53 protein-coding genes, 4 pseudogenes and 1 riboswitch (1 of these 58 running past the window's edge) are annotated in these 57,671 nt (G+C 31.2%); of the genes and pseudogenes, 11 read left to right on the top strand and 46 right to left on the bottom strand.

Annotation, left to right across the window (positions count from 1 at the left end):
- Window positions 1-946: the 3' portion of a conjugated bile salt MFS transporter gene (locus IR152_RS05410; protein WP_227450782.1), read on the top strand. 338 nt of this gene lie to the left of the window's left edge; the window shows 946 of its 1,284 coding nt (coding positions 339-1,284); the start codon falls outside the window, past its left edge; its stop codon occupies window positions 944-946.
- Between the two features lie 77 nt (window positions 947-1,023).
- Here the strand turns inward: IR152_RS05410 and IR152_RS05405 are convergent, their stop codons facing one another.
- The 8 genes and pseudogenes from IR152_RS05405 to IR152_RS20390 all read right to left on the bottom strand — a co-directional run.
- Window positions 1,024-1,539, bottom strand: coding sequence for a 4Fe-4S dicluster domain-containing protein (locus IR152_RS05405; protein ID WP_227450938.1), 516 nt, complete (start codon window positions 1,537-1,539; stop codon window positions 1,024-1,026).
- Window positions 1,539-2,915, bottom strand: coding sequence for a [FeFe] hydrogenase, group A (locus IR152_RS05400; RefSeq protein ID WP_227450781.1), 1,377 nt, complete (start codon window positions 2,913-2,915; stop codon window positions 1,539-1,541). The genes IR152_RS05405 and IR152_RS05400 overlap by 1 nt, the downstream gene beginning before the upstream one ends.
- A 24-nt stretch (window positions 2,916-2,939) precedes the next feature.
- On the bottom strand, window positions 2,940-3,491 hold the full coding sequence (locus IR152_RS05395; RefSeq protein WP_227450780.1) for a 4Fe-4S dicluster domain-containing protein: 552 nt from the start codon (window positions 3,489-3,491) through the stop codon (window positions 2,940-2,942).
- Between the two features lie 36 nt (window positions 3,492-3,527).
- Window positions 3,528-3,701, bottom strand: a complete 174-nt coding sequence (locus IR152_RS05390; RefSeq protein WP_227450779.1) for a hypothetical protein — start codon at window positions 3,699-3,701, stop codon at window positions 3,528-3,530.
- Window positions 3,702-3,711: 10 nt separating this feature from the next.
- Window positions 3,712-4,545, bottom strand: coding sequence for a formate dehydrogenase accessory sulfurtransferase FdhD (gene fdhD / locus IR152_RS05385; RefSeq protein WP_227450778.1), 834 nt, complete (start codon window positions 4,543-4,545; stop codon window positions 3,712-3,714).
- 48 nt (window positions 4,546-4,593) lie between these two features.
- Window positions 4,594-6,738 carry a formate dehydrogenase subunit alpha gene (gene fdhF / locus IR152_RS05380; RefSeq protein WP_227450777.1) on the bottom strand — a complete coding sequence of 715 codons (2,145 nt, stop codon included), beginning with the start codon at window positions 6,736-6,738 and terminating at the stop codon, window positions 4,594-4,596.
- A 251-nt stretch (window positions 6,739-6,989) separates the two neighbouring features.
- Entirely contained in the window at window positions 6,990-8,048 is a 1,059-nt protein-coding gene (locus tag IR152_RS05375; protein ID WP_227450776.1) for a lysylphosphatidylglycerol synthase transmembrane domain-containing protein, read from the bottom strand.
- Between the two features lie 210 nt (window positions 8,049-8,258).
- Window positions 8,259-8,333: pseudogene (locus tag IR152_RS20390) on the bottom strand (DNA-binding response regulator); the annotation flags it as partial.
- A gap of 384 nt (window positions 8,334-8,717) precedes the next feature.
- Between IR152_RS20390 and IR152_RS05365 the strand changes: the two are divergent.
- Window positions 8,718-9,347, top strand: a complete 630-nt coding sequence (locus IR152_RS05365) for a DUF3786 domain-containing protein (protein ID WP_227450775.1) — start codon at window positions 8,718-8,720, stop codon at window positions 9,345-9,347.
- A gap of 343 nt (window positions 9,348-9,690) precedes the next feature.
- On the opposite strand, the gene IR152_RS05360 is transcribed toward IR152_RS05365, so the two are convergent.
- The 9 genes from IR152_RS05360 to IR152_RS05320 all read right to left on the bottom strand — a co-directional run bounded on the left by IR152_RS05360 (window position 9,691) and on the right by IR152_RS05320 (window position 17,715).
- Window positions 9,691-10,266: a DUF1062 domain-containing protein gene (locus IR152_RS05360; RefSeq protein ID WP_227450774.1), complete on the bottom strand. Its 576-nt coding sequence runs from the start codon at window positions 10,264-10,266 to the stop codon at window positions 9,691-9,693.
- Between the two features lie 286 nt (window positions 10,267-10,552).
- Window positions 10,553-10,831: a CD3324 family protein gene (locus IR152_RS05355; RefSeq protein WP_227450773.1), complete on the bottom strand. Its 279-nt coding sequence runs from the start codon at window positions 10,829-10,831 to the stop codon at window positions 10,553-10,555.
- A 308-nt stretch (window positions 10,832-11,139) separates the two neighbouring features.
- A complete protein-coding gene (locus IR152_RS05350; protein ID WP_227450772.1) occupies window positions 11,140-11,901 on the bottom strand; it encodes an epoxyqueuosine reductase in 762 nt (253 codons plus the stop codon).
- Between the two features lie 476 nt (window positions 11,902-12,377).
- Window positions 12,378-13,184, bottom strand: coding sequence for a rhamnulose-1-phosphate aldolase (gene rhaD, locus IR152_RS05345; RefSeq protein WP_413927471.1), 807 nt, complete (start codon window positions 13,182-13,184; stop codon window positions 12,378-12,380).
- 18 nt (window positions 13,185-13,202) lie between these two features.
- Window positions 13,203-14,459, bottom strand: coding sequence for an L-rhamnose isomerase (gene rhaA, locus IR152_RS05340; protein ID WP_227450770.1), 1,257 nt, complete (start codon window positions 14,457-14,459; stop codon window positions 13,203-13,205).
- Between the two features lie 20 nt (window positions 14,460-14,479).
- A complete protein-coding gene (rhaB, locus tag IR152_RS05335; RefSeq protein ID WP_227450769.1) occupies window positions 14,480-15,874 on the bottom strand; it encodes a rhamnulokinase in 1,395 nt (464 codons plus the stop codon).
- A gap of 209 nt (window positions 15,875-16,083) precedes the next feature.
- Entirely contained in the window at window positions 16,084-17,055 is a 972-nt protein-coding gene (locus IR152_RS05330; RefSeq protein WP_227450768.1) for an AraC family transcriptional regulator, read from the bottom strand.
- The gene (locus IR152_RS05325) at window positions 17,036-17,368 is read right to left on the bottom strand and encodes a helix-turn-helix transcriptional regulator (protein WP_227450767.1); all 333 of its coding nucleotides are present in this window, start codon (window positions 17,366-17,368) and stop codon (window positions 17,036-17,038) included. The genes IR152_RS05330 and IR152_RS05325 overlap by 20 nt, the downstream gene beginning before the upstream one ends.
- Before the next feature lie 23 nt (window positions 17,369-17,391).
- Entirely contained in the window at window positions 17,392-17,715 is a 324-nt protein-coding gene (locus IR152_RS05320) for a hypothetical protein (protein WP_227450766.1), read from the bottom strand.
- A 183-nt stretch (window positions 17,716-17,898) separates the two neighbouring features.
- Between IR152_RS05320 and rhaM the strand changes: the two genes are divergently transcribed.
- Window positions 17,899-18,219, top strand: a complete 321-nt coding sequence (gene rhaM / locus IR152_RS05315; RefSeq protein ID WP_227450765.1) for an L-rhamnose mutarotase — start codon at window positions 17,899-17,901, stop codon at window positions 18,217-18,219.
- A 124-nt stretch (window positions 18,220-18,343) separates the two neighbouring features.
- On the opposite strand, the gene IR152_RS05310 is transcribed toward rhaM, so the two are convergent.
- The 4 genes from IR152_RS05310 to IR152_RS05295 form a co-directional block, all read right to left on the bottom strand.
- Complete coding sequence (locus tag IR152_RS05310) at window positions 18,344-19,243, bottom strand: sensor histidine kinase (RefSeq protein ID WP_227450764.1); 900 nt, start codon at window positions 19,241-19,243, stop codon at window positions 18,344-18,346.
- Between the two features lie 116 nt (window positions 19,244-19,359).
- Complete coding sequence (locus IR152_RS05305) at window positions 19,360-20,037, bottom strand: response regulator transcription factor (RefSeq protein WP_227450763.1); 678 nt, start codon at window positions 20,035-20,037, stop codon at window positions 19,360-19,362.
- A gap of 871 nt (window positions 20,038-20,908) precedes the next feature.
- Complete coding sequence (locus tag IR152_RS05300; RefSeq protein WP_255624488.1) at window positions 20,909-22,525, bottom strand: exosporium glycoprotein BclB-related protein; 1,617 nt, start codon at window positions 22,523-22,525, stop codon at window positions 20,909-20,911.
- A gap of 78 nt (window positions 22,526-22,603) precedes the next feature.
- Window positions 22,604-23,680, bottom strand: a complete 1,077-nt coding sequence (locus tag IR152_RS05295; RefSeq protein ID WP_227450761.1) for a glycosyltransferase — start codon at window positions 23,678-23,680, stop codon at window positions 22,604-22,606.
- A 279-nt stretch (window positions 23,681-23,959) separates the two neighbouring features.
- On the opposite strand from IR152_RS05295, the gene IR152_RS05290 reads away from it, so the two are divergent.
- Window positions 23,960-24,451 carry a DUF2284 domain-containing protein gene (locus IR152_RS05290; protein ID WP_227450760.1) on the top strand — a complete coding sequence of 164 codons (492 nt, stop codon included), beginning with the start codon at window positions 23,960-23,962 and terminating at the stop codon, window positions 24,449-24,451.
- A 577-nt stretch (window positions 24,452-25,028) separates the two neighbouring features.
- Here IR152_RS05290 and IR152_RS05285 read toward each other — a convergent pair.
- Window positions 25,029-25,391 carry a hypothetical protein gene (locus IR152_RS05285; RefSeq protein ID WP_227450759.1) on the bottom strand — a complete coding sequence of 121 codons (363 nt, stop codon included), beginning with the start codon at window positions 25,389-25,391 and terminating at the stop codon, window positions 25,029-25,031.
- A 291-nt stretch (window positions 25,392-25,682) separates the two neighbouring features.
- On the opposite strand from IR152_RS05285, the gene IR152_RS05280 reads away from it, so the two are divergent.
- Window positions 25,683-25,973: a hypothetical protein gene (locus tag IR152_RS05280; RefSeq protein WP_227450758.1), complete on the top strand. Its 291-nt coding sequence runs from the start codon at window positions 25,683-25,685 to the stop codon at window positions 25,971-25,973.
- Between the two features lie 15 nt (window positions 25,974-25,988).
- On the top strand, window positions 25,989-26,351 hold the full coding sequence (locus tag IR152_RS05275; RefSeq protein ID WP_227450757.1) for a phenylalanine--tRNA ligase beta subunit-related protein: 363 nt from the start codon (window positions 25,989-25,991) through the stop codon (window positions 26,349-26,351).
- Between the two features lie 181 nt (window positions 26,352-26,532).
- Here IR152_RS05275 and IR152_RS05270 read toward each other — a convergent pair whose 3' ends face one another.
- Complete coding sequence (locus IR152_RS05270; RefSeq protein WP_227450756.1) at window positions 26,533-27,051, bottom strand: nitroreductase family protein; 519 nt, start codon at window positions 27,049-27,051, stop codon at window positions 26,533-26,535.
- 151 nt (window positions 27,052-27,202) lie between these two features.
- Between IR152_RS05270 and IR152_RS05265 the strand changes: the two genes are divergently transcribed.
- Window positions 27,203-27,526: a winged helix-turn-helix transcriptional regulator gene (locus IR152_RS05265; protein ID WP_021386281.1), complete on the top strand. Its 324-nt coding sequence runs from the start codon at window positions 27,203-27,205 to the stop codon at window positions 27,524-27,526.
- Between the two features lie 4 nt (window positions 27,527-27,530).
- On the opposite strand, the gene IR152_RS05260 is transcribed toward IR152_RS05265, so the two are convergent.
- From IR152_RS05260 to IR152_RS05250, 4 genes and pseudogenes are all read right to left on the bottom strand, one after another.
- Complete coding sequence (locus IR152_RS05260) at window positions 27,531-28,115, bottom strand: DJ-1/PfpI family protein (RefSeq protein WP_227450755.1); 585 nt, start codon at window positions 28,113-28,115, stop codon at window positions 27,531-27,533.
- A 63-nt stretch (window positions 28,116-28,178) separates the two neighbouring features.
- Window positions 28,179-28,439 carry an Lrp/AsnC ligand binding domain-containing protein gene (locus tag IR152_RS19950; RefSeq protein ID WP_413927475.1) on the bottom strand — a complete coding sequence of 87 codons (261 nt, stop codon included), beginning with the start codon at window positions 28,437-28,439 and terminating at the stop codon, window positions 28,179-28,181.
- Window positions 28,440-28,508: 69 nt separating this feature from the next.
- Window positions 28,509-28,634, bottom strand: a pseudogene (locus IR152_RS19945) (AsnC family transcriptional regulator); the annotation flags it as partial.
- 355 nt (window positions 28,635-28,989) lie between these two features.
- The gene (locus tag IR152_RS05250) at window positions 28,990-29,157 is read right to left on the bottom strand and encodes an EAL domain-containing protein (RefSeq protein ID WP_255624465.1); all 168 of its coding nucleotides are present in this window, start codon (window positions 29,155-29,157) and stop codon (window positions 28,990-28,992) included.
- A 154-nt stretch (window positions 29,158-29,311) separates the two neighbouring features.
- Here IR152_RS05250 and IR152_RS05245 point away from each other — a divergent pair, with 154 nt between their 5' ends.
- Both IR152_RS05245 and IR152_RS05240 read left to right on the top strand, forming a co-directional pair.
- Window positions 29,312-29,488 carry a hypothetical protein gene (locus IR152_RS05245; protein WP_227450754.1) on the top strand — a complete coding sequence of 59 codons (177 nt, stop codon included), beginning with the start codon at window positions 29,312-29,314 and terminating at the stop codon, window positions 29,486-29,488.
- Window positions 29,489-30,035: 547 nt separating this feature from the next.
- A complete protein-coding gene (locus IR152_RS05240) occupies window positions 30,036-31,574 on the top strand; it encodes an ABC-F family ATP-binding cassette domain-containing protein (RefSeq protein WP_227450753.1) in 1,539 nt (512 codons plus the stop codon).
- A gap of 372 nt (window positions 31,575-31,946) precedes the next feature.
- Here IR152_RS05240 and IR152_RS05235 read toward each other — a convergent pair whose 3' ends face one another.
- The 5 genes from IR152_RS05235 to IR152_RS05215 all read right to left on the bottom strand — a co-directional run bounded on the left by IR152_RS05235 (window position 31,947) and on the right by IR152_RS05215 (window position 38,497).
- Window positions 31,947-33,326, bottom strand: a complete 1,380-nt coding sequence (locus IR152_RS05235) for an MATE family efflux transporter (protein ID WP_227450752.1) — start codon at window positions 33,324-33,326, stop codon at window positions 31,947-31,949.
- A gap of 614 nt (window positions 33,327-33,940) precedes the next feature.
- Window positions 33,941-34,735 (bottom strand): ABC transporter permease, encoded by a 795-nt coding sequence (locus IR152_RS05230; protein ID WP_311315428.1) that lies wholly within the window; start codon window positions 34,733-34,735, stop codon window positions 33,941-33,943.
- Window positions 34,732-35,586, bottom strand: a complete 855-nt coding sequence (locus IR152_RS05225) for an ABC transporter permease (RefSeq protein WP_227450750.1) — start codon at window positions 35,584-35,586, stop codon at window positions 34,732-34,734. Before IR152_RS05225 ends, IR152_RS05230 begins: the two co-directional genes overlap by 4 nt.
- Window positions 35,573-36,568: an ATP-binding cassette domain-containing protein gene (locus tag IR152_RS05220; protein WP_227450749.1), complete on the bottom strand. Its 996-nt coding sequence runs from the start codon at window positions 36,566-36,568 to the stop codon at window positions 35,573-35,575. Before IR152_RS05220 ends, IR152_RS05225 begins: the two co-directional genes overlap by 14 nt.
- Before the next feature lie 1,278 nt (window positions 36,569-37,846).
- The gene (locus IR152_RS05215) at window positions 37,847-38,497 is read right to left on the bottom strand and encodes a hypothetical protein (protein ID WP_227450748.1); all 651 of its coding nucleotides are present in this window, start codon (window positions 38,495-38,497) and stop codon (window positions 37,847-37,849) included.
- A 436-nt stretch (window positions 38,498-38,933) separates the two neighbouring features.
- A riboswitch (cyclic di-GMP riboswitch) is annotated at window positions 38,934-39,030 on the top strand.
- A gap of 50 nt (window positions 39,031-39,080) precedes the next feature.
- On the opposite strand from IR152_RS05215, the gene IR152_RS05210 reads away from it, so the two are divergent.
- Window positions 39,081-39,257, top strand: a complete 177-nt coding sequence (locus IR152_RS05210) for a hypothetical protein (protein ID WP_227450747.1) — start codon at window positions 39,081-39,083, stop codon at window positions 39,255-39,257.
- Between the two features lie 172 nt (window positions 39,258-39,429).
- Here IR152_RS05210 and IR152_RS20385 read toward each other — a convergent pair whose 3' ends face one another.
- The 3 genes and pseudogenes from IR152_RS20385 to IR152_RS05200 form a co-directional block, all read right to left on the bottom strand.
- On the bottom strand, window positions 39,430-39,747 hold the full coding sequence (locus tag IR152_RS20385; protein ID WP_413927470.1) for a hypothetical protein: 318 nt from the start codon (window positions 39,745-39,747) through the stop codon (window positions 39,430-39,432).
- Window positions 39,748-40,913: 1,166 nt separating this feature from the next.
- Complete coding sequence (locus IR152_RS05205; RefSeq protein WP_227450746.1) at window positions 40,914-43,442, bottom strand: M13-type metalloendopeptidase; 2,529 nt, start codon at window positions 43,440-43,442, stop codon at window positions 40,914-40,916.
- A 251-nt stretch (window positions 43,443-43,693) separates the two neighbouring features.
- Window positions 43,694-43,897, bottom strand: a pseudogene (locus IR152_RS05200) (transposase); the annotation flags it as partial.
- Between the two features lie 76 nt (window positions 43,898-43,973).
- Between IR152_RS05200 and IR152_RS05195 the strand changes: the two are divergent.
- Window positions 43,974-44,432, top strand: a pseudogene (locus tag IR152_RS05195) (transposase).
- A gap of 267 nt (window positions 44,433-44,699) precedes the next feature.
- On the opposite strand, the gene IR152_RS05190 reads toward IR152_RS05195, so the two are convergent.
- From IR152_RS05190 to IR152_RS05140, 11 genes are all read right to left on the bottom strand, one after another.
- Window positions 44,700-45,896, bottom strand: a complete 1,197-nt coding sequence (locus IR152_RS05190) for a sensor histidine kinase (protein ID WP_227450745.1) — start codon at window positions 45,894-45,896, stop codon at window positions 44,700-44,702.
- Window positions 45,889-46,596 carry a response regulator transcription factor gene (locus IR152_RS05185; RefSeq protein ID WP_311315427.1) on the bottom strand — a complete coding sequence of 236 codons (708 nt, stop codon included), beginning with the start codon at window positions 46,594-46,596 and terminating at the stop codon, window positions 45,889-45,891. Before IR152_RS05185 ends, IR152_RS05190 begins: the two co-directional genes overlap by 8 nt.
- Before the next feature lie 478 nt (window positions 46,597-47,074).
- On the bottom strand, window positions 47,075-47,656 hold the full coding sequence (locus IR152_RS05180) for a hypothetical protein (protein ID WP_227450744.1): 582 nt from the start codon (window positions 47,654-47,656) through the stop codon (window positions 47,075-47,077).
- Between the two features lie 269 nt (window positions 47,657-47,925).
- Window positions 47,926-49,029, bottom strand: coding sequence for a hypothetical protein (locus IR152_RS05175; RefSeq protein ID WP_227450743.1), 1,104 nt, complete (start codon window positions 49,027-49,029; stop codon window positions 47,926-47,928).
- A 332-nt stretch (window positions 49,030-49,361) separates the two neighbouring features.
- Window positions 49,362-49,829, bottom strand: coding sequence for a helix-turn-helix domain-containing protein (locus IR152_RS05170; RefSeq protein WP_227450742.1), 468 nt, complete (start codon window positions 49,827-49,829; stop codon window positions 49,362-49,364).
- 242 nt (window positions 49,830-50,071) lie between these two features.
- Window positions 50,072-50,359, bottom strand: a complete 288-nt coding sequence (locus IR152_RS05165; RefSeq protein ID WP_227450741.1) for a hypothetical protein — start codon at window positions 50,357-50,359, stop codon at window positions 50,072-50,074.
- A gap of 63 nt (window positions 50,360-50,422) precedes the next feature.
- Window positions 50,423-51,331 (bottom strand): IS3 family transposase, encoded by a 909-nt coding sequence (locus tag IR152_RS05160; protein WP_227450740.1) that lies wholly within the window; start codon window positions 51,329-51,331, stop codon window positions 50,423-50,425.
- 398 nt (window positions 51,332-51,729) lie between these two features.
- On the bottom strand, window positions 51,730-53,106 hold the full coding sequence (gene rlmD / locus IR152_RS05155; protein WP_227450739.1) for a 23S rRNA (uracil(1939)-C(5))-methyltransferase RlmD: 1,377 nt from the start codon (window positions 53,104-53,106) through the stop codon (window positions 51,730-51,732).
- Window positions 53,107-53,279: 173 nt separating this feature from the next.
- The gene (gene pyk / locus IR152_RS05150; RefSeq protein ID WP_227450738.1) at window positions 53,280-55,040 is read right to left on the bottom strand and encodes a pyruvate kinase; all 1,761 of its coding nucleotides are present in this window, start codon (window positions 55,038-55,040) and stop codon (window positions 53,280-53,282) included.
- A gap of 51 nt (window positions 55,041-55,091) precedes the next feature.
- The gene (pfkA, locus tag IR152_RS05145) at window positions 55,092-56,051 is read right to left on the bottom strand and encodes a 6-phosphofructokinase (protein WP_003416974.1); all 960 of its coding nucleotides are present in this window, start codon (window positions 56,049-56,051) and stop codon (window positions 55,092-55,094) included.
- A 208-nt stretch (window positions 56,052-56,259) separates the two neighbouring features.
- Window positions 56,260-57,579: an OB-fold nucleic acid binding domain-containing protein gene (locus IR152_RS05140; protein WP_227450737.1), complete on the bottom strand. Its 1,320-nt coding sequence runs from the start codon at window positions 57,577-57,579 to the stop codon at window positions 56,260-56,262.
- Window positions 57,580-57,671: the final 92 nt, after the last annotated feature.

The raw sequence follows: 57,671 nt of genomic DNA, 5'->3' as shown, positions 1-57,671 counted from the left end.
TGTATCATGTATTGTGCAAATTGGTGCTACAATCATATCTGCCATAGGAATACCAGTTTTAATAAGTGCTTGGTTTGATGAAGAAAGCAAAGGAAAAGCTCTAGGCTTTGCTTTTGCTGGTGGTTCTATTGGTAGTATATTTCTTCAACCACTTGCAGTTCGCCTGTTAGCAACTCAAGGATACAGTCGTTCTTATCTAATATTTGGAATTGTAGCATTAATAGTTGGTATACCTGTAATATTATTCATACTTAGGATGCCTAAAGATATTAATGAAAAAATAAAATCTAAAGGTAAAAAAGAGAAAGCATCTGATACAATTTCTCCTTCAGTATGGGGTTATACATTAAAAGAAGCTAAAAAAATTAAATATTTTTGGATTATGACAATTGGATTTGTATTTGTTGGTATATATGTTTCATCATTATCTGTACAATATCCAACTTATCTTAGAAATTATTTAAATCCTATTTTAATAGGGACAGTAGGCTCAACTTTTGCTTTATTTGCTCTCATTGGTAATTTATTTGGAGGATTATTGTTTGACAAATTTGGTCAAATAAAACCACTTATTATATCTTTTATATTGGTACTTATAGCAACTTTATCGCTACTATTTGTAGATAAATCTTCTGCTTTTGCATTTGTGTTTGCTATATTGAAAGGACTTTCTGTATTTGCTTATATGATTGGACCTGCTTATTTAACTGGCACTTTCTTTGGGCAAAAGGAGTTTGGTAGCATATATGGAATCGTACAATTAATTTTTGCAGTAGGATTTGCATTAGGTTCAACATTATTTGGATTACTAGTTGATAATTTTGGATACAGATTTTCTTGGTCTATTATAATTTTATCAGTTATAACTGCCTATACTTTACTTATTGTAACTTCTATAGGAATGAAAAAATTGAATAAAGAAAGATTAGATAAACTAATGCAATAATTGATTTTTAGATATATAAATATTATAATAAAAAAGATGGAGCTTTTAATCATAAATAAAACTCCATCTTTTTTATATTATAATATAGCTAGTTTTCTCTTATTTTTAACTTTACTATCTATATCCTCATCCTTAACTATAGTAAATGCCTTAGTTGGACAGACATTTACACATGCAGGTCCTTCTGGCGATTCTATACAAAAATCACACTTATTTGCTGTCATTCTTTCTCTAAAACAAAGCTTTCCTTCATCTACATCTTTTAATGTAACTATGTCTATTGCACCTATAGGACATGCTAACATACAAGTCTTACATCCTATACAATTTTCTTCATTTATTTTTATTGTATTCCCAACCCTAACTATACCACCATTTGGACATGCCTTTACACAAGGAGCATCTTCACAATGTCTACACTGTATTGGAGCACTGACTTCCTTTGTCTTTATGACAGAAAGTTTTGGGTTAAAATTTATTTCATCTGGATTTTTGTAAAAAATATCTTCATCTGAATGTGCAACTACACATCCTATCATACAAGTTCTACATCCTATGCATTTATCAGGGTCTGCTATAACAAAATAGTTCATCACTTAGCCACTTCCTTTCCTATACAATACGTAGTGTGTAATAAATGATGAGATTTTTCTCCTAATGGCTCTACTAAATATTCATCATACAATTTTTTAATTTCAGGGTTCTCATGAGATTTTCTAACTGCTAAATGTTCATCATGCACATATGTTGCCTTTGTTCTATTTTCATAGGCCAATTCCTTATATTCTTCTAGTAAAATTTTTGGCTGACCACCACCACTTACACACCCAACAGGACAAGTCATAACTTCAATAAAATCTACATCTAACTTTCCTTTTTCCAAATCTTCAAGTACTGGTATTACATTTTTTAGTCCACTTACTACTCCAACTCTTAGGTTCAAATCTCCTATTTTAATAGTTGACTTTCTAAAACCATGTTCTCCTCTTACTTGTTTTACCTCTACATCAGGAATACTTTCTCCAGTTATAAGCTCATAACCTGTTCTTATAGCAGCTTCCATAACTCCACCAGTAACACCAAAGATAGTTCCAGCTCCACTATAACTACCTAAAGGGGAATCAAATTTTTCTTCTCTTAAGTTTTTAAAATCAATTCCCATATCTTTTATTAGATAAGCTAATTCTCTAGTAGTTAGCACTACATCTACATCTCTATATCCACTAGAATCCATTTCTTCTCTATCACATTCATATTTTTTACATGTACATGGCATTATAGAAACACTAAATATCTTTGAAGCATCTACATTATTTATTTCTGCACCATAAGTTTTAAATATTGCACCACCCATTTGTTGAGGTGATTTACAAGAAGAGAGATGATTAGTTAATTTAGGATAATTTTTTTCCATAAACTTTACCCATGCTGGACAACAAGATGTAAACATTGGAAGAGTTCCACCTTCTGTTACTCTCTTAATTAACTCACTGCCTTCTTCCATGATAGTCAAATCTGCCGCAAAATTAGTATCATAGACTCTATCAAAATTTAAAGCTCTAAGTGCTGCTGCCATTTTACCAGCACCTAGGTATCCTAAATAATATCCAAAATCTTCTCCTAAGGCAACTCTAACTGCTGGTGCACATTGAACCATAGTAAATACGTTTGGGTCACTTAAAGCTTTTTTCACCCTATCTACATCACATACATTGTATGCTGCAAATATAGGCTCATTTATAGACTCTGGTATCTCTCTTTCTTGTTTTTTTTCTTGTAAAAACTCAAATCCTTCATCTATAACTGACGCATAAGATTTACAAGTTTGAACACATTGACCGCACATAACACATCTATCTAAATTTATTTCTTGTGGCTTTCCCTCTTCACCTTCAATAGCATTTACTGGACAGACTTTTGAACATTCTCTACATCCAGTACATAAATCTTTATCTATATTTATTATCATAAACGTCACCTACCCCTGTATCCTTTATTTATTTGTTAACAATAAGCTAAGTGCAGCTTGTCTATTCTTAGCTTTTTTGTCATCTATTGGAGTAACAAGTTTTAATGCTTCATGAGGACATGCACTTATACAAGCTATTTTTTCATTATCTTTACATAAGTCACATTTATAAGCTATCTTCTTATTTTCATCTAAAATTACTTGTTCTACTTCTTTACCATCTTCATATTGTGGAAGTAAGTCTATAGCTCCAAAAGGACATGCTAGCAGACAAGTTTTACATCCTATACACTTTTCTTCATTTACAGACATAATATTATTTTCTTTAACTATAGCTTTTTGTGGACATGAGTTTAAACAAGGAGCATCTTCACAATGTCTACACTGTATTGGCATACAGAAATTGTCACCTTTTACTAAATAAAGCCTAGGTATAACAGGTATATCAACTGTTCCAACTGTATAACCCACATTATTATGCTGATTATGCATTGTAAAACAAGCTACTTCACAAGCTCTACATCCCGTACATTTGTTTGGGTCCGCTATTACAAAAGAGCCTATTTTATTTTTCATATTATCCCACCTTTCAATTTATATATTTCTAACTCTCTAGTTACTTTCATCATATACATTTATATATTTTAATATTTTCTCAGTACTTATGTTTCGCTTACATTTTTTACACAAATTGTATGTATTATTATACACCTTATCAGTATCATTAATTAATACTCCACAGATTTCACACTTTGAATATTTTTGCTCTTCTTTTTTAGTAGACATATACTCATTCTCACTTTTTAATAACTCTCTGTGGATTTGCATAAATATTCATCCGTCTTCCTCTTACAAATCCAATAAGGGTTATATTTAATTTTTTAGAAAGCTCTATTGATAAATTAGTTGGTGCTGATTTTGATACTACTATAGGAATTTGAGTCATAGCTGCTTTTAATATCATCTCCAATGATATTCTTCCACTTACGGCTACAATTTTGTCTTTCAATGTTATCTCATTTAAAACACAAAATCCAATAGCCTTATCCATTGCATTATGTCTTGCTACATCTTCACAAGTCACTATATTTTTATCAAAATTAAATACGGAGACACTATGTACCCCACCTGTATTTTTAAATAATTCGGATGAATTTAAATTTCTATCCATTATACTGTAAATCGTATCATAATTTATTTTTATATTACTCTCTACAGGAGTACATTTTATATAGTCTAGTGAATTTAAAAATATAATTTGCTCATCTTTATTTTTTTGTTTCTCTTGAATAGTTACTTTCGCAAAACGTTCACTCTCATTTATCTCAATATTTAATAAGCTTTTTTTGTTTTCTATATATCCTTTTGTCTTCAAAAAACCTACTATAAGTTCGTTCAAATTATATGGTGTACATAAAAACGTGTTTACATATTTATCATTTAAAATAAAACTAAGTGGATATTCTGCTATTATTTCTTCATTCTCTGTTGATACTTCATGTTCATTTATTTTACTTACTTCTACATTAAAAGAATTTAAATATTTGTAATCCACTAGACTATAACCGTTTTCAAAAACTTTATCCTTACTATTTTCTTGTAATTTAGTTTTTGAGTATATATTGTTCATAAAATATTAGCCTTTCTGCTTTTTATAAATTCTTAACCTAATAAGCCACTAAATATTTGTAGCTGTCATTTTATCTTTCAGACTTTGATACTCTTCACTTACACATTTCTCTGCTAATTCTTGGTCTTCAAGTTTTTCAAGTTTAACAGCACAATATTTATACTCTGGCGTTTTAGATATAGGATCCAAGTTTGCTATTGTAAGTTCATTACAGGCTCCAACCCACCACTGATAAGTCATATAGGTTGCACCTTCCTTAACTCTATCAGTAACTGTTGCTCTTGTTATTACACTTCCTCTTCTTGAACTAATTCTAACTAATTCGTCATCTTCAATTCCTAATTTTTCAGCATCATTAGAATTTATTTGAACACGCCCTGGCTCATCTTCTAATGAACTAAGCGTTCTACAATTACCAGTCATTGTTCTTACTGAATAGTGTCCAACTTCTCTTACAGTACATAAGCTAAATGGATATTCATCATCTTCAACTTCCATAGGAGGTCTCCATTCAGTAGCGAACAAATTACCTTTACCATTAGGAGTAGAAAACTTTTGACCTTCATATAGATACATAGTTCCTTTATCTTCCATACTTTCGCTCTTACAAGGCCATTGAACACACCCTTGAGCTTCTATCTTTTCATAAGTAGCACCTAAGAAATTTGGACATAATTGTCTAAGTTCATCCCATATTTCCTTAGTATTTTTATAATTCATAGGGTACCCCATTGCTGTAGAAATTTCGCTTATAATTTGCCAGTCTGGTTTTACATCTCCTTGTGGCTCTATAGCCTTTCTCATCAACTGGAATCCTCTATCTGCACATGTATATACTCCCTCATGTTCTCCCCAAGAAGTAGCTGGAAGTATAACATCAGCGTGAAGTGCTGTCTTATTCATAAATATATCTTGAACAATGACAAACTCCAATTCATCCAAAGTTTCTCTAACTTCTGATGCATCTGGGTCACTTTGCACTGGGTCTTCTCCAAATATATAATAAGCTTTAAGCTTTTTATCTTTTAGTACTAAATTTGGAACTTGAGTTAAACTATAACCATTATTAGGAGATAGTTTTACCCCCCAAGCTTTTTCAAACTTTTCTCTTACCTTATCATCAGTTACATTTTGATAGCCAGGATATACATTAGGAAGAGCTCCCATATCACAAGCTCCTTGAACATTATTTTGTCCACGTACAGGACCTATTCCAACGCTTTCTCTACCAAAATTACCTGTAAGTAGAGCAATTGATGCAAGCCCCTTAACTACATCAACAGCTTGACTAAATTGACATACACCCATTCCGTAAAGTATCATAGCTTTTTTACCTTTTGCATATTCCCTCATGGCTTTTCTTATAAGCTCTTCTGGAATTCCTGTAATCTTTTCAGCATATTTAGCTGTATAGGGTTTAACAATTTCTTTATACTCATCAAATCCTTGTGTATGATTTTGAACAAATTCTTTATTGTAAAGACCTTCTTCTATTAAGACATTTCCAAAAGCATTTACTAAAACCATGTTTGTTCCACCTTTTATAGGTAGATGTATATCAGCAATTCTTGCAGATTCAGTTACTCTCGGGTCAGTAACAATTAATTTAGCACCATTTTTTTTAGCTTTCACTATTCTATTTGCCACTATTGGATGTGAATCTGCTCCATTATATCCAAATATAAATAAAACATCTGCATTTTCTATCTCTGGTATAGAATTAGACATTGCACCACTACCTAATGAGTAAGCCAGACCGGCTACAGATGGCGCATGTCAGACACGAGCACAATGGTCAACATTATTAGTTCCTATTGTAGCTCTCATAAATTTTTGCATTATATAGTTTGCTTCATTACCAGGTCCTCTTGCAGAACCTGTTCCCATAATAGAATCAGGACCATATTTTTCTTTAATTTCATTTAACCTTGAAGCTGTGTAACTTATAGCCTCATCCCATTCAACCTCTTCTAGTACACCTTCTTTTCTTATCATTGGCTTTTTTAGCCTAGGTGTTAAAATTTTAGGGTCATTTAGAAAATCCCATCCATAACGACCTTTTAAACACAAACTTTCTTGATTTGTTCTACCATTAGCTGGTTCAGCTCTTAATATCTTATTATCTTTTACGACTAGATATAATTGGCATCCAGCTCCACAGTATGGACAAACTGTTAAAATTTTTTTCTCCATACATTTCCCCCCTTAAATTTATCCCCTGATAAGTAAAATTTATCTTAAAGATAATGAGTGTTTTTATAATATGTAAAATCATAAATATTTTGCAATACTATTTATTAAATTCAACAAATTTCTCACAATTCCTTTTAAGTTTTAAAAAAAATATGTCATAATAATCTTTATATTTCAACCATTTAATTAAAATATTCTAGTTCTTATGACATATTTTTTAATATACTTAATATATGTTTCTTTAAACTTATTTAATTTTCACTTAAAACAATATTTCTGCCAATTCTATTTTTCATTCTATAATGAGTAATTACAGTAAATATTCCACTTCCAATCAGAATCAAATAGTACATAAATCCACCATATAAAAATACTGCATATCCCATCAAAGGTTGAGGGAATACTGATTTGAATATAGTGAAAAACGCCAATTCATTGGCTCCTACATTTCCAGGTGTTGGTATTGGAGATATTGCCATATATAAAAATGCTTGTAATGTTAATATATATATATAACTATAACCTTGTAGATTAAATGCTTTATATATCCAAAATGAAACACTAAAATAAGCAGTTAATTGAATAAAAGTCACTATTATGGTTGATATTAGTACTTTTTTATTCTTAGCAAAAAAACTTATTGCTTTACTATAATCATCTATAAAAGTTTCTATAGATTCAACCTTATTATCTAAAAATTTTAAAAATTTAAATTTTGATAAATACTTTATAGAAATTTTCGTAAAATATTTTATTTTTTGAGGATTTAAAATAACTAATATTATCATAATTAAAACAAACGAATTGATAGCTATCCCTAAAAACACAAAAGGCATAATCACTTTCATCTGTTTTTCTAACATGGCAAAATTCATTAACACAAGTATTGTGCAATAAAAAGTAACTACTATTTGAAAAATAATAGACTTATTAGTAACAACTGCACTTGCTTTACTAAGTGGCATTTTACATTTTTTAAGTACATATATCTGTACTGGTTGGCTTCCTGAAGCAAAAGGAGTTATTAAATTATAATAAAATCCCATAATGGCTAGCTTAAAACCAATAAATCTAATATTAACTTTGTGAGTGCTTTCTATAATTATCTTCATTACTACTCCTTCAAGCATTATATGACACATTATTGCCAAAGCACCTATGAATAAAAACTTCTTATCTACCATAACTATAACATTTGATAGCATTTTAATATCCAATGTTTTAAATACTAGGTAAATTGTTATACCTATTAACAAAACTAAAAATGTATACTGCAGTAAACTCTTTCTAATATTCTTTAGTTTATCCATCAGAGATAACCTTCCTTTGCTCAAGATTTATACTAAATACTATATTATTAGTATACACTACGAATCTTAATATTTTATAACAAAATACCTTACAATTTTGTCATTTACAAAAAATATTAATTTATAAATTAAATTTTAATATATAGATTAATATTTTACAAACATTTTGTAGACATATATAATATTTTCACTAAAAAATACTTATATTTACTACACCCATTTGTACCCTATCCCCCATACTGTTTCTATTGTATAAATATCATATTGTTTTAATTTACTTCGTAACCATCTTTCTTTAATACATTTTTCATCAGCTTTAACATATCTAGCTCATCATCTATTACTAATATCTTAGACACACTAACTCCTCCATCTATATGTTTAATAACATTTTAATTCATACCTTTAATAATATATTTGCAAATTTACATCTACTATCATACTCCCATATTACAGTTTATAATAACTACTTAATATTTTACAAATAAAATATTTTAGATACAAAAACTTCTCATTTCAAACACTTTGTATTTATTTTATATATGTTTACTTAAATATCAAAATTTATTTAATAACTTATTATTGTAATATTCTAAATATGTAATAAAATCAATAATAAGAGAACTTATTATGAACACATCTTTAATTATTTAAATTGGAGGAAAAATTATGGACAAAAAGTTAACAAAAAGTAATTATACTGTTCCATTTGACTATGCTCGAGAAAAATTTAAGGAATTAGACCCTCATACAATTAGTAATTTAAGTAATATATTTTTCAACAGTTATTTAAGCAAATTTACACTCAATTTTTTTGATAGACAATATATCATAGATTATCCAAGTGGAGAAGTTTGGAATGATAATGGTAGTATCTGTAGAAACTTTGAACTTAAAATTTTGATAATTAGATACTTAATCAATGCTAAAGGTATCCCTAGAACTAATAAGTATGTGACTTTTAAGGAAATACCAGGAGGCAATGTTTACTATCCAAACTTTTTAAACAGAACTCTGTCTAGACTTTCAGAAGTTTTTATATCACAAATAGACAAGTATAAGTTAGTTATGGAAAATATGGGAGCTGAAAAAGTAGATATGGGAGATTTAGCCTATAAGTTTACATATATGGGTAATACATCTATGATATTTATACTTTGGTTTGGAGATGACGAATTCCCCCCAAATTCAAATATATTATTTGATTCTAACATAGTTTATTACTTTAATGCTGAAGATTTAGCAGTTGTTCCTGATACAGCTATAGATGCAATTTTGAATAAAATAAATAAATTATAATAGTATCCTTTATCTGTTAGAATTAGGTATGAACCCTAAAGATACTTTGCTTCAAGTATGTGCTGAATTGATATTTAGTACATGGCGAGAAGATGGGCATTTAAACTATATAAACTATCTTTTTGTAAAAAAGGTAAGCCAAGTGAAGTAGCTACAACACACTATTATGAAATATTAAAAAACTAGAAAAATAATAGTTATATACAAAAATAGTGGCTTTTCATTTTTTATAGCCACTATTTTCTTTAAAAATGGTGTTCTAGAAAATATATTAAGTTAGTTACTCTACTAAACCTCCCATGACTAAAGTCACAGGGTTCCTGCTTCATAGAATTTTGCATAATCAATTTGAAGACGTTTGCTTCTCCTTGCCTACCTCTAATACAATTTCATAATTTAATTTACTTTTCTTTAAATCAACTCCAGATATACTTTTAATAGCCCCAAAATCTAACATTTCATCAAATGCTTTCCTAGATAAACCTAGTTTTTCACGTAATAATATTGACACCTTTAATTGAGATGGATACTTACTTACAATACGAAGTTGTGTAAGGTCATTAATATTAATTTCTTGACCTACTATTTTATATTTTGGAATACCAGCTTCTGCTCCATTTCTATGTAAAAGTTCCACATTCATAGCATATTGCTTAACAAGATTCTCATCATTTGTATGGAATTGTTCTAGTATTTCTGGATTTAAGTTTTTTGGATTTATACGAGAATATATAGTTGAATTCCATGTTGTATCACATTTTGAACACTTATATATCAACCATATATCCAAATACTTATGTTGAGCATTAACTCTAAATAAACCTGAACAAACATATTCAGTCTTTTTTCCGCATTTTTTACAATACCTAATTACTGGTAGCTGGGAGATATATTCCACCTCCCAGATAATTTTTTGCATAATACAATTTCCTTTCTATAAAGTTACTAAACTAATAGAAAGTTATGAAAAGGTGGAATATAATCAAGTATTTTTTTCAAAACAGACCCTCCTAAGTTTTTAATAAATTTTAATTTCACGCATATAAAAAGTTCTTGATTCTTAATATGCACTTCACAATTAGATTTATTATCTTACTGTATAAGTTATTGAAATTATTTAAATTATAACATCCATTTATAATAAACTATACCTCAAACACTCTTAATAAAAGAAAATAAGCCAGCATAATTATACTGGCTCATTTTTAACTATCTTTTCTTTTTTCTTGTAATACAATTCTTTGAATGCTTTTCAAAGATAAATAATATTTTTCTGATAAATATTGTAAATCGTACCCAATTTGGTAATCTTCATAAATCTGCATATTTCTAATTGCTAAATCCTCACGAGTAGATGTACTGCTTCCCCATTCTTTTTTATTATTTGATTTTCTAGGAATATAGATACATTCTCCATCTACATATTCTTGTATCAATTCAAGTAATTCTCCTGGTAATATATGTATTGCTTTTTTATAGCTCATTTTGTTCTCCTATTAAATAGTAATTTTTCATTAGGAATAACAAAGGGCTATTTATATATTAAATTTTGTAGTTGCAATAGCCCTTGCTATGCAAAAATAAAGATTAAATCAAACATAAAGTCTCAACCCTCCTTGTATGTTACAGGATACATATAATTCTATCAGCAGTATAAATAGTTGTCAATTAACATAAATTCTTTATCTAGTGTTTATATTTACTTTATTTAACATTCATATTATCTTTATTTTAGTAACTAAAGTTTTTTCATTATAAATTATATTTAAAGTTATTAATCAGCATAAACCCGTTATTTTAATGGGTTTATTACTGAACAAGGAACTCCAACTATACACTTTCCACAAATGTCACATCCACCTATATGAGCATATTTTTTTTCATTTATCATGCACATTTCATAACACTTATCTCTATCAAATCCGTCTTCTTTTAAAGCCTCTTTTACACATTTACCAACACATTTTTTGCAGGTATTATTATGTTTATACAAGCAGTATTCATTTTTTGGTCTTTTAGTTGGTTTTAATTCTAAACTTGTGATTATGCTTCCTACTCTTCCACAACACCCTTTTTCTGTAATAAGCATATTATTTAAGCCAAAAGTTCCAAGACCTGCTATGAATGCTACATGTCTTTGTGACCAATCGCTGACCAATCTTTCACTATCAAAATTATATGACCCAGGAATAGCATATGAATTAAATCCTAGCTTCTCTAGTTCTCCACATAAAAAACTATTTAAATTTGAAATCAATATATTAGTTTCTATGTATGCTCTTGCCCATATTTCAGAACATTCAAATCCTCCAATATTGCTATTATTTATACTTTCATCAAAAGGTATAAAATATGTAATTACAGTTTTGACATCTTTCAAAAAATCTTTCGGCATAGCATGAGATGTTCCTACAGCACTTTTTAACTTCTGAAACATATCATCTTCGGCAGATGCATAAGCAAATAAAAGTTCTTGCCATTTTGTAGTTATATTGTTTGATTTATAATAATCTTTTACAAAGTTGTTCATTAATGTTTCAATCTTATTTTTCACAATATCCCCCCTATATAATTCTGTATTTCCAATTTAATGTTATTATTTTATATTATATAATAGTACTCTATATTCTGCCTATCAACTAATTTATATTTATTTTGTCTATCAATATAACTTTCCAAAATTTCTAAATCATGTTGTAAATAGGTTTCTATTTTTCCTTTTCCATGTACAAAAGTAATGTTATCTTTTTAAGCAAATAGTATCCTATTTGTTCCATAGAATCTACTGGTATTATAAATGAATAAATACATTGCGTATATCCATACGCTATAACGCTAAACAGAATCATCCTCTGATATAATTGCTTCTATGTCAAACTTTACTTATAGACCTTCTATTTGCTATAATTATAGTGTAATTTTTTGTTTTCACAATTCAATTATTACATAAATTATGGGTTCTTAAGTACCTGTTTTTTATTTTTTGCAAACATATAAGGCTGCCTCAATTTTGAGACAGCCCCATTTTATTTAGTACAGATAATCTTCTGATATTGAAATTTTAAAATCTTTTGCTAAATCTCTGAAATTGTCTGCTGTTATTGTTTGTTTTTTTCCACCCATAGATATTACTTTTACCAATATCTCAGCTGATTTTTCTACTGTATCCATAAGACCAAATGTTAAGTCTAAAGTTTCTCCAGAGCAGAAGGTTCCATGATGAGCCCAAATTACTATATTATGCTTTTCCATTAGTTTTTGTGTAGCTTTTGCTATATCTATTCCACCTGGCACCATCCATGGTACTATTCCAATTCCTTCTGGAAATACTACTGGACATTCTGTAGCCATCTCCCATAATTCTCTTGTAAATACTTCCCCTTTGAGCGGTAGTATAAAAGTTAATGCTATAAGATTAGTGGTATGAGAATGCATTATTACTCTATGTAATCCATTAGTTTTTTCTTTTTTTATAGAATGACTCATTAAGTGAGATGGAAATTCACTTGTTGGTTTAGCCTTATCTAAGCCCCAAACTATTGCATAATTTTCACCTTTTTCATCTATTTTAACAATCCCTACATTTTGAACAATATCTATAGAAATATTTCTCATAAACTTACCACTTCCTGTAACTAAAAAGTATTCATCAGCTAAATTTTTTACTGTTACACCAATTGGAATATATTCTACTTCTTCTTTTATAAATTCCTTGACTTCAGATACTTCTTCAGAGGTTAATCTATATGTTATATTCCCACCATTACGCTCATGCCATCCCTTTAACCAAGCATCATGAGTTATTTTCATAAAATCCTTAATAAAATTCACTTCCATTATAGACATATCCCCTACCTACTTTCTATTTAATAATTCTGTTAATTCATATTCTTTTACTACTTCTATCCAATTTTCTTTAACAGCAACATTATTAATTTTACAATAATAGTTCCATATATCTCCCATAGGATATGTTTTAAACTCTTCCATTATAGCTAATCTCTCTGTAAAATTCCCTTCATCTTGTAATCGTCTTAATTCTTCATGAGGCATTAACATAGCTGATAGTAATGCTTTTATCATGTTTCTAGTTCCAATTACCCACGCTGCTATACGATTTATACTTGCATCAAAGAAATCTAAACCTATTATTACTTTATCTAAGGCATCATTTCTTACTATTTCTTTGGCTATTTCCTTTAATTCATCATCTAATATAACTACATGGTCACTATCCCAACGTACTGGACGACTTACATGAAGCGCAACTTTGTCAGAAAATAATAGCATTGATGATAACTTATCTGAAACAAGCTCTGTTGGATGATAGTGTCCTGTATCTAATAATGAAATTATATTGTTCTTACTAGCAAAGTTTAAGTAAAACTCATTTGAGCCAACCGTGTAAGATTCTACACCTAATCCAAATACTTTTGATTCAACACAATCTAAGTTATATTCTCTGTTTATCTCAACCTTTAATATTTCTTCTAAAGATTCTTTTAGACGCCTTCTTGGTCCTAATCTATCACTTGGTATATCTTTATATCCATCTGGTATCCATATATTTGTTAAACAAGTTTGACCAAGTTCTTTTCCAAAGTATTCTCCTATTTTTCTAGAAGCTATACAATGATTTATCCAAAATTCACGTATTTCTATATCAGGATGTGATAAAGTTAATCCATCACTTGATTTTGGGTGGGAGAATATTGTTGGATTAAAATCTAATCCCAAACCCCTTTCTTTAGCCCATTTTACCCAATTTTCAAAATGCTCTGGTTTTAATTCATCTCTATCTACAAAACTTCCACTAGTTTCTGCATATATAGCATGTAAATTAACCTTATGTTTTCCTGGTATTAAGCTTAGTGCCTTATCTAAATCTTGTCTTAGTTCCTGAGGATTTCTAGCTTTTCCAATATAATTTCCTGTAGATGCAATTCCTCCTGATAATTTTTGTTGATTTGCTTCAAACCCTGTTACATCATCACCTTGCCAACAATGAATAGATATTTTGACCTTTGACAAATCTCTTAATACTTCATCTACATTTATTCCCCATTTTTCATATTCTTTTTTAGCTATTTCATACTTTTGCTTTAATTCCATTATTTATCTCCTTTTACAGATTAATTATATTGAATTATATCAAATGAATTTCCTATTATATCTCTAGCCTGTTCTAAATTTTTTAACTCATTCTTAGCAATTAGCTGACACACTATATTTCCTAATGCTGTAGCTTCAACAGGTCCTGCTAATACTTTTTTTCCACTTCCTTTCGATATAAGTTCATTTAATAACTCGTTTTGACATCCTCCACCAAATACACTTACAGTTTCTAATTTTTCACCTGTGATTTCTTCTATTTCATTTATAGACTTGTTATAACTTTTTGCCAGACTATTAAAAATACAATATGCTACCTCTCCAACTGTTTGTGGCTCTGTTTGATTAGTTTCTATACAATATTTTTTTATTTCTTGTACCATATTTTCAGGTTTTAAAAATCTATCATCATTTACATCTACTACAGATTTAAATCCTTTAGATAGTCTTGCATATTCTACTAATTCTTCAAAAGAGTGCTTATTCTTATAACACCTTCTAGCTTCTTGTATCATCCATAGCCCCATTATATTTTTTAAAAATCTATATCTATATTCATAGCCACCTTCATTGGTAAAATTATATTTTAAAGCTTCTAATTTACACTCTGGTTTTTCTAACTCCACTCCTAATAAAGACCATGTTCCTGAACTCAGTAAAATACTTCTATCTTTTGCTGGAATGGCTATAAAAGCTGACCCTGTGTCATGAGTAGCTGGCAAAATAACTTCTAAATCATATCCTAACTCTTCTACTAATTCTTTCTTTAAACTACCTAGTATTGTTTTTGGGGGGGTTATTTTACTAAATAATTTCTTATCAAACCCAAGTCTAGTTATTATTTCTTCATCCCAATTATTGGTTGTGGCATTTACTAATTGTGTAGTTGTAGCATTCGTATATTCTGCAACTTTTTTTCCAGTTAATAAAAAGTTAAAATAGTCAGGAATCATTAGAAAACTTTTTGCCCTTTTTAATAATTCAGGTTGTTGTTTTTTTATTGCTAACAATTGATATATACTATTGAACTTTTGAAATTGTATTCCTGTTTTTAGATATAGTTCATTTTTATCAACTATTTTAAAGACTTCTTCCATCATTCCATCAGTTCTTTTATCTCTGTATGATACACAATTTCCTACTACAGTATCTTTTTCATCAAGCAAAACAAAATCTACAGCCCATGTATCTATAGCCATACTTACTGGAATTTTATCTATTTCTATACATTTTTTTATTCCATTTTTTATTTCAAAAAATAATCTCGATATATCCCAACAAAAATATCCATCTTTTTCAATTAGATTATTTTCAAACCTATAGACTTCTTCTATTTCTAATTTTCCTTTATTTATACAAGAGATAATATGTCTTCCACTAGATGCCCCTATGTCGATTGCTAAATAGTATCTCAAGACTTCTCCTCCTTAACTTTATTTATTAATTGAATTATACAAGAGGTTAGTATATGTATTTAATATCTAAATTTGTTCTATTTATTGACCTAATTTGCAATATAATCTTATTATTAATAATAACTTATTCAGATATATTCTCTTAAAAGCTATTAATATCAGTAGTTCCAATAATGAAAAAAGAATCTATAAAATAGATTCTTTTTTCATTATTGGCTATTTTTTATATTTTCTTTGTACTCTTTTGGTGTAAATCCATACCTATTCTTAAATATCTTATAAAAATAAGTTAAATTTTCATAACCTACACTCTCTATAATTTCAGCTATTGATAAATTGGTAGACAAGAGTAATTCACATGCTTTACTTAATCTTTTTTCTTGTACTAAATCCTTAAAAGTATAACCAAGATGTTTTTTTACTAATTTACTTATCTTATAGTCACTTTGCTTCAGATTGCTTGCAACTTCAGTTAAACTACCTTTTTTATAATCTCTATCAACATATTTTAGTACTTCTATAATTATCATTTTCTCATAATTATCTACTGCATGATTTTCTACATCTTCAGAATTTTTAACCAATTCTACCAATAGTAATCCTACTAACAATTTAATTTTTACTTTACTAATCACACTTGGTTCATACAATTCTATTACAATGTTTTCTATTATATCCTGAATCTCTTTTTTATCAGATACTTTAAAGTATAAGTACTCTCCCATGTCGTAATTAGTATATAGTGTAGTCATTAGAAAGTTCACTATACTGTTATCATTTTCTAACAATGATATAATATAATTAAAAAATTCTGGTTTTATAATGAAATTAATTATTATATCTTCTTCATCACTAGCTTCTATTTCATGAATAACATGTTGATTTAAAAATATTAACTCTCCTTGTTTTAAATTAATTCTATATTCATCTATAGTTTGTACTAATTTTCCTTTATAAACATAATTAAATTCTATATAATTATGTTTATGTTTTGGAAACTGTATAAATCTTGTGTGTTTTCTTATATGTATCAATTCCCCTATATTCAATAGTTTATTGCTATCTATTATAAATTGAGAATTGTCAGTATAAATGCTTTTATCTATTCTATAATTACCTTCTAGTATATTCTTTTCTTCTTCTGTTATTTCGCTTAACATATTATGAATATATCTTTTCACAACTTACCTCCCTCAATAAAAGATTTGATTTTATACGGTATATTTGTGGAGTCATTCCATATAATTCCTTAAATTTTTTATAAAAAAAAGTCTGATTATTATATCCAACTTCAATAGATATATCTTCTATGTTCATATCTGTATTTTTTAATAATGTTACTGCTTTTTTAATTCTTTGTTCATGAATAATATTCTTGAATGATTTACCAGTTGTTTTTTTTATTAAAGTACTTAAATAATTTGGATGGAAATGAAATTCTTCAGCAACTTCTCCTAATGTTATTTTTTTATAATTTTCTTCTATATATATCAATATTTTTGAAATCTTATCTTTATTTAATACAATTTTTCTCTACTCACAATTTGAGTATATGAGCCACTATACACATAAACTAATTCTATAAAATTATGCTTATGTCTAGGTATATCTACAAATCTATGATGTTTGGATATCATAATATCTTCATCTGGAGAAAATATATTTTTATCTACTAGTATTATAGTCTCATCTATTTCTTCCCAACACAAAATAGTGTGCAGTATAGACATTATTTTTTTATTATCTAATTTTTTTGAGTTATTGGTGCCAATAGATTCTAGTATGTAACTTTCTGTTGTTGTTTTTTGTTTAAGTATGTATTCTAGTGTCTCATCCTTCATATATGACCTCCTAATATTATGACAAACTTTATTATATTTTAATTATATTATAAATATTCTTCATTTAATTGTATAATATTAGTTTTTGATAGTAATCTTATTACATTCTGTTATTAAAAAACACTTTTTTTTAATCTAAAATACACTTGTAAGTAAATACTCAAATTTTAGGAGGAGTTTTATATGAATAATACGCGTAAGTGCTTTAAGATGAAACTTTTTAAAGGATTTGAAAATGAATATAAAAAGCATCATGATGAATTATGGCCTGAAATGATAGACATGATTCATAAATATGGAGGTAGTAATTATTCTATATTTTTAGATGAAGAAACTAATTATTTATATGGATATATAGAACTTAAAGATGCGAAACTTTGGGATAAAAGTGTAGAAACAGCAATCTGTAAAAAGTGGTGGGCTTATATGACTGATATAATGGAAACTAATGAAGATAATAGTCCGGTATCTATAGAACTTCAACCTATGTTTTATTTAAAATAATATATATAATTAATTCAATATTAATAGCAGATACAAGTTTAAATATATTTTTATCATTTCAATAATAAAAAAGAAACTTATCTCTATATTTGAGACAGCCTCTTCTTATAAGCTTTCTAATAAGCTAATTATCCAAATTCAAATAATCTGATATATCATAAAAATAAATATTAAAAATTGTGTATATCCCATTTTCTGAGCATACCTCAATATCATGACCTAAATTGTCTATCATTTTTTTTACAAAATATAGCCCCATTCCAGTAGACTTATACAACTGATTTCTTCCATTGGTTCCTGTAAAGCCTTTGTCAAAAACTCTAGCTATATCTTCTTCATTTATACCTATACCAAAATCCTTTATAGATAATACTACTCCATTTTCTAACTTTTTTGAATCAAATTCAATTTTACCAATTTCCTTTGAATATTTTATAGCATTATTAATAATTTGGTCTAAAATATATGACATACATTTAGAATCTGTATAAACGTCATAGTCTAATTTATTTAAACTAACCTCAATATTATTTTTTATAAGTAAAAATGAGTTATTTTTTATAGACATTTTTATCAATTTTTCTAAATTAAATTTGTTTATAAATACATCTTCAAACATAGTATTACTTCTACTACTGTATAAGATAGAATTTACTAAAAAATTTATTTTGGCAACCTGATTCTTAATATCTATACTATCTTCTATACTGCTTAACCTATCTGTAATTATACTCAAAGAAGATATTGGAATTTTTATTTCATGAACCCACTTAGCTATATACTCGTCTAATTCTTTTAATGATTGTCTATAAATTTCTATATCATTATTACTTTTTGTTTTTAAATTCTCTATAATAGCTCTTATTAAAATTTCTTCAAAAGATTGTCCATCAATTAAATGACTATCTATTTCATCACTATTTTCTAGACAATTATATAAATTTTTATAAATATTTCTAAAGTTTATATAGTCCATAACAAAAAATACTACTATTATAAATAGTACTAAAAAATCTAAGTACATTAGCTCTTCATATTTATCTCTAAATATATCTATGGCAAGTAAGTAAATGTTTATTATACTAATGATAATAAAAAAAAGTACAATATATTTGAATCTGCTTTTTAAATATTTTACTATCATTGTATTATATATCCTATTCCCTTCTTAGTTTTTATAAAATCATCAAAACCTAACTCTTTAATTTTACTTCTCAATCTATTCATATTTACAGTAAGTGCATTGTCTGTCACAAACTCATCATTATCCCATAGAGTCATCATAAGATTCTCCCTTGATACAACCCTGTTCTTATTTTTCAATAATAATGTTAAAATTTTTATTTCATTTTTAGTCAATTCTATACTTTTATCCTTATACTTATGCTTTATGATTCCTTTTCCTACATCGAACATCAAATCTTCACAATACATAACACTATTAGAGTCACTATAATTGTAAACTCTCCTTATTATACCGTTTATTTTGGTAACCAATATATCTATAGAGAATGGTTTGGTAATATAATCATCTGCTCCATTATTTATGCCCATTATTAAATCCATATCAGAATCCCTTGATGATAAAAATATTATTGGTACATTTGAAATAGTTCTTATTTTTTCGCACCAATAAAAACCATTATATAATGGTAAATTGACATCCAAAAGTACTACGTCTGGTTTTTTATCTATAAATTCATCTAAAACTACCTCAAAGTCATCAATTAATTCTACTTTAAACCCCCATCTCTCAAGTGCCAAAGCAATTTCTTTTGACAAATCAATATCATCTTCTACTAATAAAATTCTATACATTTGTATATTCTCCATTATCTTAATATTTTGCTATTCTATTAATTATTAATATCATAACACATTTTATATAAATTTATTACAAACAAAAAATCACACTGTAGTTATAGCAAATATAAGGTTTATAATCAAGTAGTGCTTGACATAGAAACAATTATACCCTAAGATGATTCAGTAAGATTACTTTACACAATTAGTTGAAACTTCACTCTAAAATTAAAAATTTAATTAATACTATTTTATGATAAAAACTCACTCAAGATATAATATCAATAAATTCTATGGAACAAACAAGAGACTCTTTATCTGAATCAAATAATATTACTTTTGTACATAGAAAAAAAGAAAAACTGATGTTGATGCAACTTTTATGCATTTTAAATAAAATCCTATGAAAAACGGACAATTAAAGCCTGCTTCTAATATTCAAATTGATGTTTAAAGTGATTATAAAGTATGGATTATGATTCAAAATCTGATATATACACTTGTTCTAATGTGAGGAAGCTGAAACCAATGTATATTAAAATATAGAATAAGTAAGAATGGTTATCCTTGCAAAGTATAAGTTTATGACTAAAATTAGTATTTTTTAATCAGAATGAATCGCTCTATTCAAGTTGAAGAAATCTTCAGCTTCACAAAAAAAGATTAGGAAAATATTTATTCAAAGCAGGCGATTTAAGTTAATTTTTTTATTAAATTACATAACCTTATTTTCCTATGACTATTTTTAGAAATAATACTCTCAATAAAAAAACATTAGAAGAAACATGCATTGAATTCAGCTAAACATAAAAAATTAAAGGAGGTAATCTCAGAAATAATTTTAAAAATCGTTTTTGAGACACCCTCCTTTTTTTAATTATCTATTCTAGTTAATTGAGATTCCTGCACTTGCATATCCTGCTACAGTATTAACTAATGAAAGACCTGAAGCTGTTGCAGTAAATACTAGTAAAAATCTAGTTTGTGCTGTCACTGGTATATTTAATCCTGTTACTATTCCAGTAGAAACTGAACCAATTGATAATACTCCTGTAAGTGGTGGAGCTAGTGTAACTGTTGCTCCTGGAACAGCTGTAAATAAGTTATTTGGTGTAGTTGATTCATAAAGTGTTGCTGTAATTGTAATTGTTGAACCAACAAGTGAAAGTGCTGCTGTTGTACTAAAGTATGCTGAAATAGATGTTATTGTTCCATCTCTTGGTACTGAGAATGCAAAGTTAGTCAATGTCCCTGCTGGGTTTGTAAGATCTATTGTTCCACCAGCTATACTTACACCTGGAGCTGAACTACCGAATCCAACAAATCCTGGTGTTCCTACCAATCCACCAGCTATAGTTGTAAGTGATAATGGTGTACCTGATGCAAAAGGTATTACTGCACTAGCCCCTGTTGGGCCTGTTGCTCCGGTTACTCCTGTCGCTCCGGTTGCTCCTGCTACTCCATCTGCTCCGGTTGCCCCTGTTGCTCCGGTTGGGCCTGCTACTCCATCTGCTCCTGTTGCTCCTGTTGCCCCTGTTACTCCTGTCGGACCTGCTACTCCATCTGCTCCTGTTGCTCCTGTCGGACCTACTAATCCATCTGCTCCGGTTGCCCCTGTTGCTCCTGTTATTCCTACTCCTGTTGCCCCGGTCGCTCCGGTTGGGCCTATTAATCCGGCTGCTCCGGTTGCTCCGGTTGGACCTGTTGCTCCATCTGCTCCTGTATCTCCTGTTGCTCCGGTTGGACCTGTTGGGCCTGTAACGCCGGGTAATCCTGTTGCCCCTGTTGCTCCGGTTGGACCTGCTATTCCATCTGCTCCTGTTGCTCCTGTTGCTCCTGTTGGGCCTGTTGCTCCAGGTGTCCCTGTTGCTCCTGTTGCACCTATTAAACCTGTTGCTCCTGTTATTCCTACTCCTGTTGCTCCGGTTGCTCCGGTTGGACCTGTTGCTCCATCTGCTCCGGTTGCTCCTGTTGGGCCAGTTGGACCTGTATTTCCTGTTCCTGTATTTCCTGTTGGTCCTGTTGGTCCCGTTGGGCCTGTTGGGCCTGTTGGACCTGTACTTCCTGTTCCTGTATTTCCTGTTGGTCCTGTTGGTCCCGTTGGGCCTGTTGGGCCTGTTGGACCTGTACTTCCTGTTCCTGTATTTCCTGTTGAGCCTGTTGGTCCCGTTGGACCTGTTGGACCTGTTGGGCCTGTTGGACCTGTACTTCCTGTTCCTGTATTTCCTGTTGGGCCTGTTGGTCCCGTTGGACCTGTTGGGCCTGTTGGGCCTGTTGGACCTGTTGCTCCTACACCTGGACCTGTTGGGCCTGTTGGTCCCGTTGGGCCTGTTCTACCTCTTGGACCCATTGGTCCCGTTGGACCTACACATGATGATGGACAACCGTGATGACAATCACAGCTATTATAACTATCGCAACCATTGTTGCAATCATCATATTTGTCATAGCTATTATCGTAATCATTATCATCAAATGGGCCAAAATATTTATTTCTACTCATTATTAAAAGCACCTCCTAATATATTTGAGCTTTTAAGCTCTATATATAATATGTCAAAATTAGTATTATTGTGATTTATCAATTATTTTTAAATTTACTAAAATAATTTTCATTGTACAAAATAGAACTATCATTAGGTTTAATTTCTTTAGCTTTTTCATGACAATAAATAGCTTTATCTATTTCTCCTAATCTGTCATAACAAACGCTCAATTGTATATATGGTAGGTATTCATAACAATCATTCGACTTAAATCCTCCATTAATATCATTTTTATCTCTTGTTAATGCTACCTTATACCAAAAAATGGCGTCTTTATACCTTTGTCTATCAAACATATGTTTTCCTATATCACAGCAAACTTCTGCTCTTGGTTCATCAAATTCAAAACTTCTAAATAAAGAATATAAGGCACTCTTTTCATCATTGATTAAGTAATAACATGTGGCTAAATCTCTGCAAGCACTAATACAATCCTCAAGCCATCCTCTTGAGGAATCTAAAAACTTAGTAAAGCCTTCTATTGCTTCTTCATACCTGGCATTATAGTATAGTTCTCTTGAATAATAAAATTGATGTCTTGGCTCCAACACTTTTCCTTCTGAAATCATTTTTTCAAAAATCCTAAGATTTCTTAGAGGTTCCTGCCTATGGAGTTTTTTATGAGATATTGCAATGTTAGAATAAAATATTTCTCCAACAAGAGGTATTACCTCGTGAATAGGGTCAACCCATTTGTAATTAGAACTTCTTTTAAATAATCGTTCTCTATAATATGAGAGAGTTGGTTTACCGTTTTCGTCAAAGGACACATTATATTTTGCCATAACAATATCAATGGAAGTATCTAAACTTTCCTTAACTTTTAATAATTCTTCCCTATCATTTTCTAAAACCATGTCATCTGCATCGAGCCACATTATATAGTCTTTAGAAGCTTTAGAAAATGAAAAATTTCTTGCAGCAGAGAAATCATCTATCCATTCGAAATCATACACCATGTCTGTATATTTTGAGACTATTTCTTTTGTGGAGTCTGTAGAACCAGTATCTACGACTATAATTTCATCTACTATATCTTTTACACACTCTAAACATCTGCCTATAACTTCTTCTTCATTCTTAACAATCATGCACAAACTTATTGTAATCATAATGTACAACTCCTTTGTCTTCTATATATTACAGACATAAGTAATATATGGTATTTCTCTTTAATTTGTTATTGAAATTTCAGAAATTTTTAACGACAAAAAAAACAGTATATAACTCTATCTACAATACTTACTTCATAGTTCATTTTTATTTAATTCAGAATTCTAATACTTTGATTTGTTTAATAGATACTTTTGAGCTATCATAATCATAAGAAATTGTTAAATTTATTCATTCATAGTACAAAAAATTAAACTACTTTTTATTGGAGGCAAATTATGAAAAAATACTTTGAAATATTAAAATCTAATGGAGCTGATATTGCTATTTCAATAAACCCTAAAACGATTCTCACAGCAGCATGGACAATTTACAAGTGCCAGTTTGGTTGTAATACATTTGGACATAGCCATTGTTGTCCACCTAATGTACCAACCTATCAACAGACACAAGCAATAATAGATTGTTATGATAAAGCTATTCTATTTAGATGTCATGAAATGAGTATTGTCACTCCTTTAGCTGTCAAACTTGCAAGAGAACTATTTTTAGATGGATATTATAAAGTAATTGCTTTTGGAAGTGGACCTTGCACAATGTGTGCCAAGTGTAACCCTACTACCTGTAATTTTCCTAACAAAACGGTTCCATCAATGGAAGCTTGTGGAATTGACGTATTTGCTACAGTAAGGTCAAATGGATTAGAAATAAATACTTTGCGAAAAAAAGGAGAAATTCAAAATCATTTTGGTTTATTGCTGGTTGATTAAACATGTTAATATCTTATTTTCATTTTAATATTATAAAGTTTGTATTTATAATAAATCTTTGTACAAATATTAACCAATGTACCTATAATTCCAAGAAAAGTTTCTTTTTCTAAAAAAATGGGACTGTCTCATGAGCAAATTAAATTTGTTTATGCGACAGTCCCATTTTTTATTATCTATATATTATGGATTAGATTGTAAAATTATCTTTCTACTCTTCTTTATTTAGTATATAATCAATGATTTCCATAATCACATCTGTATTTGTTTTCAACTTCATCATCTCCTTTTAAGTATCATAACTTATGCAAAAACTTTTTTCTTAATATAAATGGCTATCTTAAATTAGTTAATAGTGACAAAATATCCACAACACAATATTAAGTATTCCAACATAAAAATAATAATAGATATCATTAATATAATACTATTATTAAAATTTCAACCCGATTGCGTCTTATATATAAATCGCTATAGATTCTATCTATGTATCTTGCTTCATATGTACTATTTTACTGAGTATTTTTATACCTTTTTCAATTTCATCAATACTAAGATGAGCATAACTTAGTATAATTTAATGGTCATATTCTAATGTATTTTTAATTGCATACTGTTGTATAGGATAAACTTTTATATTTTCTTCAAAAACTTTATTAATCAAGCTTTCTGTAAACTTAACATTATAAAAATGAACAACTATATGAAGACCTGCTGCCTCACCTTTTATTTTAAATTCTTTTCCAAACTCAGTGTTTAATACTTCAATTAGGTGTTTACGTTTTCTATTATATAGCTTCTTCATTCTAAAAATATACTTCTCTAAGCTTCCATTTCTAATAAGTTCAGCCAATACATACTGAAATATTGTTTCTGTATGAACATCAGAGTACATTTTTAAAACTTTATAATTCTCTAGCATATTGTCTGGTAGTAACATAAATCCGATACGAATAGCTGGAGATAATATTTTACTAAAAGAGCCTATATAAATTACTTTATTTGGATTAAGTTCATAAAGAGAACTAATTGGTTGTCCCTCATATCTAAATTCACCGTCATAGTCATCTTCAATTATATAGTAACTATTATCTGTTGCACATTTAATAAGCTCTAACCTTCTTTGAATAGGGTCTTCTACAACTACTTTTTTATTATTTTTATATAAAAGTTGTGAAATTAGAGATAATCTTACTAAGATTATATCATAAAATAAAAAGGAGTCTATATTATGCTAGAAATATCAAGTAAGGTAAAAGAAATTTATCCTAATATTAAATTCGGAGTTATGGTTATAAATATTACATATTCAAATCCTAATAAAGAAAATTTTCTATTCCTTAAAAACTCTATAACTGAAAATATTATTGAACAACACCCAGAGTACAATCGTAAAGAAAAAATTAAAACAGAACCAGTTTCAAGTTATATAAAATATTATAAAAAATTTAAGAAAACTTACCCTGTATTACTTCAATTGGAATCCCTTTTATTAAAATCAAAAGGTATTCCAGATGTATGAATAACAGTTGAATCAATGTTTTTAGCAGAATTAAAAAACCTTCTTCTAACAGCAGGGTATGACTTTGATAAGATAGAATTACCTTTGAGAATAGATGTAGCAAATGGTAGTGAACATTTTTATGGGATAGGTGGGAAAGAACAAGTTTTAACAAAGTATGATTTATTTTTATCTGATAACATTGGTATATTATCCAGTATTCTTAATGGACCAGATAATCGAACATCTATAACAAAAGATACTAAAAATATTATGTATTTTGTATATGGAGCTGATAGAATATCAGAAAAACAAATTCAAGACCATCTAAATGATATAAAAGACTATATTTCAAGTGCTTTTTCAGATTTAAAAGTTAGTTCAATAAATATATTTTAGTTAATTCGTAAAACCTTAATGTTTAATAAATATTTTTAAAAAATAAATTAGTGAAGTATATCTTTTATTAAAACTAGATACACTTCACTAAATTTAATTTCACGTATATATTACTTATTTTGAATTTTACTTACAGTAAATATTTTATGACATTTATTATGTAAATAACCTGATTTTATGACTAAAGAGTTTCATAAAAAACAATTTCACTTAAAGGAACACGAGTTTTTCCGTGTCTCTCTGGACTTTCTGGTGTTTTAGATTCGTATCCTATCAGTAATATATTTATTGGTTCTAGATTATCTGGCAAGCTAAACTCTTCTCTAATTACATCTGGATTAAAATAGCATACCCAGACACTTCCTAATCCAAGTTCAGTTGCCTGTAACATCATGTGGTCAGTGACTATGCTTGTATCAATATCTGTAAGTTGCTTACCATCAAAAGGTCTTGTCCAAACTTTTTCCTTATCTCCACACACGATAATTGCTAATGGTGCATCATATATATTGGCAGCCTTAGAAAGTTTATTCAGACCTTCTTTTTCTTGAATAACAATTAATCTTTGTGGTTGACGATTACCACCAGTTGGAGCTATTCTTGCAACATCTAAAACTTTCTCAAGTTTTTCTTTCTCTACCTTTCTATCCTGATAATTACGACAAGAATATCTTTTTTTTGCAAGTTCAACAAAATTCATTTACTTACCTCCTATCATTTTATTAGGCTAAGTTGATGATTCATTTAACCTATGCTATAATTTTATCACTATAGTTTTATATTACAATAATGCACTTTTTTGTAATATAGTACCTAAAAAGATACTTAAAATATATGAAAGGAGCTTAAAAATGAAAAAATGTTCTAGTGATTATAGTTGTCCAATCGAAGCAACACTTGCATTGATTGGTGGTAAATACAAGACACTTATACTTTGGCATCTTAAAGACACTATATTGAGATTTAATGAACTAAGAAAATTAATTCCTAAAGCAACCCCTAAAATGTTAACTCAACAGTTACGTGAATTAGAAGCAGATGGTTTAATTATCAGAGTTGTTTATCCTGTTGTTCCTCCAAAAGTAGAATATTCACTATCAGATTTTGGAAAGAGTATTATTCCAATTCTAGATTGTATGTGTGACTGGGGTTCTGATTACTTAGAAAATCTATAGCTCATTATAGTTTAAATCCCATAGCTAGTTTAACAGTCTCCATTTGTTCTCTGGACGTCAACATTTCCAAAAGTTTAAAAGCTACATGTGGAGCAGTTTCTGGACAATATGAAGTTATAATATTTTTATCTACAACAATTGGTTCATTAATTACATTTACATCAAATTCGCTTAACTGTCTTTGCCTTTGACCATTTTTCAAATGATATGTAGTAGCTTTACGATTTTTTAAAACTCCACTTTTGCCAACTGGCAATGCTGCCACACAAATAGACGCAATTATCTTTTCTTTTGAATCAAACTCTCTTATTAAATTTAAAAAAGACATATCATATGCTTCTTCATAAAATCCAAACTCTTCAAAACCACCAGGAATAGCTAGAGCATCATAATCATCAACACATACTTCTTCTATAGTCTTATCAACAAATACTGGAATATTAAACGTACTCATAACCTTCTTTTTAAAGCCACAAGTTACTACATCAATATCACAACCATAATCATTACGAGCCCATCCCATAACATCTATAAATACGCTGAATTCCATAGTTTCAAAACCTTTTGCTAAAAAAACTAAAATTTTCATATTATATTTTCCTCCTAAAATTTAGTTAAAATAAATATAGACAAGGTAATTAACATTTAACTATTAATCTATTTTAAAAATATTTTTACATGTATTAATTTCTTCTTTAATTGTATATAGAACAATAGTTGTATTAGCTTTCTGAACTCCCTTGATTCTTTTTAATGTCACAGATATAAATTCTTCAAGGTCACTTGTATCTTCTGCTAATACTTTTATCAAATAATCATACTCTCCTGAAATATGATGACACTCCAATACAGTCTCATGTTCCAATATAGTTTGATTAAAATCTTCCATACTTTCAGATAAATCAGTATTGATAAATATAAAAGCTAAAAGTTTGTATTTTGTTTTTTCTCGATTGATTTGGATAGTATACTTTTGAATTATATTTAATTGCTCAATTTTCTTTATGCGTTCTGATACTGCTGGTATTGATAAATTGACTTGCCTGCTTATTTCAGAAGTTGAGGCTCTACTATTCTTCTTTAGAGAATTAATTATTTTTAAATCTATCTCATCTATCGCTATTCACCTCCTTAATTATTTAGTATAATTCTAACTAATAAGTTATATTAAGTAAATAATTTTAACTATTTCAATAAAATTTAATATAATTATATTATTTTACCTTAAAATTTTAGTTTTTTCAAATTAAATCATACATTATACCTAAAATTATCTAAGATTTAATTAATATTATTCTTTTTATTATTCATAATACACTACTTATTTTTACAATAATAAAAGACACTTCATAATTTATGAAGTGCCTTTACTATATATTTAATTTTTTCATTCACTTATATATATCATACACAAATATTTCATTTATTATAATCTTTAATATACTATTATAACAACTTAAATTCTATATATCTTTAGACTTCTCCACCTTCTGAACAAACATATCCTTTGGAATAGGTTTAGCATATAAATAACCTTGTGCATAATAACAATTAATACTCATTAAAAATTCTGCCTGCCCTATATTTTCAACACCTTCACAAATCACCTCTAAGCCCAATTCATTTGCCATTTCAACTACTTTACTTATAATCTTCCCTTCACCTTTAGTTTTATCATCTCATTTGATATACTATCATTTTCAAACAAACTTTCAGTTGATAAGAACTCCATACATCCCATTTATTAAAAGTCGAGCTTCATGGAAATTAACTCTTTTTTCAACAATGAGAATTGTGATTGGTACTGTTATACCATATACATCTCTTAGTCATAATATTGGTATGATGCGACTTCCAGTCATATACTTTATTGGATTGATTTTTACTATTTTATCTTATATGGTTTTAGTAATTATATTAAAAAAGATATTTGTAAAAAATATGGAGGATTATTATAATTAACACTACCCTTCATCTTAATAATATAAAATTTAATTTATTATATTATCAAGGTTACTACATGAAAATAACTTTTTTTATTGACTATAAGCATGTATTATGATAACATAATTTAAGCTATAATTGATAAAATATAATTTAAATAAATAGGATAATACCAAAAGTACAAAGTACAGTTTAAATATAAATAAACTAGAATTACTATTAAAATTAGGATGTGAATAATTATGATTTATATAGAATTAGTTAAACTTGTTAGAAAACTTAACTCTACACAAATGTATACGATGAAGCGTTGTGTAGAGGTTAATCTGGAGGCTTAGAGCTTTCTATCTTCATCGGCAAATATAGGTTGGTTAGTATAGTTTTTCGGCTATGCTTATTTAAAATTGCCTATTTGCCGATAGATATATAGATTTTCTGGTCATAGACAACAATGCTTGTCTATGACCTTTTGTTTTTCCAAAAGCAGAGGTCGGCATTTTAGAATGTCTTTCCTCTGCTTTTTTATTTCCATAAATTTTTTAATAAAAGAAAAGGAGTTTGAATTATGAGTTTATTAAAAGTAACTAATTTATCACAAGGTTTTATGGATAAATCACTGTACGAAAAAGCTAACTTTGATTTATTCAAAGGTGAACATATTGGTATAGTTGGTCAAAATGGTGTAGGTAAAAGTACCTTAATTAAAATTTTATTAGGAGAAGTTATTCCAGATGAAGGTGAAATCAAGTGGCAACCTAATATCAAAATAGGTCACTTAGACCAGTATGCAGAAATTAATAGAGATACTACAATATACCTCTATTTACACACTGCCTTTGAAGAACTTTATAAAATAGAAAAGGAGATGAATTTGCTATATCAAGAAAGTGCCATATCTGGAAATGAACAGCAACTTATTAAGGCATCAAATTATCAGGAACAATTAATAGCAAACAACTTCTATTCTATAGATAATGAAGTAAACAAAATAGCAAATGGTCTTGGATTAGATTCAATAGGAATGAATCGTATTGTTGGAGAACTTAGTGGTGGACAAAGAGCAAAAGTAATCTTGGCAAAGTTACTACTTTCTAATCATGAGGTTTTATTACTAGATGAGCCAACAAACTTTTTAGATAAAGAACATGTCGAATGGCTTGCAAGCTATTTAAATACGTTTAGTGGTGCATTTATTGTAGTTTCCCATGATTTTGATTTCCTAGAAAAAATCTCCACAGGTATTTTAGATATAGAGTTTGGAATGATTAAAAAATATCATGGAAAATACTCAGATTTCCTTAAACAAAAATCACACTTAAGAGAGGATTATATTAGAAGATTTCAAGCACAACAAAAGAAAATAGAAAAAGAAGAGACATTTATACGTAAAAACAAAGCTGGAGTAAATTCAAAAATTGCTAGAGGAAGACAAAAACAACTGGATAAAATAGAAAGAATAGCTCCCCCTAGCTTTACAGGAAAACCGTCTATCAAATTCTCAGAAATTGAAATATCTGCTCAAAACGCACTTACAATAACTAATCTTGAGGTCGGTTACTATTATCCTTTACTTCCAAAATTAAATTTTTCTGTTGATGGAGGTCAAAAGGTGGTTATAACTGGATTTAATGGTATCGGTAAGTCCACTTTGTTAAAGACATTAGTTAAAGATATCCCTTGTATTTCTGGAAATTTTCAGTTCTCAGAGCAAGTGAAAGTTGGTTATTATGAACAGGATTTAAAATGGGATAATCCTACTAGAACACCACTTCAAATAGTAGCAGATAAATATCCAAAGTTAAGTACAAAAGAGATTAGACGTTCCTTAGCAAGATGTGGTGTAAAGGAAGAACATGTTTCAAGATGTGTATCCACTCTAAGTGGTGGCGAACAGTCTAAGGTTAAATTATGTTGTATGATGTTATCTCCCTGTAATTTCTTGATTTTAGATGAGCCGACTAACCACTTTGATGCAGAAACAAAAGCGGCTTTACAAAATGCTTTACAACAATTTAAAGGAAGCATCCTCCTAGTTTCTCATGAAGAAAAATTTTACAAAGATTGGATTGACAAAGTATTTAATATAGAAAAACAATTGATGTAAACTCTTATATAAATAGAATATATTATATATTTATAGATAGTACTAATTATTGATGGTTTTGATATTTTAGTCTTTGTTGTATTTAGAAAGTAAATATTTTTCTAGAACATAAATACATTGATAGGCGCTCATAAATGGGCGCCTAAAAGATGTTAAAATCCAGTATAATCAGTCATTTAATCCACACTTTCTCTATTGTATCTTTGTTATTGACATTTAGAAATTTAGGTCAATAAATTAGGTACTGATTTAATTATGCAATATGTGGATAACAGAATTATAAAAGAAAGAATACAATAAAAACCCATAAATAAAGTGAAAACCATTATTTATGGGCTAAATGATATATGTTAATTATATTTATTGTTATGTTTATATGTAGTTATACTTATTCTTATATTTATATATAAAAACAACTGTTAAGAATAAAGTTAAAAACTCAGCAATTGGAACTACTAGCCAAATACCATCTATATCTAAGACTTTTGGTAATATCAACAAACCTATAGTTATAAAACCAAAGGTACGCAAAAAAGACAGTACTGCAGATATCTTTCCATTTGATAATGCTGTAAACATAGATGATGCAAAAATATTAAATCCACAAAAAATAAAACTAAAAGAAAATATATAAAATCCAGAACTTGTAATCTCATAGACATCACTTCCTTTTTGAGAAAAAATATCTACAATAGTTGGTGAACATAGTATAGAAAACACAAATACCAGTAATGAGGCCACTGAGATAAATAATATACAAGTTTTAAAAATATATTTTAACTGAATATTATCTTTACTTCCATAATTATAACTTATTATTGGAGCAACTCCCATTGAAAAACCTATATAAAGTGAGGTTAAAAGAAATTGAGAATAAATAATTATTGTAATAGCCGCAACTCCATCCTCACCAATCAACTTCATCATTATAATATTAAATAAAAAAGTAGTAACCGCTGTTGATAATTGACTTACCATTTCAGATGAACCATTAAAACAAGTCTCAAATAATACTTTTTTATCTAGTTTAGGTATACAAAATCTAAGTACTCCCTTATTTCTTGAAAAGAAAACTATACCTGCAATAGTAGGAGTTAAATATCCTATACCAGTTGCAAGTGCTGCTCCACCAATACCCATTTGTAATAAAACAATAAAAACATAATCTAAAATTATATTAGTACATCCTGCACCTATCACTAACCATAATCCAAGTTGAGGTTTTCCAGCTGTTACAAATAGACTTTGAAATAATACTTGTAATATATTGGCAAAAGCAAAAACCAAAATAATAAAAAGATATGAGCGACAATATTTAATCAAAATCTCGCTTGCTCCTAACCATATAATAATATAGTCCATAAATATAATCCCAATACCTGTAATAATCATTCCAAGTACAACTCCAGATAATACGATTAAAGTAAAAGCTTTCTTTGCTTCATCAATATCACCATTTCCCATCTTACGGGCTACTATAGCACTTCCACCAGTAGCAAGCATAGTTCCAAGCCCAACGATAATATTAATAATAGGGCATACAATATTAATTGCTGATAATGCATTTGTATTAACAAATCTTGAAACGAATATAGTATCAACAATTGTATATAACCCCATAAAAATCATCATAAAAATAGTAGGAAATGCAAATTTTAATAGAGAAAACATATTAAATCTTTGTGCAAGCAAATTATCTTGCACATTAACATTATCTTGCTTTTGATTTTCTGAATAAGATATATCACTCATTCAAATCATTCTCCTGTACCTTAATTCTATCTAAAATAATATCCAAATTATTAGACATTAAAAGACCTCCTTTCTTCATAAAGATTATATCTAATTATTTGGATATAGTTTTAATTAATCTTGCTATTCTATGTTGTTACAACATCTAAAAATAACTCCTCTATCTTTTCATTACTCTTAACTTCCCTTAATTTAATTACTTGTTTTTATTGTTTAGTATCGTATGAAACATGTTTAATTATAAATACTTACATAGTATCACCTTTCAATTCTTTAGAGAATATACATATCATTATTTCTTCAATAGCCGAAATACTTGTTACAACACAAATTATAATACTAAGCAAATTTATATTAACAATGTTATAAAGTAGGTGGAAACAGAACAGCATAAACTCATATAATTTATTTACATATGTATATAACATGAAAAATGTATTGTATTTAAAAATCACTATGATTATTTATGTAATACGAATAACAGAAATTATTAATCTCCATAATACTATATACTTTGGTATCTTTAGTGCTTAAATCATGACAATAAAGCCTGAGATTACAATATATATATCTGCTATACCTTTAATTTTCATCACCTTAAAGACCTAAATTTATTAACTACTTGCACTTTTATAATGTCTCATCCCTAACTTCCAAAATTTCCACATAAATACCGTAAACACGAATACAATACAAATTGAATAGACTAATCCTTTTATTGTTAGAGTTCCAGCTAAGATTTGGGTTGGGATTGTTGACATAATTCCATATGGCAAAATCAAGTAGAATAATAGTTTAAAGACACCTTCATATATTACACCAGGAATTTTCATGTTCATTGGTATTAAATTATCTTCTAATCTCATTATAGCAGTTGACGATATAACAAAGAATGAAATTGTTCGAAATATAATACATATATCGTAAAAAAGCAATGTCATCAATAAAACCATACATATATATGCTATTATTATAACAAAAGTTATATCTGAATTTAGTTCAGATATTCCATATATAACTATAAGGATACTTGCAAAAATTAAAGGAGATGAACCAATACTAATATTTTCAAATGTCAATCTAAATAATGGATTTATTGGTTTTGTAATATAATAATCTAATTCCCCTTCTTGAATCTTTCGTGGAATATCATAAATTCCAAAACAGAAAATTGTCATGTTTATTGCATTTATTAATGAAAAAGTTCCTATAAATATTAACATCTCCCCACGTTGCCAACCTCCTATTGAGTCTACATGAGAATAAATACTATTAAACATTAATAACTGTAATATAAATAAGGAACTATCTACAAAAAATCCTCCAAAGAAATCAAATCTAAATACCATCATTTTTGATAACTTCATTTTCAATAACATAAATATTATTTTGAAATTTTTTTTCATCATATTCCCACCCCATCAAATAGTACTCTCATCCTTTTATAGATGATTTTATTTATTATAAAAAAGGATATTACCCACAATGCTATAATAATTAATCCTTGTATTGCCTCATTACTATTTCTACCTATAAGTAGCATAGATGGTAAATATGTTGTGTAGTAAAATGGAAATAACTTCATAATCGTCACTACAGTTTCTGGCAAAAGTACAAGTGGTATCATTGTTCCTGTAACAAATTCAGTCATATTATCGACTATCATTCTAAAGAAACTAATCTCAATAAATTTAAATGATAATATTCCAATAAAAAAATGAAGCTGCATCATAAAAATAAGCCCTAAAACAATCATCAAAATTGAAATTAATATCTGCACTGGATTTGACGTAAAAGCAAAGTCTATTCTAAATATAAAAATCCATACAAAGGCAGAAAGCATGTTAAATGCCAAATAAAAAAATGTCATCCCAAAGTTTTTAGAAAAAAAGTAATTTTGAATATCAATTGGAATAATCATATATTTTGAAAATGTACCTATCTTTACACGATTACATATCTCTTCACTAGTACTTCTTGACATATCAATACCTGATAAAAATGAACTTATTATATAATAAGATAGCATTGAATTAAATGTAAAACCCGAAATTAGGTTATTTTCACCAAAAATTGCTTTCCATAAGATATAAGCAAATAAAATTTTTACAATAGTAAACATCATGTTAACTGCTACATCAAACCTCCAAATAAGTTGTAATTTGAAATTGATTTTAGCTATTTCATAATACTTTCTTATGTTTTGCTTAAACTTATAAAATAATGATTGTCTTGAATACACTTGATTATAGTTGTTCATAATACTCTTCACTTCCTTCTTTATATATTCTCTCAACAATATTTCCTATATTTTCTTCTTCAATTATTACATCCTTAACATCATACTTATCAAAAAACCATTTAACAGTTTCCTTTCCCTTTTCTTTTGGTACAATTACTGATGTTTTATGATTTGTTTGTTCAATAACCTTACAATTTTCTGGAAATAAAATCTTAGTTTCACTATCAAGACTAACTGTTATTTTCTTATATTTTTGAAAATGATTAAATAGTTCTTCTGTAGACCCATCATATATTTTATGACTATTTTCTATGACAATACTTCTACTACAAAGACTCTTAATATCCTCCATATAATGAGATGTAAGCATGATTGTAGTTCCTTTCGTTTCATTTACTTCTTTCAAAAAATACCTGATTTGCTTTTGTGCCACAGCATCTAGACCTATTGTTGGCTCATCTAGAAACAAAATTTTGGGATTATGAAGAAGTGCTACAATAAGTTCCATTTTCATTCTTTCTCCTAAAGAAAGTGTTCTGACCTGAACATTTAGATAATCAGATACATCAAATAGTTCAATAAAATAATCTAAGTTTTTCTTATATTCATCATCAGGTATATCATATAATTCTTTAAACAATAGAAATGTATCTGCTGGTGTCAATTCAAAAAATAGCTGACTTTTTTGCCCCATAACAACAGCATATTGTTTTTTGAAGTTGTTTTCCAATTTATTAGGATAATAACCCATAACAGAAATCTTTCCAGAAGATGGGGCTATAATCCCAGTTAACATCTTGACAAGGGTCGTTTTCCCAGCTCCATTCTGACCTATTAATCCAACAAATTCTCCTTGCTCTATTTTTAAATCAAATGATGATATAGCTATTTTTTCTGTATATTGTCTTTTAAATAAAGACTTTACACTTCCCATAAGACCTGGCTCTTTCTCAAATCTTCTATAAGATTTAGTCAGTTTATTAAGTTCAATTATGCTCATTTCATTACCTCCATATCTCATAATTTCTATAAAAAAATCCACAGGTATATATCTGCCTTTTTGTATGGCTATATTTACCCATACAAAAACAGAAAACTCCTGTGGACTAGAAAATTTAATATTTTCTATTTCAACATAATTATAATCAAAAGAATACTATGTAAAATTAATAAAAGTGTAGCAGATTAAAGCCTACTACACCACAATTTAACAAAGTAACACATATCTTAAATATTATTTGTTGTCATATGTTAGTTATCTATAAAGGCAGAGTAAGACACAATAATTAAATGTATCAAAAATACATTTAAAAATTCTGATTATACAGAATACATATGCGTCTCCAACTATTTAATTGTTGGTTACCATTATAAATAATTCCGACATTAAGACACTCCTCTGCTAATATTATTATTCGTATTTTAACATAAAATTTTTTTATGTTCAAGTAAAAGTTAACATTTAATATTAAACAATGATTATAATATGTATCCATTATTAAAAATAGAACTTTGATTTTGTTCATTTATAACAAGATATACAAAAAGGGTAGTAATAACACTACCCTAGATTTAAAACTGTCCATTTTAAAATTATAATTATCTAAGTTTCACTTTAATTAGTAAATGCTATAATAAAAAAACATATTGATGTAATGTTAGCTGCAACCACCTGCCCCTCGCTTGTCTTTTCAACAGCCTTACGCACAAACAAGCTTTTTGTGTGAAGCACATAACGAATAATAACATTACCGTTTTTATTAGTGCAACGGTCCAACATAACGAAATCACCAACGACCGGAAAGTCAGATGGTAAAGTAGCTTCAAAGCGCAGTTTTCCTGAAACCTCTGCAAGGAGTTCGCCATTTGCACATATGACTTGATAAATACTCTTTTCTTGTGATATAATCCACAAAGATAATACTATAAAGTTTTTATTTCATAACATTATTCTAAAAATATGATACAAAAACTACTCATTTTATTTAATTATATTTTACTCTAGTTACCAATTTTGAACTTTATTGGCTCTTTCCATCTCAGATGCATTCCTTCAGTCAAAACTATTAAAAAAATTTTTGATTACTGTAAGTTTATCTTGAACTTGTTTGTAAAAAATCCTTTCCCTATCGTCTATTACTTATAGGTGGGCAATTTTTCCAAATAATATAGTTGAAATTAAGACTGATTCACGAATTATTAATTTAGTAAGAATGTATTAACATTATATCTTTAATTTTTCATTACATCATAAATTTATTCTCTTAAAACACACTATTTAAACTAATGTATTTATACTCTTTTTTTGTTCATCTGTTTTATAAAATATATTAGTATTTGAATTTTGTTTATATTCTTTAGCCTCCTCATCTAACTTTTCTATTCTCGACTTGAGTTCAATTATTTCTTCTTGTGTCATATTTATAAAATTTTTAAGCATGCCTTCAAGTTCTTCTCGAGTTTTACCTAATAAAGATAAATCTCCAAACATGTTATCCTCTTTATCAGATTTTTTTTGTTCTAATTCTTTATCATTTAATTTTTTATCCTTAATTTCTTCATCAAGTTCCTTAGTGATTAAAGATTCTCTTTTCTCATCCATATTTAAGTAAGTCGAATTTTCATCTTCTACGTCGCTATTTTTAATTCCTATTTCTACATTAGAGAAGTTATTAACTGTTTCTCTTATTTCTGACTTAGATAAATTCCTAATTGCCTCATTTATTTTTTTAGTATAAATATCTTGTCTCTCTTTTAAATCTTTAATTCTATTATTAAGTTCTTGTTTTTGTCTCATGATATTAGATAAATAATTGTCTTTTTCTGTAGTAACATTTTTATTACTAATATTTTCACTAGCTTTTTTATTTTTTACATCACTTTCACATCTAAACAAGTACTGACTTTCATGTTGATTAGAAATTCTCATTAATTTTCCCCTCCCAAAATGAACTAATTTTTAAGTATAGATTAACAGTTAAATATCACCATTACTTTTTTACAATTTTAACAACTTCAATATTTCTAAAAAGTAAAATCTCCTTAGTAAGAGGTTCTTTATAAGTTAAGTAAACTCAATATTTTATATAAATTATATATATTATCGGAAATATCAAGTTTTCCTAAAGCATTTTTCTATTAATATTTTTTCTTTCAATTTATGTCATTTCCTCAATTTATCCAATTTAAAATAGTAATAGGAACTTTTTATCACAAAAACTACAATTAATTTTTACTACATATTCTACATGTTTAGTTTGGTTCTTTAGGAGTAAAATAACGTTCATATCTATAAATTTATTCAATTTTCATACAAGCATGTTGAATAATAACCAATTCTATTGTATTATTGTAATTGTAGAATAAAACTAAATCGGCAAAACTAGAGAAATTTAGTGACGCAAAGCTATAGGGACTAAGACTTATAGAGTATCTTATGAGTTATGTCAGCCAGTTGCCAAAAAGATGTATTCTTTTTGTTTTTATGAAGTTTTTTAGGGGGATAATAATATATGTTTAGAGATAAAATGGATAGATGTACACATATGTTGACTGCTTATATCGGTAGTTCATATGATTATTGTGATTTTATAGATACACAATTAAATGATTTTATACTAGAATACGGAGAAAATGTGGTAGAATCTTGCTTACATCAAGTGATGTTATTGGTAAGTAAGTATAATTAGATAGATTTTGTTTTCTAGAGAATCCTTTTTAGTTTTATCTACAATTTAAAATAAACTGTTGCTAAAAAACTCATTAAAATATATTTATTTTTTACTTTCTGTTGTTTTTAGACTTATTTCTCTAAAAAGTAAGAATTTATACAGTATCTTCTCTATAACTCTTATATGAAATCTATTTTAAATAAATTATTATAGTAAAAGAATATATAAAGCTGATAATAAATACGTTACTTTTAATAATAAAAATTACACTCCATATAGTTAATATAAAACTAGTAGATATAGAAGCAACAAGAAGATTATATTTAAAATTTACATTCCATATAGTTAATATAAAACTCTCATTATCATTTCCAACTAAATATAAAATAACACCATTTACATTCCATATAGTTAATATAAAACTTGATAAAACTAGACCTAAGCGAGTTTGAGCAGTTGTATTTACATTCCATATAGTTAATATAAAACCCCAAAATAAACTTAGCATTTCCAACACTTATACATATACAACTCTCTAAAATTTGCAGTGAGCGGTCAATAGTGCAATTGATAACACTTATCATATTCTCTCAATGCCTTATATTTCAACTGTTAAACCATACTTTACAAGAAAAATCGCACACTGCAAAACTTCTATATTTTTATTATATCATAAAAATACTATTTTTGAATGTCTATATAAATTTATGATATAATAAAAATAAGGAAATAAAATTTACTTTGTAAAAGGTTAATTCTTTAATTGAATATAATTTAAAAGTTATTTCTTTTGGCGTTTATATGATAAAATCACCCTTAGTTTTTCAATTTTATGTTCCTTGCTGAAATGATTATAATATATAATGCTTACATATTTGTCTGATGTAAGCATTATATATTATAATTGAGCTTCTCTCATAACTCCATAACTATTTTGTAGCTCTGCATCCTTTAAATCGTGGAATCCATATGCTACGTGTACTTCATCTACATATCATTGTAGTCAATTTAGCTTGTATATTGACCAGACTTATTCACATATGACTGATAAAATGAAACTGTAGAAATTTTTGATAATATTGTAGACTAAATTTGTCACCGAAATCGCTTTATGGTGGCAAATACAATATATTATTAATATATTAATCTATATAAATGTTGCTATTGCTTGATTACCTTAGCTATAGTTTCCACATGACTTGAGCGGGTAGTTTTGATGGCAATATAAGAACCTAAGTCCTCATTATTTCAGGTAAAAAGTCCACCAAACCCACTGAATCTGCATGAAATAGTCGAAGCCAAAATCCCTGGAAAATGCCTGTATTTCAGTAACTAAGTCAAAGGCAATTTAAGGCTTTTTTGCGGTTTTGGACGTTCTCCCATTGGTAATCGGTCAACCACATTTTCAAAATAGTAGTCTGTTCATAGGGGAACAGGCAACGGTTTTTTTCCAAAAATATCTTGGTAAGTAAGAAATTATAAATCTTAGAATAGAGTTATATCTCCATCATAGCTTTCTACTTTTCTAATAACGGTCCTTTAGCGCCCAGCATATGAGTTCTCCATCCAAGTTGCTGGACTTTTTTGATTTTTCTTTATCAAATAACATAAAAGCGGAGTATCTCCCAGTTGAGATGCCCCGCCTTCATTTTTTTTATCCTATTTATATCTCTGTCACCATATCTTGACTCTGTTCTTAGGAGCTACATACATACCATCACCTTCACCGATTTTGTAAGTTTTATAAAACTCCTCAAAATTCTGCAATACCTTATTCACACGCAGTTTTTTCGGTGCATGTTCATCGCTTGCTGCCATGCCTGCCACATAAGAACGGTCGGAAAGTAAGAGCCAGCTTTTCGCATAGTTGCGGAAAAACTTATCATAGTCCGGGTTCTTCATCGTTCCTAGCAGCTCCAGTGCACTCGCCATTCCTCCGATATCCGCAATATTCTCAGACAAAGTTGCTTGACCGTCTGTTGTAATTCCGGACGCCGGCTCCTCTCCGTCATAGAATTGAACCGCATTCTGACACAGCTCTTTAAAATGGGTGTAATCCTCCGCTTTCCACCAATCCCGTACAGCTCCTGTGGAGTCGTACTGCGCCCCCTGATCGTCAAATGAATGTGAGATCTCATGGGCGATGATCACTCCGATGCCTCCAAGATTCTCTTCAAAAGAAGCCTCCGGATCATAGAATGGCGTCTGCAGAATTCCTGCTGGGAAGACAAGACTGTTGGCCTGACGGTTTGCCGCCGCATTGACCATATAAACGGTTAATCCAAAGGAGTCCTGCCCCTCTTTTTGTTCCACTATATTCTGTCGCAGACCTTCCCTTCCGATGGCCGACATATTTTCAAAATAGCTGCCACCATTTTCCGGTGCGCTGATCTTAAGTTTACTGTCCGGCCACTCATCGGGATAACCGATATAAACCTTCAATGTATCTAGTTTGTTAATCGCTTCCTTTTTGCTTTCCTCACTCATCCAATCCAATGCTGAAATCCGATTTTTATAAGTTTCAATCAACTGCGCTGTCATTTTCTCTATATCTGCTTTCGCTTCAGGTTTAAAATATTCTGCCACATAAAGCTGTCCCACCTCATTTGTCAGATAAGTGGAAACCTCATCCAGCGCATCCTCCTTGGAGACTTTCCCTGTAAGGAATTCCTCATTGTTGGTAAGCAGGTTTAGCTTCATCTGCGCCTTTAAACGTGCCAGCTCGCTCTGATTTGTGTGCTGCGCTCTGATTTTAATGGCTTTGGAATCATAGCACTGAATAGTCATGGTATTTTCAAAGCCCAGTGAGGTAAAAAATTCCACTACGCCTAATTTCGGAAACAGATCACTCAACTCACTCATGGTAAATGTATTGTTATAGTTATTTAGATCAGCAGCTTCTTTTGAAGTCATGCCATTTTTCAGTTCTTTTGCTTCTTGTGCAATGATCGCATCGGCATTTTCTGATGCCTGTTCCTGTGTCTCCCCGCATTTTATCAGGTTTGCAACGATAGTGCCGCGGTATTCCTGATGAGCCGCGCTCTCTTTATTTTCATAGTCCTCCAAGGTCATCGCCATGAAGCCACTAGTAAGATTCAAAACAGTTTTGTTGCTGTCCGTCAGATCCTTTGATAAGGAAAATGGAAGTAAACCATTGCTGTTCAGCCCCATCTTTTGAATAAGCTTGATCTGTACATCCCGAAGCTCCGCCAGATCATCGGCCTGTTCGATTTTGTCAAACCACGATTTAAGGGGAGTGAGTCCTTCTTTCCTCTCAGCTATAATACTTCTATAAAAATCACGTATTTTTTGTTCATTACTGCCATAAGCGTAGTCATCGCCACTCTCTACGACCTTTTTTATCAGCTTTCGCACCTTTTCATTTGTTTCGGCTTCTACGGTCTGGGAGCCGCCGGAAACAGCTTCGCCCTCCGGTAACTTAGCGTTATCCAATTCCTGTTTATTGATATTCTGGTAAAAATCATCCTTAAGGTTTGTTCCAAAAAGGGCATAGATCCGTTTACAGTAGGTCTCGACTTCTTTTAAAGAAACTTCCTTTTCCAACACACTGCCCTGATTCTTCTTTGCATCATCCTTTTTCGAAGATTCAGTCTGACCTGTCGCATCGTCCGGTCCTGCGAGTCCAAAATCTCCGTCTTCTATCTCTGTATCCTCGCCTTCAGAATCACCAGCCGGGGCAGGTGCCTCTTTCTTAGTGTCACTGCCTTTCTCTGCATCAGGTGCCGGTATCGTGCCACTGTCCTCCTGTTTCAGATTGGAATCGTCTTCTCCTTCCTGGCCAAGGTCTGATGGCGCAAGGATTCCTCCGTCCGCCAGTTTTTGAAGTTCTTCTGCTGCCCACTTGGGAACCGTGCTTAAATCGATAGATTTCGGCGCCAGTCTCTCATTATTTCCCTGGGGCGCGGGAAGATCTCCAAATGCCCTGCCAACCATTACTAAGGCCTGCAGTCGTGTAGCCTTGTCTTTCTCTTCGCCCAGATCTGCCAGCAGAGTCTTTCTGTTACTTTTTTTGTTATAATCATCTGCCGCGTTTACCAGATAGTCTGCAATCTCTTTTAATGTAGCCGGGTTTTCCGACACTTTTGGTAAAGCAGTCTGATTATTGGTACTGCAGGCAATTAATGCCATGCTAAGGGTCATAACTCCTGCCAAAAACAGAACTTTAATCTTACTATTCTTCATATATTTCGTTCCTTTCTGTTGTTTTTTTGTATGTGCAACTTTACAACAAGTACGATTATAGCATACGAAAGGTTAGATAAAGGTTAGATTTTAAGTTTTCGGAGGAATCATAACCACCCGTAAAACGGGTGGTTTGGACTGAGCCTATAAGGCTCTATTGGCAGCCAGCGTCTCAAGGCGCTGGTTTTCACTATGTTCAAGCCACTAATGCTTTTGCCTCTTTTGCTACTCCTGAAGGAGTCCTCTTATCACTAGCTTTGACCCTTAAAAAGGTCTTCATATTCCCTTACACTTAATTTATCCTGTGCAATATCTGCTTTTCCCTGTTCTCTGATATATTTTGCAATCGTTGCTTCATTCAATCCTACTGTACTCACATAATATCCTTCTGCCCAAAAGTGCCGATTACCAAATTTATATTTTAAATTTGCATGTTTATCAAACATCATCAAAGCTACCCGGAGTTCCTACCGCCTTCCTAAGACGGTAAATGACTCCATCAACCAAGTGCTTTCTCTATCCATAAGCTCTATGAAAGCTCTGGAATCACAGATCAAGGCCTTTGATAAGGCGATTGCAGAGCAAATGACCCTGATCCCAAACACCCTGACTTCCATCAAGGGTATCGGTCCGGTCTATTCTGCGGGCATTATTGCAGAGATCGGGGATATCAACCGCTTCCCCAGTCAGGCTGCATTAGCCAAATACGCTGGTCTTAAATGATCACAGCGTCAGTACGGAGATTTTGAAGCGCAGAACACGCGCATGATCAAATCCGGAAACCGTTACCTGAAGTATTACCTGTGTGAAGCTGCCCTGTCTCTTGTGAGATGCGACGCAGAGTACAGCCGCTTCTACCACCTCAAATACAAAGAGGTCAACAAGTACCAGCATAAACGCGCCCTCGCATTAACTGCCCGTAAATTTATGCGGCTCGTCTTTCGACTGCAGAAAGACAACTGCCTGTACATGGCACCGGAGTCCAAATAGGTTTGGCGCTTTCGGTGAAATCACGCCCGTCTTTCAAAAAAACTGAAATAGACGGGGCTTTGTTAGGTGCGCCCATTTTTAGGAAAATACAGTAAAAAACTTGCGATTTCTAATCATTTTCCTCTTGACATATCACCACTGGACTATATTTTATCATAATAAAAGGAATCTGCCTACTTGTAACAGATTCCTTTGCCTGTTTTCTAAGTTTATGATGTTGCGCATAGCGGGTGGTTTATTGTTTCATGCGTTACTACATTCAACTGACTAAAGTCTTCCCGAAATCCTCTTATTCATCGGATTTCTCCATACCATAAAATTTTCTTTCCTAGCACACTTTGGAAAGAAGAAGCATATCGTAGTACCTATATCTGGTTCACTCATTATCTTTAGCTGGCCGTCCATACGTTCTGCAATCAGCCTGACAATGGACAAGCCTAGACCGGAACCTGGAATTTTCTGGGATCGGGATTGATCTGCCCGGTAAAACGGTTCAAATATGTGCTTCACTATCTCCTCATCCATCCCAATCCCAGAATCGGAGACTTCTATACCCAGTCTACCGCCACTGATTATAGTACTGAGTGTTATGTTTCCTCCCGGTCTGTTATATTTCACTGCATTCTCCGCCAGATTATAAATCATGCGGTGCAGGAGCGTCCTGCTTGCCCAGATAACGGACTCATCTGCGTTTACTATTATGGTAATCCTGTTTTCTTCTGCTCTTGACTTCAAGTCCTCTGCGATCTGCCCCAGTAAACCTCTCAAGACAATTTCTTCCGTTTCTTCCTCCGCCTGCTCTTTCGTCAGCGCCATTAGGCTGTCCACGGTCTTGATCAGTCTTTCAATGCCTTCCCTTGTATCCTCTATGAATTCCCTGTAATCTGTCTCTGAGGGATGTTCCTCCATTTCCAACACCTGAAGGGAAGACTTCATAATGGTCAAAGGCGTTTTTAATTCATGCGCTGCATTGGCCGCAAACTGTGTTTTTAATTCAAAGGCCTCTTCCAAGCGTCCCAGCATACTGTTGAAGGTATTCGTAAGCTGCCAGATCTCATCCTTACATTTTGGAAGTTCAATCCGTTCACTGAGCTTGTCATATCGGATTCCACGGATGGAATGTACAAACCGGTTCAGAGGGCCTAAGGTTTTCCCCATCAAAAAATACGTCAGCACGCTGGAAAGCAAAACAATAAGTACCAGCACAATAATACTCAGGACAGAAAAGCGACGGTTCACCATCTGGTAATCCAAATCCCTGTCCGGACTGATGGCGTGTTGGTCTGCTCCCGGAAGCCCCTCTATGCTTTGCGGGGCATCCTTCTGAATTAAAGATTCATCAACAAATGCTCCATAATAATTATCGGCACTGATAATAGAATTCGCTGTAATCACAATACATGCCAATGTCGTAATCACTGCCACAATGACTGTAATCTTGATTTGTAAAGACCATCTATTCATCCGTTCCCTCCCTGGAAGAAATATAATATCCCTGACCTCTGACCGTAACGATTTCTATCTGGCCGCCAGTTGCCTCCTCTAATTTTTTTCTCAGGGAACTCATATGGAATTTCAATGTATTTGAAAACAGATCAACCTCACTGTCCCACACATGTTCCATCAGATCCTCTGCACTAATCGTCCTTTTATGGAGCATCAGGTATTCTAAAATACCATACTCTTTCTTTGTAACCGAAACCGGTATTCCCATAAAGCCTACAGTCCTAGTTATGGTATCAACCTCCAGGTTTCCGCAGATAAGCCGTGACTCTCTCTGTCTGAATTCCCGCAGCAAAAGTCCCCGAATACGAGCCTCCAGCTCCTTAAAATCAAAAGGCTTCGCCAGATAATCATTTGCTCCCATATCGAGTCCTCTCACTCTTTCCTCCACACTACTGCGGGCGGATAAAATAATCACGCGAAAATATAAATCCTTTGATCGAACACACCGCAGAACTTCCAGTCCGTCTTTTTCGGGGAGATTTAAATCCAGTATCATCAAATCATACGTGTTCAATTCATACAGCTCCAAAGCCTCTTCCCCGTCAAACGCACAATCTACAGCATATCCCAACTTTCTCAGTCCTTTGGCAAGGTTTTTCACAAGCTTTCTCTCATCCTCTACAACCAGTAGTTTCATTTCATCTATCCCCATTTCCATCGTCAATAAGACCGCTTTTATTGTATTTTACCATATTTTTTTGTATTTATGGTCCACAGTCACCATTTGGTTTGATTTCAATGTCTGTGATTGCTGTCAATAATCCTGCTCACTCGCACTATGCCAGCACTTCTATGCACTCACTAAGCCAAAATAGAATAATCAGCCATAGGCAAATTTCAAAATCCCATCAAGGTGTCATTGAAATCTTGCCCTTTCTTTCAAATCTTCTTGCCTCTCACTGCCAAATCCGACTTACGACAGATGCCCATTTTATCGGCTTTAGCGGCACTTTTACTTCTCTTTTCTCGTCATTAAACAAACGCGCTCAAAATGGCACGCGTTGATTGCAAGTATGTCAAATACCTTCGGTCGTTCGCGGGAATAAATCAAGGGCATTTTTACTGCTCTACTCGTTTGCGAAAACATATCGACTATAATCTTTCATCATATCCACCTGCTTTAATCACCTAACAAATTAATTATCTCTAGGCTTTATACATGCATAATCAATATCTTGCTCTGTTATTTCATCAACCTGTCTAAAGAAAATCTCTGTTTTCTCTATCTCATAATCAAATAATGGCTCCAATCCTGATTCGCTCATGTAAACCGGAATGATCTTGTAACTTAAAAATCTCTCTACTTCTTCTCTGAAGTTCGCCATATTTCGATTTCCAACTGCAGTAGGCATCCTTCTATATCGGCTAATTATAGCAAAAGATATCTCATCAGTAGATAGATTCAATTTTTTATACTTTGAAATCAGGTTTTCCTGATTCGTTGTAATATGAATTGTGTAGCCATGTTCTTGCCCTTGAATATCGCCTTCTATAACAGATACTCTCATCTCTTCATATATATCTCTGTGGCCAAAATCCTTATTCCATTGCTCAAATATTTTTATTGCTGCATCTCTGTTTGTAAAAAGAAGACCTAAATATGGTGCTGATTTTTTATCTGAAAGGATTGCCGTTCCCAGCCACTTTGCTTTATCCCACAATTCAGTATCTATAACACCAGTAATATACATTACCTTGTCACTCATCCGTTTCCTCACTTTCCTCGCCCATAGCAATAATCGCAACATTAAATTTTTCATACATTAACGTCAATTTTTCAATCAATGTATTTGCAATTGTTACAAAGCTTCTTTCACTCAAATCAAGTCCTAATCTCTCGCAGCATCTTGTTAATAATTCCTCACGTGAGTCATCGGAATATAAATGTGCTGAAACTAATCGAAGATCATATAATACATATAATGGTGCTATTTCAAAATTAACATCTATATTTTGAGTGTTTTTATCCAGCCACAGTTGGAGCAGTTTAATACCCTTCTTTTCTTTGAGTTCTTCTTTTAATTCTGGATATCTGTTTTTTAGATCTTTTTTTTATCTCCTTGCTGTTAATTGATTCAACGAGCAGTTCATTCATAGGAATCATTAAATCCTTAAATGCATCATTCGTATCAATCAACAGCTTGTAGATATTCTTTACAATTCTTACTGTTTCTGTATCTAATTGTGCTACTGACAAACCATAATGTGATCGGATACTTTCGTTAAAGACTAATCTCTTTTTTATCAAATTATTCTCGGCAGATGGATTCGCCCATACCACCTCAATTTCCGCCTCATAAAATTCCGATCCAATTGAATGATCAGATAGTACATTTTCCGAACGTAGGTAAAATTGTTCTTCCAGTGGCATATTACCAATATCGCCAAGCCACATTATTACTTTATTATTTTCATTAATTCCGAATGTAATATAATGCTCATCACCTTTATAAATATAACCAAATGTATCGGCACCTATATCTAAGCCGTAATCTGGATGATGCATATACTTCAGTAAGACTTCAATATTAAAGAATACCGGTGTAAGAAAACCAATTTCCCATTCCCTTACCAATCCTGGTATAAAATAATAATCATCCTTATCATATAGGAATTTTACTTTTTCAGAGATAAATCGTTGTTCTAAAAATTTATTTTTAATCTTTTCAAAGTCAAACCATGTAATTTTATTCTCAGCAGGTTCAGCTATGGTCCCCATCGCTTGTTTATCAATTTCGACTACTTCTTTATCCATTTTACATACTTCTTTGATCAAAAGATTTGTAGTCATGGGGATATATCTTTTTGCACATTTTCCACATACTAACAATGGTGTGTTTGATGCCTGTGCTTCTGCAACCATCTGATTCCATGTAGGAATAAGCATAACCTTTTTTTCAGACGCAGGACTTTTGGGGCGGCTCACTTTTGACACATCGATACCCAATGCTTTTAGTTTTGCTTCAGCCTGCACAATGGAGGCATCTATTTTCTCCGTATCAGGAAAGGAAATATTGCTCAGTTCTTTGGCATGATACGTAAGCACATCATTCATCTGTTGTTCTGTTTCTGAATACTTATACTTGCTCATCTGATGTGGTCTCCTTTCCGTTAGATAGCACTGCATCCATGACTCTTTGGTAATGCTCCTGCAACCATGCCACCGCCTACAAGTCCACCGGCTGCAGTTAAGCCAACCACAGAACCCATTCCATATAGAGGCACGAAGGAACACCACCAATTCCGGCACCTAATGCCCCCATTAACACCTCTGGAATTGCACTTTCTCTAATGATGCGAGATTTATCGCTTACAGCCACAGCTGCCTCATTCACGACATTAACAACTTGCTGAAGAGCATCAACAGACTAGAAATTCATTTCTTTCTTTTTCTTAATATACTTATCCATGATGAAACCCTCCTTATTTTTTCTTGTCGAATATCGTTTTTAGCAACCAGGCACTTGTAGCCTCCACCGGAGCAAAGGGCGGTGTAGCCTCTGCAATTAAACCAATTCCGTCAGCAACCGCCATTATTTCCTTTGATACGTCTTTTCTACTGGTAGACCCCGCCAAGATAGAGGGGGTGACCATATTAGCTTTAGTGAGAAATTCTTCTCTTTCTTTTTCATCATAATTTTCAGGATGGTCAACGAATACATCCAAAATCAGATTTAACATTTCAGTTTCTTCCGGATACTGATGCATTTCCACATCCAAAACACTTCTCATGGCAATATACTGTGTTTTGTTCAGCTTATTGCGACCTGCTTCCAGGTTGTTTATTGTCTGCCTAGTAACTCCTATACGGTCACCAAACTCCTCAGCGATCCATCCAACGGTTCTTCTTACAAGTAACAAATATTTCTGAAGTCTTTCAATTTCGTTCACAGTATCACCTCCGATGCTTAGATTATATATATTGACAAAATATTTGTCAATGGTTTTAGTATAATATTCTGCAAACAATTCATGAACAGAGAAAACGCCCAGACCGTGGCCTAAGCGTCATACATCTATTTCCATATTACTTCTCTATTGTTATTGCCACCCCTGCCTTGAACTCGACCACAAATTTCTCATCAAACACCGTGATTTTTTCAATCAGCCGTCTGACCAGCTGTTCGTCATATTCAGGCTGGCTGTTCCGGTAAATATTCCCTCATCTCCTGCACACGCGGTCTGGTTCCTTCCCGTTCAGCATCCTCTACTATGAGGTTCTGCTTTTCTTCTCGCAGTCGGTCAATCTCATCTGCAATCGGCTCGTAGTCCTTTTTTACATTCGCTAGCTGCAGCAGCTCCTTTTGAAGTTCTGTCAGCTTTTCATCAATAGCTTCGATAGCTTCTTCACTTTTACCACCAAGGGTGGATTCAATGTTTGCCTGTAATAAAGGAAGGAAGGCATCCTTGCTACTACACATTTCATTGACTTCCTTTGATCTTGTCAATATTGGTTGACACTTTTTATACAAGGATATCAATACCTAAGCTGCAGCGGCCAGAGATTCATAATATCGCTGCCGTTTCACCATAGGAGGAAGCCCCTCATTGGCAGAGCATATCCTCCGGTTATTCCAATAGCTGATAAAGTATCTCCAGATGAGGGTTTTCAGTTCCTCAATGGTCATTTTTTCTGTGTTATTCCGCTCATAGAGGAGTTCCTCTTTCATCCTTGCCCACATGCTTTCACAGCGGGCATTGTCATGGCAGCGCCCACCGGCACTGTTCATACTCTGGAGAATCCCGTGCCTGCCAATCGCTTTTCGATAGGTTTTGCTGGTGTACTGTGTTCCGCGATCAGAGTGGATGACGGCTCCCCTGAGTACAGGATAGGAACGGACGGCGTTGTCAAGAGTCCTTTCACACAACACCGATTTCATGTTTGTGTCCATTGCCAGCCCGAGGACTGTGGCATCAAAACAGTCAAATATGGCAGATACATAGAGTTTTCCGTCTTTTGCCTTGATTTCGGTGATGTCCGTGACGCATTTTTTCAAGGGTTGCGCAGATGTGAAGTTTCTTTCCAACAGATCATTCGATTTGTGTGCCTCGCGGTCAGCCTTGGTAATCCCGTTTGGTTTGCGTTTCGGGCGGTGGCTGAGCCCGATTTCTTCCATGATGCGGTAAACCGTCCGCTCACTGGGAATGCGGATGCCTTCCGGCTGTTTCAGAAGAAGCGCCTGGTACATACGGATCCGTCCGTAAGTATCGTTGCATTCATCTTCTGACACGATCGCTTTCATGGCATCGGCTAAATTCTGGTATTTCCATGGGTGGTTTTTCTTTGACAGATATTTATAAAACCCCTGCCGTGTTACTTTCAGAATCCGGCAGTAAAAAGAAAGTTTTCCCCTGACTGTGCCGTCCTCTGTCTTTAAGGCAATGAACATCATTCTCTGGTTCTTGCTGACTTCCGACGTCTGGCGGCGAAAAAAGCGCTTGCTTCCTCAAAAAATTTGTTTTCTTCCCGAAGGCGCCGATTCTCTTTATCGAGTTATTTTACCTGCTTACGCAGTACAGCCAGTTCCCCGGCAAGGCTCATGGCGGTTTCCGGGGTATGTGAACCGGAACCAATATCTAGTCGTCCCTATCTGACGGCCTTTGTCCATGCGTAACATGGTGTTTTCATGGATGCCAAGTTCGGCGGCGGCCTTTGCCCCTCCGATTTCTTTTGCCAGTTTTACCGCCTGGATTTTGTATTACATGTCGTATTTGCGTTGTTTTGTTGCCATTGTAGTTGCCTCCTTATTCTCTTTCATTATACATCTATTCCTTGTGTATAAGGTGTCAACTAAAATGATACAACATCAGTTTTTCTTTGTATCAACACTATAGTCTCCACATGTGTAGAATGAGGAAACATATCTACAGGCTGTGCTTCAATACATTTAAATCCGTGTATATTTAAATAATCTAAATCCCTTGCTAAAGTAGAAGGATTACAAGAAATATAAACGATTCTTTCTGGATTCATTGAAACAATAGTTTCTAATACCTTTTCGTCACAGCCCTTTCTAGGTGGGTCTACAACTACTACATTGGCAGTCTTACCCTCACTATACATCTTAGGGACAACTTCTTCTGCTTTTCCAACATAGAATTCAGCATTATGTATATTGTTTAATTTAGCATTTATCTTAGCATCTTCTATAGCATCCTCTATAATTTCTATTCCATAAACCTTTTTAGCATTTTGTGCCAAAAATAAAGATATTGTACCTATGCCACAGTAAATATCAAAAACAGTATCAGTATCCTTTAGATTTGCATATTCAAGAGCTTTATCATATAATACTTTAGTTTGAACAGGATTTACTTGGAAAAATGACAATGGCGAAATCTCAAATACTAAGTCACCTATATAATCATTTATTTTACCATCTCCATAGATAACTATGTTTTCTCTTCCTAGAACAGCATTCGTATCTTTTTGATTTACATTTATAACCAAAGTCTTAAATCCAGGTATATTTTCCTTAAGCACTGAAGCTAATTCTTTAAGATATGGAAGTTTGTTTCCATTAGCTACTAATACAACCATTACTTCTTTAGTCGTAAAACCTATTTTTGTTACCAAATGTCTAATCAACCCTGTATGAGTTTTTTCATCATATATACTTACCTTATAGGCTCTTATATATGTTTTTATTATCTTAACAATTTTATCATTTATCTCATGTTGTATTACGCACTTTTCTGTAGATATTACATCATGAGTCTTCTTTTTATAAAAACCAATAATTGGAACACCATAATTCTTTTGTATTGGAAATTGAGCCTTATTTCTATATCTATATGGATTATCCATTCCTATAGTGTCATGAACTTCTACATCCTCTAACTTACCTATTCTTGTAAGTACTTGCTTAACTTCATTCGTTTTCATTTCAAGTTGCTTATTATAATCCAAATCTTGTATCTGACACCCTCCACAATCCCTAAGATTATCACTACACACTCTTTTTACTCTGAATGGAGACTTTTCTATTATCTCAACAATATCTCCTACAGCATAATTTTTCTTTACTTTATTAATCCTAACTTTAACTTTATCCTGTATCAATCCGCCCTCTACAAAAACTGTAATACCATTGTACTTTCCTACTCCTACTCCGCCTTGTCCAATGTCTACTATATCTACAATATACACCTCGTTTTTCGAAAGCATAAATCACCCTCCAATCAATCTATTATATTTAAATCTTTACAAACTCTTTTCTTTAAATTTATATTAAAATATTGCTATTAATTAAACTATATTTTTACTAAGCTACAATATTTTATTTTACCAAAAAAAAAGGAGCTTATAAAGCCCCTTGGTAAATAAATTTATTATTTTTCTTATAAAACTCTAGTTGAACCTCTATATACCACACCTCTTGATGCATCCACAGTTACAACTTCTCCATCTTTTACTAGATTTGTTATATCAGTTGCAGACACAATAACTGGTATATCTAAATTTATACCTACAATAGCTGTATGTGATGTCATTCCACCATTCTCAGTTACTACAGCTCCTGCTTTCTCTATATAATTGTTCATCTCAGCATCAGTAGCAGTAGAAACAAGTATGTCTCCTTCATTGAAGTCTATACAAGTATCTCCATTCTTTATTACACGAACTTTACCTTCTACTGTTTGAGTACCTACACCTATACCTTGCACTATTTCTTCACTTATTACATGAACCTTTATTAAGTTAGTAGTTCCACTTACTCCTACTGGTACTCCAGCAGTTATAACTACTAATTCTCCATTATCTATATAATCAGCTTGTCTAACTGCCTCAATTGCTTTTTCTATAACTTCATCTGTATTTCCTGCAACAGAAGATTTAACTGGATAAACTCCCCATGTAAGAGCTAATTTATTCATAGTTTTTTCATTATTTGTAGTAGCTATTATCGGAGATTTTGGTCTAAACTTAGATACCATTCTAGCAGTGTATCCTGAAGAAGTAGATGTTATTATAGCTGATGCATTTAAATCTACTGCTGTTGTACAAGTTGCATGGCTTATTGCATCTGTTACAGTAACATTGTTAGTACCATTTTCCTTTAATAATCTATCATAATCTAAAGTCTCTTCTGTTCTTTTTGCTATTGTAGCCATCATTTTTACTGCTTCTACAGGATATTTTCCAGCAGCAGTTTCTCCCGATAGCATTATCGCATCTGTTCCATCATAAATAGCATTAGCAACGTCTGTAACTTCTGCCCTTGTTGGTCTTGGGTTTCTTATCATAGAATCAAGCATTTGTGTAGCAGTTACAACTGGCTTTGCTAATTCATTACATTTTTTTATCATCATTTTTTGAACTATTGGCATCTCTTCAGTTGGTATCTCAACACCTAAGTCACCTCTAGCTACCATTATACCATCAGAAACTTTTAATATTTCGTCTAGGTTCTCTACACCTTCTTGGTTTTCTATTTTAGATATTATTTGTATATCAGTTGCATTATTGTTCTCTAATACTTCTCTTATTGCTAATACATCAGATGCCTTTCTTACAAAAGAAGCAGCTATATAATCTATTCCTTGACTTATTCCAAATTCTATATCGCTTATATCTTTAGGAGTTATCGCTGGTAAATTTATCTTAACACCAGGTACATTTACTCCTTTATGATTTTTAACTATTCCTGAGTTTTCAACAATACAAACTATGTCTTCTCCATTTATTTCTTTTACTCTTAAACCAACTAAACCATCATCTATTAGTATAGAATCTCCTGCTTTAACGTCTTCAGCAAGACCTTTATAGCTTACCGTACACATTTCTTTAGTCCCCATAATATCTTTCATAGTTATAGTGAACTTTTGTCCTTCTTCTAAAAATACCTCTGGGTCTTCAAAGTTACCGGTTCTAATTTCCGGCCCTTTAGTGTCTAATAATATAGCAACTGGCTTATTTAATTTTTCTCTAACTTTCTTTGCCATATCTATTCTTTCCTTATGTTCTTCATGCGAACCATGAGAAAAGTTAAATCTACACACGTTTAGACCGTTTTGCATAAGTTGAGTTAAAACTTCCTCGCTTTGTGATGCTGGACCTAGTGTACAAACAATTTTTGTCTTCTTTACATTATTTAACATATTTGCTCCTCCTGAGATATTATTCCACAGATTTATTTTTAATACTAAAACTTATATAGATAATATTTTTGCCATCTCATAAGCTTCTTTATCAAATACTTTCTTTTGAGCTAAAGCCTCACTTATTTCTAAGTCAATTATTTTATTTTCTTTTATTCCTACAACTCTAGCTGATTTTCCATCTAGTAATAATTCTACTGCTCTTACGCCAAGTCTACTTGCTAGTATTCTATCAGATACAGTTGGGCTTCCTCCTCTTTGGACATGACCCAATACAGTTACTCTTAAATCTGCTCCTGACTCTTTTTTAAGTTCCTTTTCTAAATCACTAGCACTTCCGACTCCTTCTGCTAAAACGATTATACTATGTCTCTTACCTCTTTTTTGAGTAGTCTTTAATCTTAGAGCAACTTCATCTACCGTAATTTCTACTTCTGGTACTATTATAGTTTCCGCTCCTCCTGCAAGACCTGCATATAAAGCCAAATCTCCACAATGTCTTCCCATGACTTCCACTATATTAACTCTTTCATGAGATGATGATGTATCTCTTATCTTACCTATTGCGTCTATAATAGTATTCATTGCAGTATCAAATCCTATAGTATAATCTGTATATGCTAAATCGTTATCTATAGTTCCTGGTATACCTATGGCTGGGAATCCTAAGTCACTAAGTTTTTGAGCTCCTACAAATGAACCATCTCCACCAATTACAACTAAGCAATCGATTTTATACTTCTTAAGAATTTTTACTGCTTTTAATCGTCCTTCTTCTGTTTTAAATTCTTCACATCTAGAAGATTTTAATATAGTTCCTCCCCTGTGTATAATATCCCCAACAGAAGATAAGTTCATTTCAGTTAAATCTTCTTCTAGTAACCCCTTATATCCTCTATTGATTCCATATACTTTGCATCCATAATATATTGCTGATCTTACAACCGCTCTAATCGCAGCATTCATTCCTGGAGCATCTCCTCCACTTGTTAGTAATCCTATAGTTTTCATTTTTTACCTCCTTGGATTTTATGTCAATTTTTTATTATAATCGTTGTTATTTTATCTTAATGGACTTTTTTTGTCCCTATATCATTTTTCAATCCCATCAAGACTAAAAAAATTAAATGTCCTTAAATGTCCATTTTGTGATATTATATCACAAAACGGACAATATTTTTCATATTATTATAATATATTTAGATTTTTATATAAAAAATCAAGCTTTTATTTTTATGTTATCTTTAGGAAGTAACTTTTCTAAGTTATTTATAAATTCATCACATATACAAGTTAATGCTCCTGTCATTTTATATGCTTTACGTTTACCATTTATATTTTCGTCCATAGGATATAAGTATATACTGTCATTACCTGGATATTGTTTAGCTATTTCTACAATATTGTTAGTTGTCTCGGTATCAGACATACTATCTATTTTCAAATACAATTTTTTACCACTTTCTAGCTTAATATTTTCCACATTTCTAATTCTTCCCGAATTGTAGTTTCTATCTTCAAAATCAGTATCATCATTTATATCTTTTATCTCTCTAGCTATAAGTTTTGCATTTTCGCCTTCTTTTATACTTAATGTTCCTTTTACATAGATTATGTTATCTTCATTCAAAATGACATTGTATTTTTGTAATAATTGAGGAAAAACTATTATTTCTATAGCACCATACAAATCTTCTAATTCAATAAATGCCATAATTTCATTTCGCTTTGTAGTTTTTATAGTTTTAGTTACAATCATTCCACCCATTATAACATCTGTTTCATTCATTTGTAGGTATGATTCTTCTTCCTCTTTTAATGAATTTAATTTTCCATTATCCATAGATGTTTTTTCTTGTAATTCTTTTTCAAATTGTGATAAAGGATGTCCACTTACATACATTCCCAAGACTTCTTTTTCAAGGTTAAGTCTCTCTCTTTCTTCATACTCTTGCCTTTTAGGCAAACTATATATTTGTTGAAAATCACTATCTTCCTCATTACCTCCAAAAGCATCAAATAAAGAAATCTGACCTTGAACATTTTTCTTTCTGTCCATAGATACACTTTCTAATAAACTTTCATAACCAGCCATCAGACTAGCTCTATTCTCACTTATCTTGTCAAAAGCTCCACATTTTATTAGACTTTCTATTACTCTCTTATTCGTATCTTTTTGGTCTAATCTTTTAACTAAATCTACTAAATCTACAAATAGTCCATTAGATTCTCTTTCAGCAATTATATTGTTTATTATGTTTACACCAACATTTTTTACAGCTGCTAGACCAAATCTTATATTGTCACCTTCAACTGAAAATTTTGAAAAACTTTTATTTATATCTGGAGGCAATACATCTATTTCCAATGCTTTACATTCTCTTATATACTCAACTACCTTATCAGTATTTCCCATTACACTGGTTATCAACGCTGCCATAAATTCAACTGGATAATATGTTTTTAGATAAGCTGTCTCATATGCTAAAACTCCATACGCAGCCGATGTCGATAGGTAAATCTTTGATGCTATCTCCAACTTTTCCCCCGACCCAAACGGTACGTGCGACTTTCACCGCATACCGCTTTCCATCGAAATAGTTTTCCATCTAATGATTTTTTCTTTTAAAT

Source organism: Clostridioides sp. ES-S-0108-01, assembly GCF_020662285.1.
In the GTDB taxonomy this organism is placed as follows: Bacteria; Bacillota; Clostridia; order Peptostreptococcales; family Peptostreptococcaceae; genus Clostridioides.
This window is presented reverse-complemented; position numbering and strand designations above follow the sequence as displayed.

Coding starts and splice junctions, on each gene's coding strand:
- IR152_RS05405 (WP_227450938.1), bottom strand. CDS start 1,539: ATGAACTATTTTGTTATAGCAGACCCTGATAAATGCATAGGATGTAGA.
- IR152_RS05400 (WP_227450781.1), bottom strand. CDS start 2,915: ATGATAATAAATATAGATAAAGATTTATGTACTGGATGTAGAGAATGT.
- IR152_RS05395 (WP_227450780.1), bottom strand. CDS start 3,491: ATGAAAAATAAAATAGGCTCTTTTGTAATAGCGGACCCAAACAAATGT.
- IR152_RS05390 (WP_227450779.1), bottom strand. CDS start 3,701: ATGTCTACTAAAAAAGAAGAGCAAAAATATTCAAAGTGTGAAATCTGT.
- fdhD (WP_227450778.1), bottom strand. CDS start 4,545: ATGAACAATATATACTCAAAAACTAAATTACAAGAAAATAGTAAGGAT.
- IR152_RS05375 (WP_227450776.1), bottom strand. CDS start 8,048: ATGGATAAACTAAAGAATATTAGAAAGAGTTTACTGCAGTATACATTT.
- IR152_RS05365 (WP_227450775.1), top strand. CDS start 8,718: ATGGACAAAAAGTTAACAAAAAGTAATTATACTGTTCCATTTGACTAT.
- IR152_RS05360 (WP_227450774.1), bottom strand. CDS start 10,266: ATGCAAAAAATTATCTGGGAGGTGGAATATATCTCCCAGCTACCAGTA.
- IR152_RS05355 (WP_227450773.1), bottom strand. CDS start 10,831: ATGAGCTATAAAAAAGCAATACATATATTACCAGGAGAATTACTTGAA.
- rhaD (WP_413927471.1), bottom strand. CDS start 13,184: ATGGAAGTGAATTTTATTAAGGATTTTATGAAAATAACTCATGATGCT.
- rhaA (WP_227450770.1), bottom strand. CDS start 14,459: ATGGAATTAAAGCAAAAGTATGAAATAGCTAAAAAAGAATATGAAAAA.
- IR152_RS05320 (WP_227450766.1), bottom strand. CDS start 17,715: ATGAAGGATGAGACACTAGAATACATACTTAAACAAAAAACAACAACA.
- rhaM (WP_227450765.1), top strand. CDS start 17,899: ATGAATAATACGCGTAAGTGCTTTAAGATGAAACTTTTTAAAGGATTT.
- IR152_RS05310 (WP_227450764.1), bottom strand. CDS start 19,243: ATGTACTTAGATTTTTTAGTACTATTTATAATAGTAGTATTTTTTGTT.
- IR152_RS05305 (WP_227450763.1), bottom strand. CDS start 20,037: ATGTATAGAATTTTATTAGTAGAAGATGATATTGATTTGTCAAAAGAA.
- IR152_RS05300 (WP_255624488.1), bottom strand. CDS start 22,525: ATGAGTAGAAATAAATATTTTGGCCCATTTGATGATAATGATTACGAT.
- IR152_RS05295 (WP_227450761.1), bottom strand. CDS start 23,680: ATGATTACAATAAGTTTGTGCATGATTGTTAAGAATGAAGAAGAAGTT.
- IR152_RS05290 (WP_227450760.1), top strand. CDS start 23,960: ATGAAAAAATACTTTGAAATATTAAAATCTAATGGAGCTGATATTGCT.
- IR152_RS05285 (WP_227450759.1), bottom strand. CDS start 25,391: ATGTTACTACCAGACAATATGCTAGAGAATTATAAAGTTTTAAAAATG.
- IR152_RS05280 (WP_227450758.1), top strand. CDS start 25,683: ATGCTAGAAATATCAAGTAAGGTAAAAGAAATTTATCCTAATATTAAA.
- IR152_RS05275 (WP_227450757.1), top strand. CDS start 25,989: ATGTTTTTAGCAGAATTAAAAAACCTTCTTCTAACAGCAGGGTATGAC.
- IR152_RS05270 (WP_227450756.1), bottom strand. CDS start 27,051: ATGAATTTTGTTGAACTTGCAAAAAAAAGATATTCTTGTCGTAATTAT.
- IR152_RS05265 (WP_021386281.1), top strand. CDS start 27,203: ATGAAAAAATGTTCTAGTGATTATAGTTGTCCAATCGAAGCAACACTT.
- IR152_RS05260 (WP_227450755.1), bottom strand. CDS start 28,115: ATGAAAATTTTAGTTTTTTTAGCAAAAGGTTTTGAAACTATGGAATTC.
- IR152_RS05250 (WP_255624465.1), bottom strand. CDS start 29,157: ATGGCAAATGAATTGGGCTTAGAGGTGATTTGTGAAGGTGTTGAAAAT.
- IR152_RS05245 (WP_227450754.1), top strand. CDS start 29,312: ATGAGAATTGTGATTGGTACTGTTATACCATATACATCTCTTAGTCAT.
- IR152_RS05240 (WP_227450753.1), top strand. CDS start 30,036: ATGAGTTTATTAAAAGTAACTAATTTATCACAAGGTTTTATGGATAAA.
- IR152_RS05235 (WP_227450752.1), bottom strand. CDS start 33,326: ATGAGTGATATATCTTATTCAGAAAATCAAAAGCAAGATAATGTTAAT.
- IR152_RS05230 (WP_311315428.1), bottom strand. CDS start 34,735: ATGATGAAAAAAAATTTCAAAATAATATTTATGTTATTGAAAATGAAG.
- IR152_RS05225 (WP_227450750.1), bottom strand. CDS start 35,586: ATGAACAACTATAATCAAGTGTATTCAAGACAATCATTATTTTATAAG.
- IR152_RS05220 (WP_227450749.1), bottom strand. CDS start 36,568: ATGAGCATAATTGAACTTAATAAACTGACTAAATCTTATAGAAGATTT.
- IR152_RS05215 (WP_227450748.1), bottom strand. CDS start 38,497: ATGAGAATTTCTAATCAACATGAAAGTCAGTACTTGTTTAGATGTGAA.
- IR152_RS05210 (WP_227450747.1), top strand. CDS start 39,081: ATGTTTAGAGATAAAATGGATAGATGTACACATATGTTGACTGCTTAT.
- IR152_RS20385 (WP_413927470.1), bottom strand. CDS start 39,747: ATGCTAAGTTTATTTTGGGGTTTTATATTAACTATATGGAATGTAAAT.
- IR152_RS05205 (WP_227450746.1), bottom strand. CDS start 43,442: ATGAAGAATAGTAAGATTAAAGTTCTGTTTTTGGCAGGAGTTATGACC.
- IR152_RS05190 (WP_227450745.1), bottom strand. CDS start 45,896: ATGAATAGATGGTCTTTACAAATCAAGATTACAGTCATTGTGGCAGTG.
- IR152_RS05185 (WP_311315427.1), bottom strand. CDS start 46,596: ATGGAAATGGGGATAGATGAAATGAAACTACTGGTTGTAGAGGATGAG.
- IR152_RS05175 (WP_227450743.1), bottom strand. CDS start 49,029: ATGAGCAAGTATAAGTATTCAGAAACAGAACAACAGATGAATGATGTG.
- IR152_RS05165 (WP_227450741.1), bottom strand. CDS start 50,359: ATGTGTAGTAGCAAGGATGCCTTCCTTCCTTTATTACAGGCAAACATT.
- IR152_RS05160 (WP_227450740.1), bottom strand. CDS start 51,331: ATGATGTTCATTGCCTTAAAGACAGAGGACGGCACAGTCAGGGGAAAA.
- rlmD (WP_227450739.1), bottom strand. CDS start 53,106: ATGCTTTCGAAAAACGAGGTGTATATTGTAGATATAGTAGACATTGGA.
- pyk (WP_227450738.1), bottom strand. CDS start 55,040: ATGTTAAATAATGTAAAGAAGACAAAAATTGTTTGTACACTAGGTCCA.
- pfkA (WP_003416974.1), bottom strand. CDS start 56,051: ATGAAAACTATAGGATTACTAACAAGTGGAGGAGATGCTCCAGGAATG.